We start from the raw sequence: 57,671 nt of genomic DNA on the forward strand, positions 1-57,671 counted from the left end.
CCGAGACGGACCGCAGGGCCGAGACGGACCGCAGGGCCGCACATGCCCTCGACGAGGCTCGGACCGGGGCGGGCACCCGCCGCAGGTGGGAGGCCGATCGGCAGGGGGCCCTGGTCGGCGCGGCCCGGGCCGGAGCGGTCGTATGGTGTGCCCGGGCGGTCGGCTCGGCGCGGGTCGAAGCGGGTGATGGGGAACCCGCCCGTGGTCTGCGCGGCGTCCCCGTCTCGATCGTCACAGGCCCCTTGCGTCGGCCGTGGCGGGCGGGCGGCCGCGGGGCCGGTCGGTGGGGTGGGGCGGGGTCTTGTCCGGGTTGTCAGTGCGGCGGGCCACAATGGTCGGCGTCAGATCCCGTCACACGCTTCAGCAAGAGTGAGCCGAAGTGGCGCGTCGGTGTCGACGGGGCGGGCGCTCACGAGCCCGAGAGGGCCGAGCGCGGCCGCCCCGCCGAGACCGGCATGAGCGCCCCGTAGGCGAGCGATCAGGATTCAGGAGGAGCCGGCAGCGATGGCCCGCCGCAGCACGAAGACCCCGCCGCCCGACGAACCGTACGAGGAGAAGATCCTCGACATCGACGTCGTCGACGAGATGCAGGGCTCCTTCCTCGAGTACGCGTACTCGGTCATCTACTCCCGCGCCCTGCCGGACGCCCGGGACGGCCTGAAGCCGGTGCACCGGCGCATCGTCTACCAGATGAACGAGATGGGCGTGCGTCCCGACCGTGCGTACGTGAAGTGCGCCCGCGTCGTCGGCGAGGTCATGGGCAAGCTCCACCCGCACGGCGACGCGTCGATCTACGACGCCCTGGTGCGCCTGGCCCAGCCCTTCTCGATGCGTGTCCCGCTCGTCGACGGGCACGGGAACTTCGGCTCGCTGGGCAACGACGACCCGCCCGCCGCCATGCGGTACACCGAGTGCCGTATGGCCGAGGCGACGAGCCTGATGACCGAGTCGATCGACGAGGACACGGTCGACTTCGCCCCCAACTACGACGGCCAGGAGCAGGAGCCGGTGGCCCTGCCCGCCGCGTTCCCGAACCTTCTGGTGAACGGCTCCTCGGGCATCGCCGTCGGCATGGCCACGAACATGCCGCCGCACAACCTCGGCGAGGTGATCGCGGCCGCCCGTCACCTGATCCGGCATCCGAACGCGGACCTGGACGCCCTGATGAAGCACGTCCCGGGCCCCGACCTGCCCACCGGCGGCCGGATCGTCGGCCTGTCCGGGATCCGTGACGCCTACGAGACCGGGCGCGGCACGTTCAGGATCCGTGCCACGGTCTCGGTGGAGACCGTCACGGCCCGCCGCAAGGGCCTGGTCGTCACCGAGCTGCCGTTCACGGTCGGCCCGGAGAAGGTGATCGCCAAGATCAAGGACCTGGTCGGCTCCAAGAAGATCCAGGGGATCGCCGACGTCAAGGACCTCACCGACCGCGAGCACGGACTGCGCCTGGTCATCGAGATCAAGAACGGCTTCGTGCCGGAGGCGGTCCTGGAGCAGCTGTACAAGCTGACGCCGATGGAGGAGTCCTTCGGCATCAACAACGTCGCGCTGGTCGACGGCCAGCCCCTCACGCTGGGCCTGAAGGAGCTCCTGGAGGTCTACCTCGACCACCGTTTCGACGTCGTACGGCGCCGCAGCGAGTACCGGCGCGGCAAGAAGCGCGACCGGCTGCACCTGGTCGAGGGCCTGCTGACGGCGCTGGTGGACATCGACGAGGTCATCCGGCTGATCCGCTCCAGCGAGAACTCCGCGCAGGCCAAGCAGCACCTGATGGAGCGCTTCTCGCTGAGCGATGTGCAGACCCAGTACATCCTCGACACGCCGCTGCGCCGCCTGACCAAGTACGACCGCATCGAGCTGGAGGCGGAGAAGGACAGGCTCACGGCGGAGATCGAGGAGCTGACCCGGATCCTGGAGTCGGACGCGGAGCTGCGCAAGCTGGTCTCGGCCGAACTGGCCGCGGTCGCCAAGAAGTTCGGCACCCCGCGGCGCACGCTGCTCCTGGAGGCGGGCGCCGTCCCGGCCGCGACGGTGCCGCTGCAGGTGGCGGACGACCCGTGCCGCGTGCTGCTGTCCTCGACGGGCCTGCTGGCCCGTACCGCGGGCGGTGAGCCGTTCCCGCACGAGGCGGGCGGCAGGCGGCACAAGCATGACGTGATCGTCTCCGCGGTCCCTGCCACCGCCCGCGGCGAGGTGGGCGTGGTGACCTCGGCCGGCCGTCTGCTCCGTCTGAACGTGGTCGACCTGCCCCAGCTGCCGGACACGGAGTCGGCGCCGAACCTCTCCGGCGGCGCGCCGCTCGCGGAGTTCGTCTCCCTGGAGGACGACGAGACGGTGGTCTGCCTGACCACACTCGACGAGTCCTCGCCGGGCCTGGCGCTCGGCACCGAACAGGGTGTCGTCAAGCGGGTGGTGCCCGACTACCCCTCCAACAAGGAGGAGTTGGAGGTGATCACCCTCAAGGAGGGCGACCGGATCGTCGGCGCCGCCGAGCTGCGCACCGGTGACGAGGACCTGGTCTTCATCACCGACGACGCCCAACTCCTGCGCTACCAGGCCGGCCAGGTCAGGCCGCAGGGCCGCGCGGCCGGCGGCATGGCGGGCATCAAGCTGGCCGAGGGCGCCAAGGTCATCTCGTTCACCGCCGTCGACCCGGCCGTGGACGCGGTGGTCTTCACGGTCGCCGGTTCCCGCGGGACGCTGGACGACTCCGTGCAGACGACGGCGAAGGTGACGCCGTTCGACCAGTTCCCGCGCAAGGGCCGGGCCACCGGCGGTGTGCGCTGCCAGCGGTTCCTGAAGGGCGAGGACTGCCTGTCGTTCGCCTGGGCGGGCCCGGTCCCGGCCCGTGCCGCCCAGAAGAACGGCACCCCGGCCGAGCTCCCGGACATCGACCCGCGCCGCGACGGCTCCGGCGTGTCGCTGAAGAAGACGGTGGCAGCGGTGGCCGGACCGGTCTAGACCGGCGGTTCCTCGCTCGCCTGCTCGTCCTCGGGTTCCCGGACGTAGCGCAGGACGCCCCACATGCCGTGCTCGTCGGCGTGTGGGGCGTCGTTCCTGCACGCCTGGAGTTCCTTGCCGAGGAGCGGTGCGTCGATGCCGGAGCCGATGAGCACCAACTGGGTGAGGCGGGGCTGTTCGCCGGCCGGCCAGGGCTCCGGGTAGAAGCGCAGGAAGCGACCCACGGCGTGCACGGCGTAGCGGTGGCGCGGGTCGTGGGGGCCGAAGTCGACGTATCCCTTGATGCGGTAGAGGCCGTCGGGCCGGCTGTCGAGGAACCGCATCAGCAGGCGGGGGTCGAGCGGCACGTCGGAGACGAAGGAGAGGCTGTCGTAGCCGGCGTGCAGATGCCCGGCGTGACGGCCGTGCGGTTCGTCCTCGTCGGCCGTCGACAGGTCGTCGAAGGACAGCTGCCCGATGCGCTCCTCGCGCGGCCTGCACTCGAAGAGGAACTCGGGGTCGACACGGCCGTAGGTCGCCGGCACGACGGCCGCCCGGTCGACGAGGGACCGTACCGTCCCGAGCACCCGCTCCGCGCCGTCGGCCCGGTCGGCCTTGTTGACGACGACGAGATCCGCGAGTGCCAGATGCCGGTCGATCTCGGGATGCCTCGCGCGCGTGTCGTCGAACTCGGCGGCGTCGACCACCTCGACGAGCCCGCCGTAGACGACCCTGGGGTTCTCGCCGGCCAGCACCATGCGGACGAGTTCCTGGGGTTCGGCGAGCCCGCTGGCCTCGATGACGATCACGTCGATGCCGACGCCGGGGCGGGTGAGCCGGTCGAGGTAGAGATCCAGCTCGCCTGCGTCGACGGCGCAGCACAGGCACCCGTTGCCGAGGGAGACGGTGGAGTCGCCGAGCGCGCCCGCGACCGCCATGGTGTCGATCTCGATGGCGCCGAAGTCGTTGACGATCGCGCCGATACGGCTGCCGCCGCTGTGGTGGAGGAGGTGGTTGAGCAGGGTGGTCTTCCCGGAACCGAGGAATCCGGCGAGCACGAGGACCGGGATCTGACCCCCGGTCCCGCCCGGGCTCGGACTCGGGTTCGGATCCGGGTTCCGGCTCGGCTGGCTCACCGCGCGACCTCTCTCACACCGACGCGTGCACCGGCTCACGGCCGCGGTGCACCTGGGACAACTGAATGCCGACCCAGGATACGAGCCGCGCGAATCACGCCGAAGTGAACGATTGTTAGCCACACTTGCGGGGCAGACGTTGGACATGGCGCCGGAGCGTGCGACCCTCGCTTCCCTCCGTGCGCCTCCTCTCCGCCTCCCTGCCGACCAGAGCCGCTCGGCACCCTGGGAGACGGCAAGCGCCGCCCACCGCTCGCCGGTCCCCGTCACCTGCCCCAGCCCCGACGACCGGCGGACGGCCGCCTGATACGGGGGTTGACATGGTCACTCAGAAAAATGCCGCGGGGAGGTTCAGCTCCGCCGCGGCCGGTCTGCTGCTCGTCACCGCCGCCTTGACGCTTGCCGCGCGCCGGCGGCGCCTGGAGGCGGAGCGACTGGAGGCACGGCGTCTGGAACACGAGGAACTGGACTCCAGGCGCCGGGCCCTGGCGCATCAGCAGCGCATGCACTGGGACCTGCTCGCCAGGGCGATCGACGATCCCTCCCTGGCGGCGGTGATCGACACCTACGACCAGAGCATTCCCGCGGAGAAGCGACGCCAGTTCTTCTACGCCAACGCCTGGTACGTCAACCTCTACTTCCTCTATCAAGCGGGCCTGCTGGACCAGGAGGAGCTGTTCGGACGGCTGCGGGAGATCTTCCAGAACCCGCTGATGCGGGACTACTGGGAGGCGTCGAAGGCCCAGCGGGCGACCCTGAAGCAGTCGGCGGAGGAGGCGAGGATCGGACAGATGGTCGACGGCCTCATCAGGGATCTCGACGAGGCCGACACGGACGAGTGGTGGGTCATCGGCACCCCGCCGCCCTTCTGATCACTCCGCACGAGTGACTTCGGCGGATCACGGGTGGTGTTTGGGCCGATCCGGTCACAGGGGCCCCAGCGACCCCAGTAACGTGCTGGCCACAACTGTGCCCAGAACTAAGGACCGGTACCCCTTGAAGATCGTGCGCCGCATCGGTGTGCCTCCGAGCGCCCGTGGCAGTACCTCGGGAGCCAACTGCCCCGACGTCTTCGAACTGAGCGACGGGAACTTCGCCGTCATCGGCACGGAAGCCACCGAGGCGCTGGAACGTGAGCTGCCCGCCGACGCCTCCCGCGCGGACTACGAACGCATCGTGGTCGTCAGCCGGGAGACGCTGATCCGCGCCAAGGCGGACATTCCCGATGCCTGAAACGTCACACGAGACCGCGTCCACCCTGTAGGCGTCCCGTTCCCGCACCGGCCGCACGCGCAACCGCCCACCGAGCCGGACCGTCCCTCCGGCGAGCAGTCCGGCACCCCGTCCCTGCTCGACGCCCACCGATGAGGCCTGGCGCCCGAACGGCACCAGGCCGCACGCGTCTTTCAGGCCGCCTCGGGCACCTCCACCGGCGGGACCGGACCGACGTAGCGCGCCACCGGCCTGATGATCTTCGAGTCCTCCGCCTGTTCGAGGATGTTCGCGCTCCAGCCCACCACTCGGGCCGCCGCGAAGGTCGGGGTGAACATCTCGCGGGGCAGGCCGCAGAGTTCCATGACGACGCCCGCGTAGAACTCGACGTTCGTGTGGAGTTCGCGGCCGGGCTTGAGCTCGGCGAGGATCGCCTCCACGCGGCGCTCGACCTCGACGGCGAACCCGACCCGCGGCCCGCCGAACCCCTGGGCGATCTCGCGCAGCATGCGGGAGCGGGGGTCCTCGGTGCGGTAGACGGCATGGCCGAAGCCCATGATGCGCTCACCGGCCAGGACGCGGTCACGGATCCAGGAGTCGATCCGGTCCGGGGTGCCGATCGCGTCCAGGGTGTCCAGGGCCCTGCTGGGCGCGCCTCCGTGCAGCGGCCCCGACAGGGCCCCCACGGCGCCCACCAGGCAGGCCGTCACGTCCGCCCCGGTCGACGCGATCACCCGCGCTGTGAAGGTTGACGCATTGAAGCCGTGATCAATAGTTGAGATCAAGTACTGCTCGATGGCCCGGGCGTACCGTGCGTCCGGTTCCGAACCGGTCAGCATGTAGAGGTAGTTCGCCGCACAGGAGAGGTCCTCTCGCGGCTCCACGGGTTCGAGCCCCTGCCCCAGCCGGTACAGCGCGGTGAGCAGCGTCGGCACGGCGGCACAGGCCACCAGCGTGTCCTGGCGCCTGCGGTCCGCGTCGATGTCGTACACCGGCCGGAAGCCCTGTGCCGCCCCGAGCAGGGACAGCGCCGTGCGCAGCCCGGAGAGCGGGCCGGAACGGGTGCTCGCCGCCGCGACGGCCGGCAGTGCCGCGCGGACCTCCTCGGGCAGCCGGCGCAGCGCGGCGGTCCGGGCGGCGAAGGCCTCGCTCTGCCGCGCGTCGGGGAGTTCCCCGTGCGTGAGCAGGTACCAGACGTCCTCGAAGCACCGGGTGCGGGCGAGCTCGACGGCCGAGTACTGGCGGTAGTGGTAGAAGCCCTCGAGCCCGCGGACGTCACCGATTCGGGTGTCGGTGACCACGACTCCCGCGAGGCCCCGCGGTGCGTCGACAAGAGTGGCTGCGGCCCTGTTGCTGGACATGTTTCCTCCCATGGACTTGAGCAGACTGTCCATGCTTGACTCAATCCCTGTCAATATTGATTGAATCAATGCTTTACCTGATGACTGAGACGGATACGGTGAGCTCCATGCGCGATCAGGAACCTGCCGTCGGCGCCGCGGAGCGGCGGCTGAGCACCAAGGAGACCGCCGAACTGCTCGGGGTGAAGCCCGAGACCGTGTACGCGTACGTGAGCCGCGGTCAGCTCAGCAGCCGTCGCGATCCGAGCGGCCGGGGCAGCTCCTTCGACGCCAAGGAGGTCGAGGCGCTCGCCCGCCGCAACCGGCGGAACGGCGGCAGCGGCACGGACTTCGGCGGGGAGCTGTCCGTCCGGACCCGCATCACCCTCATCGACACGGACCGCTACTACTTCCGCGGTGTCGACGCGACGGAGCTGGCCGCCCGGCACACCTACGAGGAGATCGCCGAGTGGCTCTGGACCGGGCGGCTGCGCCCCGGAGTCACCTTCACCGCGCCCGAGGCCTCCGTCACCGTGGCCCGCCGGGCCGTGGACGCCCTGCCCGAGCACACGGGGCCCACCGACCGGCTGCGGGTCGCCGCGATCGCCGCCGCGGCCGCCGACCCCCTGCGGTTCGACCTGTCGGAGGACGCCGTGCTCGGCACCGCGCGCGTGCTCATCCCGACCCTCGTCGACGCGCTGCCACCGGTCCGGTCCACACACCGCGACCAGGGCCCGCTCGCGCACCGGCTGTGGGGAAGGCTGACCGGTCGCCCCGCCGACGACGCCTCACTGCGCGTCCTGGACACCGCGCTGGGCCTGCTCGTCGACCACGACCTGGCCGCCTCGACGCTCGCCGTGCGCGTGGCGGCATCCGCCCGCGCACACGCCTACGCCGCCGTCTCCGCGGGGCTCGGCGTGCTCGAAGGCCCGCTGCACGGCGCGGCAGGCGGACTGGCCCACCGGCTCGTCCTGGAGGTGCTGGACCGGGGCGCCGCGGGGCCCGTCATCGCCGACGAACTGCGCGAGGGCCGCCGCATCCCCGGGCTCGGCCACCGCCTGTACCCCGGCGAGGATCCACGCGCGCGTGCCCTCTTCGGCCTGCTGGAGGACATCCCGCGGGCCGCGCCGGCGCTCGCCGCCGCCCGCGACATCGTCGCCACGACCGCCCGCCACGCCCCGCTGCACGCCAACGTCGACCTGGCCCTCGCCGTGTTCACCGCCTCGTCCGGCATGCCCTCCAGCGCCAGTGAGACGATCTTCGCCGTGGCTAGGACGGCGGGCTGGATCGCCCACGCTCTGGAGGAGTACGGGGAGCGCCCGTTGCGTATGCGCCCGAGCGGCCGGTACGTCGGCCCGCCGCCCCCGCGGCCGCTGCCGGAGTAGATCATTCCGAGCGCCGGATGCAGCCCGTGTGCCAAGTCAGGTTAGGCTCGCCTGTGTGAGTACGTGCGCGACCGTCTCCCGGCAGCTCCACGAGCCGCTGTCCGCCACCGCGCCCACGGCGACGACGTGGCTGCTGCTGGAGCAGCCCGGGCCGTGGGGCCCGAAGGCGCTCACCTCCAGCCATCTCGACCCGGGCCTCGGACGCTTGCTTGAGCGGGCGGCGCAGGGCACCGGCGTCCGTGTCGCGCTCATCCGCCGCCCCGGGCGGCACGCCGACTGCCGCACGCCGTCCGTGCGGCATGTGTACGCCGCCCACACGGTTCCCGGCAACGTATGGCTGCACAGCGCCATGACCGTCGACCCCGAGCTGCTGCTGGGCCTCGACTTCGCCGCCCTGGGCAGGGGCGATCACCGCAGCTTCGGCACGGTGCTGGGCGGCCGGCCGCACTCGGGTGACCCGCTGGTCCTCGTCTGCACCAACGGCAGGCGCGACCGGTGCTGCGCCCTGCTCGGCCGGCCGCTCGCGGCCGCGCTCGCCGCCTCCGGGGTGCGGGGGGCCTGGGAGGTCACCCACCTCGGCGGCCACCGCTTCTCCCCGACCCTGCTCGTCCTGCCGTACGGATACGCCTACGGCAGGACCGAGGCGCACACCGTCATGGACGCCCTGCACGGCGTGCGGGAGGGCCGGGTGGTCCTGGAGGGCTGCCGGGGCCGTACCGCCTGGGAACGGCCCGGACAGGCGGCGGAGCTGGCCGTGCGGACGGCATCCGGAGAGGACCGGGCGGACGCGCTGACCGTCGTGGGCACCGAGAACCTGGACGCCGACGGCGCGGCGCCCCGCTGGGAGGTGACCGTCGCCCACACCGACGGACGCCGGTGGCACGTGACCGTGGAGCAGGGCGCCGCCGTGCCGCCCCGCCCGGAGAGCTGCGGCGCGGCGGTACTGGGCGCGCCGGCTCACATGGACGTGACGGCCGTGCGCGAACTGACGGTCGCCCGGTCGGCGCCCGCCCGCTGAGAGCGGACATGTGACCGCGCGGGGTCCCGGTGCCCGGGGCCGGGCCGCCGCGGACACCCGCTGCGCCGGGATAGGGATCCGGGCACGAGATGCACGCCACACCCCTCTGGGGCAGCGCCCGTCCGCCGACGTACCGTCGTGGGCATGAGCCCCACTCCCCCCGCCCGCCGCCTGCGCCTGGGCCTGCCACGACGGGTGTTCTCGCAGGTGCTGGTGATGCAGTTGGTGATCGCGGCGGGAGTGGCGGTCCTGGCCACCGGGCTGTTCCTCGCACCGCTCAGCCATCAGCTGGACGACCAGGCGATGCGTCGCGCGCTCGCCATCGCCGAGACCACCGCACAGAACCGTCAGATCGCACACGACCTGCAGAACACCGCGCCGACCGTAGGCGGGCCCGTGCAGAGGGAGGCGGAGCGGATCCGGCTGCATACGCACGCCGAGTACATCGTGGTGATGGACAGGCACGGCACGCGCTGGTCACACACCGATCCGAAGCAGATCGGCGATCATGTCTCGACGGACCCCCAACAGGCGCTGGCGGGCCACGAGGTCATGCAGATCGACACCGGCACCCTGGGCCGCTCCGCCCGCGGCAAGGTACCGCTGTACGACGACCACCACCGCATCATCGGGGCGGTGTCGGTGGGCATCGCCTACGACAGCGTCCGCGCCAGGCTGATCGACGCCATACCGGGGCTGCTGGCATACGCGGGCGGTGCGCTGGCGGTCGGCGCGCTGGGCGCCTGGCTGATCTCCCGGAGGGTCCAGCGGCAGACCAGGGACCTGGCCTTCTCGGACATCGCGGCCCTGCTCGCCGAGCGCGAGGCGATGCTGCACGGCATCCGGGAGGGCGTCGTCGCCCTCGACCGCGACGGCCGTGTCCGGCTGCTCAACGACGAGGCCCGGCGCCTGCTCGGCATCGGTGACGAGGCGGTCGGCCTGTCGCTGGACGAGGCGCTCGGCGAGGGCCGCACGACCGACGTCCTGGCCGGGCGGGTCACGGGCACCGATCTGCTCACCGTGCGCGGGCAGCGCGTCCTGGTCGCCAACCGCATGCCCACCGACGACGGCGGCGCCGTCGCCACGCTGCGCGACCGCACCGAGCTGGAGCAGCTGGGCCGGGAACTGGACTCCACCCGCGGTCTGATCGACGCCCTGCGCGCGCAGGACCACGAACACGCCAACCGCATGCACACCCTGCTGGGTCTGCTGGAGCTGGAGATGTACGACGACGCGGTGGAGTACGTCGGGGAGGTCGTCGGCGACCACCGGGCCACGGCGGAACAGGTCACAGAGAAGATCCAGGACCCGCTGATCGCCGCCCTGCTGGTCGGCAAGGCGACCGTCGCGGCCGAGCGCGGCGTCGCACTGTGGATCTCGGACCGGACCCGGCTGCCGGACCGGCTGATCGATCCCCAGGGCCTGGTGACGGTCGTCGGCAACCTGGTCGACAACGCGCTCGACGCGGTGGCGGCCACCCCGCACGCGCGCGTGGAGGTCGAACTGCGCGCCGAGGAACGTACGGCCGTGCTCAGGGTGCGCGACACGGGTCCGGGAATCCCGGCCGACCAGCGGGACGTGATCTTCACGGACGGGTGGTCCACCAAGCAGCCGCCGGCGCACGGCAAGCGCGGCCTCGGGCTCTCCCTGGTGCGCAGGCTCGCCGAGCGGCAGGGCGGGCATGTGGCGGTGCGTGAGGCACCCGGCGGCGGCGCGGAGTTCACGGTCGTGCTGCCCGAGGCGCTGGCCGAGCCGGACCTCGCCGCAGCAGACCGGCCCTCCACGGACCCGACGCCTTCGGACCCGGCACCCGCAGACCTGGCCCCGGCGGGCCCGGCGCGCCTGGACCTGGGCCGCTCCCTCAGCGCGGCCGTCGAGACCGCCGGGGAGGAGTCGCGGTGATCGAGGTGCTGGTCGTCGACGACGACGCCCGGGTGGCGCGGGTCAACGCGGCCTACGTCGAGAAGGTGCCGGGCTTCCACGTCGCGGGAGAGGCGCACAGCGCGGCCGAGGCGCTGCGCCTGCTGGGGACGCTGCCGCGCATGGACCTGGTGCTCATGGACCACCACCTGCCCGACGAGACGGGTCTGACGGTCGTGCGGGAGATGCGCCGCCGCGGGCACCAGACCGACGTGATCATGGTGACGGCGGCCCGGGACGTGGCGACCGTCCACGCCGCGATGCGGCACGGCGCGCTGCAGTACCTGGTCAAGCCGTTCGGCTTCACGGGACTGCGGGCCAAGCTGGAGGCGTATGCGCGGCTGCGCCGCACGCTGGACGGCGGCGGCGAGGCGGAACAGGCCGAGGTGGACCGGATCTTCGGGGCCCTGTCCGCCCCCGCCGATCCCGGACTGCCCAAGGGGTGCTCCCCCACCACCGCCGCCCTCGTCCGCCGGTCGCTGATGGCGGCCGAGGGCCCCCTCTCGGCCCAGGAGATCGCCGACCGGACCGGGCTGAGCCGGCAGACCGCGCAGCGCTATCTGAAGCTCCTGGAGCGCACGGGACGGGCCAGGCTGACCCTGAAGTACGGCGACGCGGGCCGCCCGGAACACCGTTACGTGTGGGCGACCCGCGTCTGAGGACACGGCTCGTGGGGCGGGGGAAGAGCCCGTGTCCCCCCGTACATACGGATGTCAGCCGGTGGCCTTCTCGACGAACTCGGTGGTGAATGTCTTGCTCAGGTCCACCTTGGCGTTCTTGATGTTGGGGTTGAACGCCTTGAGGACCTTCTCGACGGTCTCCGGACCGTTCGCCGGCATGACGCCGTCCTTGGTGAACATCGGCAGGGTGCTCTTGATCGCCTCGGCGTACAGCGTCTTGTTGCCCTGGGAGTAGTCGGCGGGCATCTTGGCGGCGATCTCGGAGGCGCTGTGGGTGGACATCCACTTGAGCGTCTTGACGAACGCATTGGCCAGCTTCTGGACGGTCTCCTTGTGACCGTTGACCCAGTCGGTCTGCATGTACAGGCTTGACGACGGGTACGGGCCACCGAGCGCGGCCTGCGAACCCTCCGGGGTCCGCATGTCGAGGAGGATCTTGCCGGCCTTCTTGTCCAGGATCGTCGCGACGGTCGGGTCGGTCGTCATACCGGCGTCGATCGAGCCCTTCTGGAGGGCGGAGATGAAGGTCGGCCCGGCCCCCACGGCGACCGGCGAGAACTCGTTGACATTCACGCCGTTCTTGACCGCGAGGTACTTCGTGAGGAAGTCGGTCGAGGAGCCGAGGCCGGTGACACCGAGCTTCTTGCCCTTGAAGTCCTTCGGTGAACTGATCTTGCCGGCCGCCTTGCTGGAGACGACCTCCACCTCGCCGGGGGCGTGCGAGAACTGGACGACGGACTCGACGCTCTTGCCCTTGACCTGCAGGTCGAGGGTGTGGTCGTAGAAGCCGACGGCGCCCTGCACCTGGCCGGAGACGAGGGCGGTCTCGGCCTGGACACCGGCGGGCTCGCTCAGCAGCTCGACATCGAGGCCCTCCGCGGAGAAGTAGCCGAGGCGCTGGGTGAGCATCGCGGGCATGTAGATGACCTTGTCCAGGCCACCGACCATGATCTTGACGTGCTCGCCCTTGCCGCCGCCCCCGCCGCTGCCGTTGCCGCTGTCGGCGGTCGAACTGGCCGCGTCGTTGGCACAGGCGGTGAGGGAGGACAGGGCGAGCAGGCCGGCGGCGGCCGAAGCGGCGAATCTGACGGACTTGCGCATGGCGTTTTCACGTCCTTGTGAGAGGGCGGTGCGGGAGAAAAGGCTTCGAAAGACGGACTTCGACGGGGCGGTGGTCGCGGCGGCCGGGGTCAGTGCCCGGAGTCCGCGGGCTTCCAGCGGAAGATGCGCCGCTCGGCGAAGGTGAGCAGCCCCTCGGCGACGAGCGCGACCGCGGCGAGGATGACCATCGCGGCGTACACACCGGCGGCGTTGAACGTGCCCTGGGACTGCGCGACGAGCAGGCCGATGCCCCGGGTGGCGCCGATGTACTCGCCGACGATGGCGCCGATGAGGGCGAAGCCGAAGCTGACATGGAGGCTGGTGAAGATCCACGAGGTCGCGGACGGAATGACCACCTGGAAGGTCACCCTGCGGTCGCTCGCGCCCAGGATCCGGGCGTTGGCCACCAGGTTGCGGTCGACCTCACGGGCGCCCTGGAAGGCGTTGAAGAACACCGGGAAGAAGACGAGGACCACTGCGGAGGCGACCTTGGAGGCCGGTCCGAGCCCGAACCAGATCACGAAGATCGGGGCGAGGACGATCCTCGGTATGGAGTTGAGCACCTTGATGTAGGGGCCGAGCACATCGGCGAGGAACCTGATGCGTCCGAGCGCGATACCGAGGACCACACCGGCCACGACGCCGAACACCCAGCCGAGCAGCGCCTCGTAGAGCGTGTACCAGATCTGCTCGCCGAGCGATCCGAGGGCCGTGCCGTGTGTGATCCACGTCCAGATCTGGTCCCAGATCTGCGAGGGCATCGAGAAGTTGAACGGATCGATGACCTTCGCCCGGGAGAGCACCTCCCACAGGCCGAGCACGGCCACCAGCAGCAGCACGCGCGCGGAGGCGATGACGGCCTTGCGCCTGCGGGCTGCCCGGGCCCGGGAGTGCGCCCGGTCGGGGGTCTTCGCCGTGTCGGCGACCGGTGTGCTGAGGACCTCAGGCGACATGGGCGGCACCTCTTTCGCGGGTGATCCGGACCTCTTCGCCGAGGGACTCCCAGATCTCGCGGTAGATCTCGATGAACTGCGTCTGCAGGCGCACCTGCTCGACCTTGCGCGGGCGGGGCAGGTCGATGTCGAAGATCTGCTTGACGGTCGCGGGACCGGCCGTCATCACGACGACCTTGTCGGCCAGCGCGATGGCCTCCTCCAGGTCGTGGGTGACGAAGACGACCGAGGCGCCCGTGCCCTCCCACAGCTCCAGGAGCTCGTCCGACATCAGCGCCCGGGTCTGCACGTCGAGCGCCGAGAACGGCTCGTCCATCAGCAGGATCTCGGGGTCGTTGACGAAGGTGGCGGCGAGGGCGACGCGCTTGCGCTGACCGCCGGAGAGCTGGTGCGGGTAGCGGTCCTCGAAGGCGGCGAGTCCGACCCGCGCCAGCCATGCGCGCGCCTTCTCCTTCGCCTCCGCCTTGGGTACGCCGCGGAAGCGCGGTCCGGACATCACGTTGGAGAGCACCGTACGCCAGGGGAACGTGGCGTCCTGCTGGAAGACGAAACCGACCTTGCCGCCGACGCCGTGCACCGGTTCGCCGGCCACCAGAACATCGCCCTGAGTGGGCTCCTCAAGGCCACTGACCAGGGTCAGCGTGGTCGACTTGCCGCAGCCGGTGGGGCCGACCACCGCCACGAACTCACCCCGCCGAACGGTGAGGTCGAGGTCTCTGACAGCGGTGTGCAGACCCCCGGACGGGGTCCTGAAGGTTTTGCTCGCGCCCCGTAGCTCGATGGCGGGGCTGGTGTCTGTGCTCATGGCCCGGGACGGTAGGTGTGGCCCCGGCCACAGCAGCAGTCTTGTGGGCACAAGCCGTTCTTTTGCTCGCAAGCATCTGTTGTGCTCGTTTTGCTCGCGTTACAACAACGGAGCCGAAACACGGGCTTAACGCTCGCCTGGCCTTGGGAGAAAGAGGCCCGATGATTGACGTCCTGGTGGTCGACGACGACTTCCGTGTCGCCGAGATCAACGCCAAGTACGTGGGAAAGGTTCCCGGCTTCCGGGTGACCGCCCGCGCGCACAGTGCCGCGCAGGCCCTGACCTGCGTGCAGCGCGGCGGCATCGACCTGGTCCTGCTCGACCACTACCTGCCCGACCGGACGGGCCTCGAGCTCGTCCACCGCATGCGGGAGCAGGGTCTGGGCACCGACGTCATCATGATCACGGCGGCCGGTGACGTGGCGACCGTGCAGCAGGCGATGCGCCTGGGCGCGCTGCACTACCTGGTCAAGCCCTTCACGTTCGCGGCGCTGCGCACCCGCCTGGAGTCCTACGCCGCGCTGCGCCGCACCGTCGACCGCGTCGGCGGGCGAGGAGTGGCCGGGCAGGAGCAGGTGGACCGGATCTTCGGTGCGCTGCGCACCACACCGGCGCCCTCCTCCCCCGGACTGCCCAGCGGCCACTCGGAGCCGACGACGGACCTCATCTGCGATGTCCTGCACGGCGCCGACGAGCCGCTGTCGGCCCACGAGGTGGCCGCCCGCACCGGCCTGAGCCGCTCCACCGCCCAGCGCTACCTCCGCCACCTGGAACAGGCCGGCCGCCTGCGCCTGTCCCTGAAGTACGGTGACACCGGACGCCCGGAGCACCGTTACGCCTGGGTGGCACCGTAGGGCGCGTCGTGTGGTCCGCGGTGCTACGACGGCCGCGGGGCGGGCCGTCTCCGGGGGCCGTCGGTCCTGAGCCGCACGAGAGGCCCTGAACGGCCCCCGCTAAACGGCCCCCGCTAAACGGCCCCCGCTCCCGTCAGCGACCGCACTTCCGTCTCCGCGTGCTTGGCCTCGTCCGGCGGCTCGGCGGAGGTGACGGTGCCGAGCCAGCCGGCGAGGAACCCGAGCGGGACGGAGACGATCCCCGGGTTCTGCAACGGGAAGTACTGGAAGTCGACGCCCGGGAACAGTGAGTCGGGGCTGCCGGAGACCACCGGGGAAACCAAGACCAGCACCAGGGCGGGGATCAGACCGCCGTAGACGGCCCACACCGCGCCGCGGGTCGTGAAACCGCGCCAGAACAGCGAGTAGAGCAGTACGGGCAGGTTCGCGGAGGCGGCGACGGCGAAGGCGAGACCGACCAGGAACGCGACATTGAGATCGCGGGCGAGCAGGCCGAGGCCGATGGCGACCACGCCGATGCCCACGGCAGCGACCCGCGCCACGGCGACCTCACCGCGCTGCCGTCCGGTGCGGCGTCGCAGCGACGCGTACAGATCGTGGGCCACCGACGCCGAGGAGGCCAGCGTGATCCCGGCGACCACCGCGAGGATGGTGGCGAAGGCTACGGCGGCCACGACCGCGAACAGGACCGTGCCGCCCGTGGAGTCCGCGCCGCCGCCCAGATTCAGGGCGAGCAGCGGAACCGCGGTGTTCCCGGCCGCGTTCGACCCCCGGACCGCCTCCGGTCCGACGATCGCCGCGGCGCCGAAGCCGAGGACGATCGTCATCAGGTAGAAGGCGCCGATGAGCCCGATGGACCAGATCGCCGAACGGCGGGCGGCCCGCGCGGTCGGCACGGTGTAGAAGCGGGACAGGATGTGCGGCAGCCCGCCCGTGCCGAGCACCAGCGCGAGGCCGAGACTGATGAAGTCCAGGCGGGCCGTCCAGTCCCCGCCGTACTTGAGTCCCGGTGCCAGGAAGGCGTCCCCGTGGCCGCTGTGCTCGGCCGCGGTGAGCAGCAGCCGGTCGATGTCGCCGTGGAACCGGACCATGACGAGCACGGTCAGCACGACGGTGCCGCCCAGCAGCACGACCGCCTTGACGATCTGGATCCAGGTGGTGGCGCGCATCCCGCCCAACGACACATAGATCACCATCAGCGCGCCGACACCGATGACGGTCCACGCCTGCGCCGCCCCGCCCGTACGCCCGAGGAGCAGGGCCACCAGGCTGCCCGCGCCCACCATCTGCGCCACCAGGTACAGAACGGACACGGTGACCGAGGAGGTTCCCGCCGCGATCCGCACCGGCCGCTCGCTCATCCGTGCCGCGACCACGTCGGCGAGCGTGAACCGGCCGCAGTTGCGGACGAGTTCCGCCACGAGGAACAGCACCACCAGCCAGCCCACGAGGAAGCCCACCACATAGAGCACCCCGTCGTAGCCGAACAACACGATCAGTCCGGGGACCCCGAGGAAGGAGGCGGCCGAGGCGTAGTCACCCGCGATGGCAAAACCATTCTCCATGGGAGAGAACAGCCGCCCGCCCGCATAGAACTCCTCCGCCGAACCGTGCCGGTGGCGGCTCACCCAGGTGGTGATGGCCAGCGTGATCGCGACGAACACGCTGAACAGCAGCAGTGCCAGGGTCTGATGGTCTCCGGTCACGACACACCGCCCCGGGCGGCGCCCCGCGTGAGTTCCTGGGTGTCCCAGCGCAGTTCCAGCGCGGCCCGGTCCCGGCGCAGCCGTGCGTGTCGTGCGTACGCCCAGGCGAACAGAAAGGTTGTGAGGAACTGTCCCAGCCCCGCGAGCAGTGCCACGTTCACCACGCCTGCCACCGGCCGCGCCATGAACCCCGGCGCGGTCGTCGCGGCCACGACGTACGCCACGTACCAGACGAAGAACGCCGCCACCGCCGGCACCACGAACCTCCGGTAGCGGCTGCGCACCTCCTGGAACGCCGCGCTGCGCTGCACCTCCAGGTAGACCTCGGCCGCCGCGCCGACGCGCGGCGCGGCTTGCCCCTCCCGGCGTGCCGCCGGCACGGGTGCGACGGGAGCGCCTGTACCGTCTCCCTCGCCCCACCCGGAAGCCAGCGCGTCGTACCAGGGGTCGCGGTACCTCGTGTCCTCGGGTGCCGGGTCCTGCCCGTTGTGGTGCCCCGACGTGTTCTCGGGATCGACCCCGTCCCCGTGGGGACGGCCGTTGCTCGACTGCATGCCCAAGGATGGACAGAACGGGAAGTTCCCCGACTTCTCTTCTCCCCGCTCTTCACCCCATCAGGTGACTCACCTGGTCGGGGGCCGCACCAGTCCGTTCGCGTAGGCGTAACGCACCGCCTGCGCCCGGTCCTTGAGGCCGGCCTTGGCGAAGAGGTTGTTGATATGGGTCTTCACCGTCGCCGTGGAGACATGCAGCCGGCGGGCGATCTCCTGGTTGGTCAGGCCTTCTGCGATCTGCACCAGCACCTCGCACTCCCGTGCCGTGAGTCCGTCCGGGGCCTCGGGGGCGGGGGCCGACTCGGGCGCGGGCCCGGGCTCGGACAATCGCTCCAGCAGCCGCCGCTGGATGCTGGGCGACAGTCCGGCGTCACCGGACAGCACGCTCTCCACCGCCCGGACGATCTCGTCACCGCCCGCGTCCTTGGTGAGATATCCGCGGGCGCCCGCCCGGAGGGCCGGAAACAGCGAGTCGTCGTCGGCGTAGGTCGTCAGGACCACCACCTGTGTCCCCGGGTGCTCCGACCGGATGCGCCGGGTGGCCTCCACACCGTCGCACCGGGGCATCCGCAGGTCCATCAGGACCACGTCGGGAGCGAGTTCCGCGACGAGTTCCACCGCTTCCTGCCCGTCCCCCGCGGAGCCCACGACCTCGACCCCGGGCAGCAGCCCCAGCAGCATCACGATGCCCTCCCGGACAACCGTCTGGTCGTCCGCCACCACCACCCGCGCGGGCTTCCTGCCGGCCTCCTCGCTCACACCGGCACCTTCAACGTCACCGCGAACCCCTCCTCGTGCGGTCCCGCCTCCAGCGAGCCGCCCAGCAGCTCCGCACGCTCCCGCATGCCCAGCAGACCGTACCCGCCCCCGGCTGCGGCGAGCTCGCCCGGCTTGCCCCCCGAGTCCCGTACGTCGAGCATCACCTGGTGCTCGCCGTAGTCCAGCCGGATCCGCACCTTGGCGCCTGGCGCGTGCTTACGGACGTTGGTGAGGGCTTCCTGGGCGACCCTGCGCACGGCCTGCGAGGCCTCGGCGGGCAGCGGTCTGCGTTCACCCGAGACGGTGACCTCGGCACCACCGCTCACCCCGACGAGCTCGCTGAGGAAGTCCTCCAGCGGGGTCAGGTCACCGCGCAGGGCGGACAGCGCCTGCCGGGTCTCGACAAGACCGTCACGGGCCATCCCCCGCGCCGCCACCACCCGCTCGAGGATCTGCTCCCGGTCCGCCCCGCGCTCGACGAGCAGCCGGGCGGCCTCCAGATGCACGAGCTGCGCCGAGAGGCTGTGGGCCAGCACATCGTGGATCTCCCTGGCGATCCTGGCCCGCTCGGCCAGTGCCGCCGACTCCGCCTCCGCCGCGCGCGCGGCCCGCTCCTGGGCGAGCAGCCGCTGGGCGTTTCCACGGGCCTCGGCGTCGAGCCGCAGGACGTAGCCGGCGAGGGCGAGGCCGATGCTCGTGACGATCGTCGTCAGCAACTTGTCGTCGTTGACCAGGCTGTACGCGGTCAGGGAGACAGCTGTCACGGGCGTGGCGACGGTGAGGGGCATTCTCTCCAGCGCCACTACCGCGCAACCGCACCAGATGACGAGGGCGGGCACCTTGAAGCCGGTGGCCTCGGCGACGACCGCCGTGCCCAGCAGCACCGCGATGAGGGCCAGGGAGGGCAGGAGCCGGTGCGCGAGCGTGGTCCGGAAGAAGGCCCAGGCGGCAGCCGCCACCACGAGGACACCCACTGCCGCCACGACTTGCCCCCAGAGGGGAATCCGTCTGCTGCTGACAGCGCCCCACAGCAGCCCGCCGGCCACCAGCACCCGCACGACCCAGCTGAGCAGGCGTCGGGGCTGTGAGAGGCCCATGCGCCCCAGCGCCTCCGGTGAGGGCCAGCGCGTCCAGACGTTCTCCGTCACACACGCTCCTTCCACGCGGGTCGGGGCTTGCCGTCACGGTACGCCGTGACCGGGGCGGATGCCGAGGTCAGCGCACGCGTCCGCCAGGCGAGGAGCCCGGAGCGGACCAGCAGCGTGCCGGCCAGGGCGACCATCAGGGCCCCGCTGTCCTGGTGCACGCCGAGCACGGCACCGAGAGCGAAGAGAGCGACGCGCAGGGCGATGCCGCCGACCCAGACGGCCGCGCTGGCCTTGGTGCTCTTGGTCCACACCGTGCCGTCAGGCTCCGCCCATATGCGGGTGGTCCAGGCCCAGCCGGCTCCTGTGCCCAGGCCGATGAGCAGTTCGGCGGCGAGCAGCGCGACGGACTCGGTGCGGTGGTGGGCATCGATGATGCCGGGTTCGCGAAGGGCGACGAACGCCAGTATCGCGGGCAGGACCCACCAGCGCCGACCGGCGTCGAGCCGGCGTGCCGCGAACTGCCGCACGATCACCAGGGCGGCGACGGCGACGATCACCAGCGCATTGATGAGCCCGGACATCTTCAGCCTCCGTGAGCGGAAAGGAGAAGCCGACGGCACGGTGCCGCCGACGCCTTCGACGCTACGGAAAACCGCGGTCCGGCTGATCGGAGCCGGGGTGGATCGCGGGTGGAAACCGCACCTCGCCGATCTCCACCCCCAGGTGGAGAACCCGCCCTGTCCGGGACCGGTGGGTTCGGGCCTGTGACGGGCGGGCGGGCGGTGGCATGAGACGGGCGAGCCCGGGCCGAGCCGGGACGGGAAAGGGCGAGGGCCAGAACAGGACAACGAAGGGGCCGGTACAAGGGCCAGGTCGAGGCGAGGCCGGAACGAGCCTGAGCCAGAAGGGGGCACAGGGCCGGACGAGTCCGCGCCGTGCCCGAGACAGGGACACCGCCCACGCTGGGCAGGGCCAGGCGACGCAGGGCAGGGCATCCCCGGTCAGGGCAAGGCCAGAAAGGGCGCCCGGCCGTACGAGCTCGCGCCGGGACGAGGCGGGGCCGAGACGGGGGCACACCCGCGGCGCACGGGCTCGGGGCCGGAACGGGGACGAGCCCGGACAGGCCGAAACGGGGCGAGCCCGGCCGGGCCGGCCTGGACCAGGCAGGCATGGGTGCCCTCCGGGCCGGGACAAGGCAGGAACAGGCGCCCTCCAGGCCGGGACAAGACCGGGCAGGCGCGCCCGAGCCGGGACGAGGTCGGGCAGGCGCCGGGCCGCGACAGAGTCGGAGCAGACCGGGCACGGCCGGACGGTTCCGCACCGAGACCGGGCACGGCACGACAGGGCAGGGCAGCGCGAGGCAGGGCAAGCCAAGGCGCGGACCGCCGGTGACGGCCGCGCCGGGGCGCCCCGCCTGCGTCGTACCCGGCCGGGAGACCGGCGAGGCAGCTACGCGTCGATGCGGGAGCGGTCCAGCGTGGCCGCCGAGCTCGCGATGAACTCCTTGCGGGGGGCCACCTCGTTGCCCATCAGCAGATCGAAGACGCCCTCCGCGGCCTCCAGGTCGGAGAGGTTGATCCGGCGCAGGGTGCGGTGGCGGGGGTCCATGGTGGTCTCGGCCAGCTGGTCGGCGTCCATCTCACCAAGGCCCTTGTACCGCTGGATCGTGTCCTTGTACCGGATGTTCTTGCTCTGCAACTCGAGCAGCTTGTCGCGCAGCTCACGGTCCGAGTACGTGTAGACGTACTTGTCCTGACCCTTCTTCGGCTGGATCAGCTCGATCCGGTGCAGCGGCGGCACCGCGGCGAAGACCCGGCCGGACTCGACCATCGGCCGCATGTAGCGGTGGAACAGCGTCAGCAACAGGGTCCGGATGTGGGAGCCGTCCACGTCGGCGTCGGTCATCATGATGATCTTGCCGTAGCGGGCCGCGTCGAGGTCGAAGGTACGGCCCGAGCCCGCTCCTATGACCTGGATGATCGCACCGCACTCGGCGTTCTTCAGCATGTCCGTGACGGACGACTTCTGGACGTTGAGGATCTTTCCGCGGATGGGCAGCAGCGCCTGGAACTCGGAGTTCCGGGCCAGCTTCGCCGTACCGAGGGCGGAGTCGCCCTCGACGATGAACAGTTCGCTGCGGTCGACGTCGTCGCTGCGGCAGTCGGCCAGCTTGGCCGGCAGCGAGGAGGACTCCAGGGCCGTCTTGCGGCGCTGAGCATCCTTGTGCTGGCGGGCGGCGATACGTGTACGGGCGGCGGAGACCGCCTTCTCCAGGACCACCCGCGCCTGCTGCGCGGCGTCGCGCTTGGTGGAGGTCAGGAACGCCTTGAGTTCCTTGGTCACCACGTTGGTCACGATACGGCGGGCCGCCGAGGTGCCGAGGACCTCCTTGGTCTGTCCCTCGAACTGGGGCTCGGCGAGCCGGACCGTGACGACCGCGGTGAGGCCCTCCAGCGCGTCGTCCTTGACGATGTCGTCCTCCGCGACGCGCAGCAGCTTCTTGGTCCGCAGCACCTCGTTGAGCGTCTTGGTGACGGCCTGCTCGAAGCCGGCGACATGGGTACCGCCCTTGGGGGTGGCGATGATGTTGACGAAGGACCGCACCGTCGTGTCGTAGCCGGTCCCCCAGCGCAGCGCGACGTCCACGCCGAGCTCGCGGGTGACCTCGGTGGGCGTCATCTGGCCGTGCTCGTCGAGGACCGGGACGGTCTCCTTGAAGGTGCCCTGGCCGTTGAAGCGGAGGATGTCGCAGACCGGCTTGTCGCTCGCCAGGTACTCGCAGAACTCGCTGATGCCCCCGTCGAAGCGGAAGGACTCCTCGCCCTTGCTGCCGCCCTCCCCGAGGCCGTACTCGTCGCGCACGACGATGGTCAGCCCCGGCACCAGGAACGCGGTCTGGCGGGCGCGCTGGTGCAGGGTCTCCAGGGAGAGCTTGGCGTCCTTGAGGAAGATCTGACGGTCGGCCCAGTAGCGCACGCGCGTGCCGGTGCGGGTCCTGGGGATCTTCTTGGCCTTGCGCAGGCCACCCTTGGCCTCGAACTTGCCGTCGGGTCCGTTGCCCGTGAACGCTCCGGGCACGCCGCGCCGGAAGCTGATGGCGTGGGTGTGGCCGCCGCGGTCCACCTCGACGTCCAGCCGGGCGGACAGGGCATTGACCACGGAGGCGCCGACGCCGTGCAGACCGCCGGAGGCCGCGTACGAGCCGCCGCCGAACTTGCCGCCGGCGTGCAGCTTGGTCATGACGACCTCGACGCCGGACAGGCCGGTCCTGGGCTCGACGTCGACCGGGATACCGCGGCCGTTGTCCCGCACCTCCACCGAGCCGTCGTCGTGCAGGACCACCTCGATGTGGTCGCAGACGCCCGCCAGGGCCTCGTCCACGGAGTTGTCGATGATCTCCCACAGGCAGTGCATCAGGCCACGGCTGTCGGTGGACCCGATGTACATGCCGGGGCGTTTGCGCACGGCTTCGAGGCCCTCGAGGACGAGCAGGTGCCGCGCGGTGTAGTTGGAACCGTCCCGGTCTGCTCCTGCCAGCAGCGCTGTGGACGGCACGGACGTATCGGCGGTCACGCGGTTCGCTCCTCGCTGAATTTCAGGTTGGGCCCTGATGGGTAAGGGCGCGGCTTCGGTTGCCGCTCAGAGGGTACCGAGGCCTGGTAGAGCCGTTGTAACGCAACCCTCTGCATCGACACACACTAGTCGAGAGTCGCATGTACGTTCGATGCCTCGATGGAGTGAAGCACATATCACGTTCCCTTCGAGGCATGAACCATTTAGGCTCCGGGCACGTCCTCCTGAACAACCGGCAACCCGGCCGGGGAGGACCGACCATGACCAACAGCGCGAACCCGTAAGACATACAGACGTAATACGGCACATTCGCCGCCAAACCGGCAACGGACAGCCTCTCGAGAAGATTTTTCGAGGAAATGCCACGAGCGGGAACGTTTGGGGCTGGTTGGATGTTGACCCTGGTACGACAGCTCGTCGAGCTAGAGAAGAGGCGACGTGACTACTGTTCTGACCCCCGCGAGCCCGCTGACGGCCGCTGATCGCTGCGACCGCTGCGGCGCCCAGGCATACCTGCGCGTCGTCCTGCTGAGCGGCGGAGAACTGCTCTTCTGCGCCCACCACGGTCGCAAGTTCGAGCCGGAACTCAAGAAGATCGCCGCCGAGATACAGGACGAGACCGAGCGCCTGACGTCTGTTCCGGCAAACGCGTCCGACGACGAGCGCTGATCCCTCGCACGACGAGCCAGCTGCCGGCCAGGCCGGCGAACGGGCGGCCGCTCCCGACACATGGGAGCGGCCGCCCGTTTTCGCGGCCTCATGACCTCGGATCCCGGTCCACGGTCCATGACCTGGTTCCCGGTTCCCGGTTCGCGGCCTCATGACCGTCGATCCCCGGTCCACGGTCATGCCCGGCGATCCCGGTCAGGCCTCACCGTCCTCCTGATGGGCCGCCCGGGAGCCACCGGCCCGTGCGAACGTCCGTACGACGTCGGACACCCGCGTGTAGACGCCCGGACTCCCCGCTCGTCCACAGCCACTCCCCCACGACACCAGTCCGATCAGCCGGCCCTTGGCGACCAGCGGACCCCCGCTGTCCCCCTGGCAGGCGTCCCGGCCCCCTCTGGTCTCGCCCGCGCACAGCATCGTCCCGGGCTCGTACGTGCCCTCGGCACTGCCCGGATAGGCCCGCTCGCACCGGGCGTCGGGGAGGACGTGCACCCGTGCCGCGTGCAGGCTGTGGGCGTAGGCGGCGGCTCCGGTGGTGTCACCCCAGCCATAGACCACGGCGCTTGTACCCGGCGTGTACGCCGGGTCACCCGGGCCCGCCATGGGGATGACGGCGCTTTGCGGCAGCGGCTCGGTGAGGGTGATCACGGCGAAGTCGCCCGAGTTGGTGGCCGTGTCGTACCGCGGATTGACCCAGATGGCCCGCACCCGGATCTCCTTGCCCCCGGAGGAGAGCAGATCCGTGCGGCCCGTGATGATCTTCAGGTCCCGTGTCGGTGGCGCGCCCACCACATCCCCGCCCAGACAGTGGGCCGCGGTGAGCACGGCGGTTCTGCTGATGGCCACACCTCCGCAGAACTGCCCGGCGCGCGTACCCCCGAACCGGTCACGGCTGGAGAGCGCCACGGTCCACGGGCTGTGCGACACATCGACGGGAAAGCCGCCGATGACAACGCTGTCGGCAGCCGCCGGGACCGCGTTCACCAGCGGTATCGTGGCCCCCGCCGCCGCAAGGACGAGCGGCCGGGCCAGCGCCCGGGCAATACGGCGTCGCATAACGCACTCCTCACTCTGGGGTGATCGTTGAACACCCAGAGTCGGGCAGACCGGCGCGAGCCGCAGCACGAAGGCCCGGCCCCCGTCCGGGGACCGGGCCTTCGGTGACCTGGGACCGTGACCTAGTCGAGGTAGTCGCGCAGGACCTGCGAACGCGACGGGTGGCGCAGCTTCGACATGGTCTTGGACTCGATCTGGCGGATCCGCTCACGCGTCACGCCGTACACCTTGCCGATCTCGTCCAGGGTCTTCGGCTGACCGTCGGTGAGGCCGAAGCGCATGGAGACGACGCCGGCCTCGCGCTCGGACAGGGTGTCCAGCACGGAGTGCAGCTGCTCCTGCAGGAGCGTGAAGCTGACGGCGTCGGCGGGGACGACGGCCTCGGAGTCCTCGATGAGGTCACCGAACTCGCTGTCGCCGTCCTCACCCAGCGGGGTGTGCAGCGAGATGGGCTCACGGCCGTACTTCTGGACCTCGATGACCTTCTCCGGAGTCATGTCGAGCTCCTTGGCCAGTTCCTCCGGGGTGGGCTCGCGGCCCAGGTCCTGGAGCATCTGGCGCTGCACGCGCGCGAGCTTGTTGATGACCTCGACCATGTGCACCGGGATACGGATGGTGCGGGCCTGGTCGGCCATCGCTCGGGTGATCGCCTGCCGGATCCACCAGGTGGCGTACGTGGAGAACTTGTAGCCCTTGGTGTAGTCGAACTTCTCGACCGCGCGGATCAGACCGAGGTTGCCCTCCTGGATGAGGTCCAGGAAGAGCATGCCGCGGCCGGTGTACCGCTTGGCCAGCGAGACCACCAGACGGAGGTTGGCCTCCAGGAGGTGGTTCTTGGCGCGACGGCCGTCCTCGGCGATGATCTCCAGCTCGCGCTTGAGCTTGGGGGCGAGCTTGTCGGAGTTGGCCAGCTTGTCCTCGGCGAAGAGACCCGCCTCGATGCGCTTGGCCAGCTCGACCTCCTGCTCCGCGTTGAGCAGGGGGACCTTGCCGATCTGCTTGAGGTAGTCCTTGACCGGGTCGGCGGTGGCGCCGGCCGCGGCGACCTGCTGGGCGGGGGCGTCGTCCTCGTCCTCGTCGGAGAGCACGAACCCGGCGCTCTCGGCGCCCTCCGGCTCCTCCGCGCCCTTGGGGTCCTCGAGCACCTCGTCCTCGAGAAGCTCGACGTCGTCCTTCTTGGCGGCGGTCTTCTTGGCCGCCGTCTTCTTCGCGGTGGCGGTCGCCTTCTTCGCCACCGTCTTCTTCGCGGCGGCCGCCTTCTTGGCGGCGGCCTTCTTGGGAGCGTCGTCCTCGGCGGGCGTGTCGACGGCAGGCGCCGCCGGGGTGGCGGTGGCGGTGGCCTTCCTGGCGGTCGCCGTCTTGGCCGCGACCGTCTTGGTGGCGGTGCGCTTGGCCGGACTCTTCGCTGCGACGCTCTTTCGGGTGCGCTTGTTGGGCTCCGCGGCACTGACCATCAGCGTCACACCCTCTTCCTCGAGGATCTGGTTGAGGCTGCGCAGTACGTTCTTCCACTGAGTGGCCGGAATCTGGTCAGCTTCGAAGGCCCGACGCACATCGTCGCCGGCGATCTGCCCCTCAGCCTTTCCCCGCTCAATGAGCGCCATGACAGAGACGGACTCGGCGATCTCCGGCGGGAGCGTACGGGATGTGCTGGCCGACACGAACAACCTCTCGGAACGTTGGAAAACGGCTTCCGGCCCCGTCCACAGCGGACAGGAGCCGACCACCGGCCTGGGGATTGGGCCGACGGCGCGGGCGGGGGCCGGGAAGATGCACAGCGCCGTGAACGGCGTCCGTATTCCCTCCGCGGCTGTCACCTCTTAGGTCATCGCGTTGTCCCCACGAGCGTTACGCCCATTCCGCGTGGCCCGAGTCACACCCCGTAAGCGCTCAAAAGTTGTCATAAGCGGGCATAACAGTTCACCTGTCGTCACCGACAGGGCCGCTCCGGCGGAACCTCTCAGACCCCCCGAACCCAGGCCCCGCCAGCAGGACCTCTCCGGGCCTCGCCCGCTCCTCATGCGCGGACCCCGCCGAGTGCGCGGAGGATCCGGCGGGGTCCTGCGAGAGGCCGCTCACCGGCCGGATGGGACCGCGGGAGGACGGCAGAGCCTGCCATGCCGTCCGCACCCGGGGCAGCGTTCGCCGCTCAGTGCTCGCGCGGAGCGGGTACCACCCGCTCGATCTCGGGATGCACCGTGAGCAGCTGGCGCATGGCGGCTTCGGCCGCCGCCCCGTCGCCGGCCGCCAGCGCGTCCACGATCCGGGTGTGCTGCGCCAGGGATGTCTCGTGCGGCCGATCACAGCCGGTGACGGGGCCGCCGGAGACCTGAAGAGCGGCCGAGACGATCCCGGAGAGGTGCTCCAGCATCCGGTTGCCTGCGATCTGGATCAGCAAGTTGTGGAACTCGGCGTCCGCGCGGGAGAAGGTGAGCGCGTCGCCCTGCCCCAGGGCGTGCCCCATGATCTCGACCATGTCGGAGAGGCGCTGCTGGACGTCCTCGCGCCCGTGCCCGGCGGCGAGCCGCGCGGCGAGCGGTTCGATCGTCCAGCGCAGCTCGGTCAGCTCACGGCGCTGGTCGTCGCGCTGCGGCCCGAAGGCCCGCCACTCGATGATGTCCGGGTCGAGGAGATTCCAGTCACTGACCGGGCGCACGCGTGTGCCGACGTTCGGCCGGGCGCTGACCAGGCCCTTTGCCTCCAGGACACGGAGCGACTCGCGGACGACGGTGCGGGACACCTCGAAGCGCTGGCCGATCTCCTCGGGCACCAGCGGGCGGTCGGCACCGAGGTCTCCGGAGACGATCATCTGACCCAGCTGCTGGACGAGTTGGCCGTGCAGTCCGCGGCCTCGGCTGCCCGCGGCGCGCCGGCCCACGCGCCCCAGCTCCGGGTCCGGCCCCTCCCAGGCGGGACTTGCGACGCGGTCGGGGACACGTGCCTCCGCGTACGGGTAGCGGTCGAGTTCGCCCGGGCCGGCCAGACCGGAGTCTGAGTTGCGGGCGGCGGTCATCATGGTGTGCGCAAGGGTACTCACGGATCCTTTGTCGGCGCCGCTTCCAACTCCCTTGAGGTCTTTGGTGAAAAGCACACGAAAGGGTGATCGCTCACTCCGTCGCAATTGACGCCTTATCAGAAAGAAATGTGCTCTCCGTGGGGAGTTGCGCACAATGCGCGACCGAAAGAGCGCGAACGGTTGTCATCTGACCCTGCTTCGCAGGGTCAGCACCAGATACCCGCCCAGCAGCGCGGCCAGGGACAACGTGAGCGCGCTGCCCACAGGTTGCGCGATCACGCGAGCCGCGGCGGCCAGATAGCGGTCTCCCCCGAAGGGCCACTCCAGCAGGAACGTCCGGCGCAGCCGCGCAGGCAGGCCCGTCGCGTCCCCGGCCGCCCCGCCCAGGGCCTTCTGCACGGCGGGTACGACGACGACCGGTACGGCGAGGACCGCGGCGAGCCCGGCGGTGGTGGAGCGGAACAGTCCCGCGGCCAGTACGCCGGCCCAGGCGCACCCCACCATGAGGCCGATCCAACTCGTGCCGAGCCAGAGCCAGTCGCCGGGAACCTGGGTGAGCTCCCGTCCGTAGACGAGGTAGAGCACCTCGGCGTCGCAGCCGATCGTGAGGAAGGCGATCAGCAGCGCGGTGGCACCGGCCACCAGGAGCTTGGCGGCGAGCAGCCCGAGACGGCGGGGCACGGTGCCGCGGTCCGCGGCCAGCGCCGGGTGGCGGAACTCGTCACCGAAGGAGAACGCGCCGAGCAGCCCGGCACCCAGCGCCGCGGGCGGCAGGGGGAACTGCTGCGGCCATGCCGCCAGCAGCCGTGGCTGGGGGGTGTGGCCGAGACGTCCCATGATCAGGACCGTGAGGGCGGAGACGACGAGGACGACGGCGACGGTGACGAAACCCGTGCCGACGCCGGAGGCGCGGCGCAGCTCATAGCGCAGGGGACGCAGAGGGCTGGGCCCGAGGCGGACGGAGATGGGAGGAGGGAGCCGGGAGGCGGTGTCGAGCGTGACGGCCTCCGCCGGACGTGGACGTGGGGTGGGGATCGAGGGCTGCGCGGCCGTGTGGTGGCCGGCCGTCGACTGAGCCCTGGAGGACCGGTCGGCGGTGGTGGCAGCGGCGCGCGTGCTGCCGCGCCGGGAGCCTGCGGGGCGGGGACCCGTGCGGCCGGGAGTGGAGCGCTGTGGGGGTGAGGACCGTGGACTCGGGGACTTCGAGGACGTCGACGACGAGAAGTGTGATGCGGCTGAGGGCTGTGGTGCCGGTGCCGGTGAGGGCTGTGGTGCCATTGAGGACTGTGAGGCGGCTGCGGGAAGTGCTTCGGAGGTTTCCGCGCGGGCGGGGACGGCCGAGGCCGCCGTGGGGGCGTGCGCGTCCTCGACCTCGACCTCGGCGAGGACGGCCGCCTCAGGGGAGTGCGGGAGCGGGAGTGGGAGGTCGCGGCGGGTGGCGGCGGAGTTGTTGTCGTGGCTGGTGATCGCGGCCGGGACGTCCGTACCCGTGGTGGCCGACGCCTCTGGACGGGCTGTGGCGGGGGATGCCTCGGGGTGAGTGCCGGCGCAGAAGGCGTCGGGTCGCACCCCGGCCGCCGGGTCCTGGGCATCGGGGCCCCCGCCCAGGGCTCGGTCGCCGAGGGGGGTCTGCCCGGGGGCACTCCTGACACGTGCCGCCGGGGGCGTCTGGGCGGGGGGTGACTGGTCGGAGGGTGCGTGGTCGGGGGCTGCGTGGTCGGTGTGTTCCGTCCCGGAGGCCGCACCGCTGAGCGTGGTGACCGAGGCCGCCTCCGAGGCGGTGACGGACGCCTTCTCGGCCGCTCGGTCGGCCGATCCCGCTTCCCGCCGCTCGGGCACGGTCCCACCCTCCAGGAGCCCGGCGGCGAACATCCCCTCATCACCTGTGGTGGCGGATCCTGCGTGGGGGACCGAGGATGCGCCGACCGCGGGGGCGGCGGCCGCCGCCCGTGCCCCCTTGGCGGCCCGCGCCACGACGGACTGCGCGCCGCTGATGCCGGCACCGGTACCCGGCCCTGCTCCCACTCCCACTCCCGCTCCCGCTCCTGGGCCCATGTCGCCCACTTCATCGGCGAGTTGGTGAATGGGGATGCCATGGCGGAACGCGATCTCGCCGACATCGGCGCACGTGCTGCCGTAGACGCACAGGCGGTTGCCCTCCTCGCGCACGATCTCGACGGAGCGGTGGGCGGTGCGAGCCTCCTTCGCCAGAAGGGCCGCGAGGCGGGTGGCGTGCGGACTGCGAACCGCGACACGGGGGCGGAGCCGGTTGCGGGCGAAGTCCGCGACCTCCTGGTCGGCGACGAGAGTGCCGCGATCGAGCGTGACGACACGGTCCGCCGTCCGGGCCGCCTCCTTGGAGTCGGCGGTGGTGAAGAGAACCGTGCCTCCCTGGGTCGCGTGGGCCCGCAGCATGCCGTGCAGCCAGCGGCTCTCCCGGGGGGAGAGTCCGTCGGCCGGGTTGTCGAGGACCAGCGTGTGCGGATCGGACAGCAGGACGCAGGCCAGGCCCATGCGGCGGTCCATACCGCGGGACAGGGTGCCCAGACGCTCCTCCCGGAAGCTGACCAGCCCGACGACCTCGAGGACTTCGTCGGCACGCCGGGCCGGAAGGCCCGAGGCCGCGCACAGCATGCGCAGATGACCGCGGACCGTGCGGGACGGGTGTCCGGGGACGTCGCCCAGAAGGACACCGACCTCGCGCGACGGGTGGGAGATACGGTGCAGGGGACGACCCCTGAAGTAGGTGATGCCTCGGCCCTGTTGGAGTTCGAGCATGAGTCTGAGCGTCGTCGTCTTGCCCGCGCCGACCGTTCCGAGGAGCGCGGTGACTCGCCCCGCGTGCGCTTCGAAGGTCACGTCGTCGACAGCGGGCGGAAGGTCCTTACGGGAGTCGCTGGTCAGTCCGAAGGCCTGGATCACCCGCAGCAAGATAGCGCGTTATGTCCGTTTTTTCGGGTATCACGGGGCGCGTTCGACATCGCCGGTACCCTCATCCGACCTGATGCTCGCCCTCCGCAAGAAGAGCCGGTCGGTGGAGCGGCACGCGGGCGCCCGGAACGCTAGACCTCGGGGCGCAGCATCGGCGGGTTGAGCAGGGTGGCGCCGCCCGCCCGGAAGAGCTGGGCCGGCCGGCCGCCCTGGCGGGTGGTCGTGCCCCCGGTGGGCACCAGGAACCCCGGGGTTCCGGTGACCTTGCGGTGGAAGTTGCGCGGGTCGAGCGCCACACCCCACACCGCCTCGTAGACACGGCGCAGTTCCCCGACAGTGAACTCGGGTGGGCAGAACGCGGTCGCCAGCGACGAGTACTCGATCTTGGAGCGGGCACGCTCCACCCCGTCGGCGAGGATCTGAGCGTGATCGAACGCGAGCGGGGCCGACGCCTCGCCGTCGCGGTCGTAGGCGCTCGGCTGCAGCAGCTCTTCCACCGGCGCCCAGCGGGCGTTGCTGGCGTCGCCCCCCGCCCGGGGCGCGGGCAGGTCGGGGACGAGGGCGAGATGGGCGACGCTGACGACGCGCATGCGCGGGTCGCGCTTCGGGTCACCGTAGGTCGCGAGCTGCTCCAGGTGGGCGCCATGGTCCTGGACGGGAGTGGACGGGTCGTGCACCTGGAGTCCGGCCTCCTCCGCCAGCTCACGCGCCGCTGCCTGCGCCAAGTCCTCGTCCGCCCGCACGAAGCCGCCGGGCAGTGCCCAGCGTCCCTGGAACGGGGGCTCTCCCCTGCGCACCGCCAGCGCGCACAGGGCATGGCGGCGCACGGTCAGCACGACCAGGTCCACGGTGACGGCGAAGGGCGGAAAGGCTGACGGGTCGTAGGGCATGCGGCGATCATAGTCGTCTGCCTGACGATAAACACTCCCTTCGCCGGCCGCATCGATGGCTGGTCCACTGTGCTCCGCCGTACGTCTCACGGTCCGCCTCCCCACTCCGTCCGCTGCCGCGTCGTACGAGGTCACACTCCCAGTTGCAGCCCGTCGGCCGCCTCCTCGACCAGGGCGAGTCCGAGTCTGCTGACCCGTACGGAGAAGGGGGCACCGGCGACCCGCAGTCCCGTGAATCCGATCTCGCCGAGGGGTGCGGTGCGCACCGGGCGGAGCGCGACCGTCCGGGCCGGGGCGTCGGGGCGGATGCCCGCGAGCGTGGTCAGCAGCAGAACGACAGCGGCCGCTGCCGTGGCCGAGGGGCGGCAGGCGGCGGGGTGGAACACGGGGCTGCCGCCGTCGGTGCGCTGCTCCCCGGCGAACATCTCGGGCAGCCGGTGGCCGAAGGCCTCGGCCGCCGCCAGGACGCCGCGCAGCAGCGAACCGGCTTCCTTCTCATAGCCCGCGGCGGCCAGTCCGGCGACGGCGACGGCCGTCTCCGCCACCCGTACGGCTCCGGCGCGGTGACCGAAGGGGTTGTATCCCGGCTCCTTCGCGGCAAGTCCGCGCAGGCCCCAGCCCGAATCCAGGGCCGGGGAGCCCAGCAGGCGGGCGAGCTGTTCGGTCTGCACCTTGTCGAGCAGCCCGGGCGCAGGCTCGCCCCCGCCCAGCAGGCCCGTGTCCAGGAGGTGGACGGCGGCCGCGTCCAGGTGCGGCAGCAGGCGGCCGTCCGGTGCGCGGCCGGCGGCCGGTCTGCCACCGCCGCGGTCCTCGATCCACAAGTCCTCCCGGAACGCGGTCCGCAACTGCTGCGCCCACTGCCGCAGCTCTGTGGCGCCGGGCCGGCCGAATGCGTCGAGCAGATCCGCCCCGAGCACGGCCGCGCGGTGAGCGTGTGCCTGGGTCTCGCAGCGGACCGGTCGGCCGGGCAGCGGGTCGCGCAGGTACGTGTCGTCGCCCACGGCCGTGCTCAGCCAGGTCAGGCAGCGCTCCGCCGCGGGCAGCAGGCTCTCCGTCTCCCGCTCGGCGAGTCCCCAGCGGCGGGCTTCGGCGAGAAGGGACGGGAAGAGCAGGGTGGCTTCCGTCCCGGTGCAGCCAGGTGGAAGATGTGGACCCGCGTCCCGCCGGGGCCCGGGAATCAAGCCGGACTGCGGGCCGGCGCCCATGCGTTGGGTACGGGCGAGGGTGCGGAGCGTGCCGGCCGCCAGCCGGGTGCCGAGGGGCAGCACCATGCGGGCCGCGACGAGCGCCTCGGCCGGAGCGAGACCGCACCGCCAGGGCACCCCCGCCGCCAGGTGCAGGTCGGACGGGTGCACCGGATCGCGCAGCAGCAGGGCCTGGAGGTCGTCGATGCTGGTGTGCAGCAGTTCCGCCACTCCCGGGGTGTCACCGGTGGCCCGTGCGGCGGCCAGGGGGCTCGTCGCCGTGCGGCCGGCCGCACGGACCGGTCCCGCACCGTCCTGACGTACGCGCAGTTCCACGCTCGCCGTGCCGCCCGGGGTCAGTTCGAGCTCCCAGCGCAGCAGCCCCGCGGACGCCAGCACGTCCGCGGGAGGCGGGTCGGCGGTGACGGAGGCGCTCGCGCCGGCGCGGGACCAGCTCAGACCCGAGCCACGGACGGTCGCGGGGAGTTCACCGCCCGCGTGGCCGGAGGCGATTTCGCCGAGTTCCGCAAGGTCCGTGCCGAGGGCCACCTCGAGGGGCAGACGCAGCGGCCGGGGCGAGGCGCTGCGCAGCGTGATCCGTTCCGCGCCCTCCGCGCCACGCGTGCGTTCCACGACCACGTCGGGGTCCGGGCCGGTGCCGGGGAAGACACGCAGGGTGCCGACGAAGCGGGCGCGATCGGGTGCGGTCATCTGTGCCTGGACGACCAGCGGTTCGCGCCCGGCGACCCGCACCTGGCAGCGGGAGAGCAGGCGCCGGCCCGCCCGGTAGAACCCCTCCAGGCCCCGGCCGCTCAGCTGCCCCCGCGCGGTGGAGATCACCAGCCCGGGCAGGGCCACGCAGATCATGGCGTCGTGGGTCGGGGGCAGATCCACGGAACGGCGCTGAGCCGACGGCGGCGCCGACCCGGTCCGTCGGTACGTCGGCGGCGGACGCCGTTCGCCGCTGTCGGTCCGGGGCCACGGAGGACCGTCCCCCTCCCCGGCGGTCGGTAGGGGCTCGCCGAGAACCGCGGGGTCGCCGGCGGTGCGGTGCGGATTCGGCTGGTGCATGGGCGGCTTCCTGTGCGCTCTGTGGGTGTCGGAGGTGTTCGGTGCCGGGCCTGGGCTCCGGAGGGGCGAGGGATGAGACGGCGGAGTGCGCTGATCAAGCGCTCCGCCACTCAGGTGAACGGGCCACGCCTCGTCCGGGTCACGCCCGTGGCCGGGGAAGACGACCCAACGGCGGCTGGTCGAATGCCGTGGGCCACGCGCCCGGCCCTCCGGACTCCTCTGCCCGCGGTCTGCTCATGTGTCGTGCCGACGGGTCTCGCGCCGTGGGTCCGCAACCGTGCGGCAGACGCCTCGGCGGCGGGTACCGCTCCTCGCCGTGCCGCGCGGGCGGACGCGGCCCGGCTCCCTGGACGAGCCGGGGTGTGCGCTGTCAGTCCGGGCCGTCGCCGGGCGCGTCGCATCAGAACCCGGGCGGGCCTGGCCTGAGCCCCCGACGCGGGACCGAGGCGGTCGGGAGGACGACGTGTCCGGCATCGAGGGACGACTTCCTGCGGCGCCGGTCGGGGTGTGCCGGGCCAAGGGCTCGGCGACGGCTTCGGCACTGCGCCCGTGCTCACCGGCGCCGGCCTCCGCCGCGTCTTCCGTCGCCGCACCGTCCTCCTCGTCGACACCTCGCGCGCCGACCGCCCCCGCACTGTCGCCCGGGTCGCCGTCTCCCCCGTCGTCCGTCAGCCGTGTGCTCTGTCGCGGGCTCCCGGCGTCGGCCTCTCCGGCAGCGGACCGCGCACGCGCCTCGCGCTCCGCGCGCAGGCAGCGGCGGATCGATTCCGGGTCCAGGCCCTCGTTGCAGGCCTGGTGCAGAAGGCGGGCGAAGAGGTAGTCGGGGTCCGCGCCCAGCGCCATGGCCAGGGCCTCCCGGGCCTCGATGCCGTCACCGACGGACCAGGCCACCCAGCCCGCGAGGGTCAGCGGCGCGGCGGCGTGCTCGCCGTACGGGCCGACACAGCGGCGGGCCAGGGCTCGCCACAGCCGCAGCGCCGGGCCCGCCTCGTCGCCCTCCATCCACTCGGCCGCGCGGTCGCGCGTGGTGCGGTCCTGCAGGCCGAGGATCAGCGTGGCGGCTTCCTCGTCCTGGAGCAGTCGGTCGTCCCGGAGGTCGGCGGCATCGGTCCCAGATGCGGCGGGCGCCTCGGCGAACCGCCGCATCACGCGCTCGGCGAGCCCCAGGGTCTCCTCGGCCACGGCGGCGCGGCTGGCCTCGTCGAGGATCCTGGGCACCAGGGCCATGCCGGCGGCATCCAGCGCGATCTCCTGGCTCCGGGCGGCGGAGGTCTCCCAGGGGAGCAGCCTGCCGCGCAGCTCCCGCAGACTGCCCCGCACCTGGATACCGGCGTAGGCCGCCGCGGCGGCCAGCACGGAGGTGCCGGGCAGCCCCATGGGCAGTCCCTCGTCGGGACAGCACCCGTCGTTCGGGCAGCAGTAGGACCAGAAGCGGCCGCCGGAGATGCACAGCGCCTCGATCACCGGAACGTCGAGGCGGCCGCACTCCGTGCGCAGCTTCTGGGCCAGCGGCTGCAACCGCCGCATGACCTCTCGCCCCGACTCACCCGCCGAGGGCTCCTGGCACAGAAACGCGACCATCTGTTCCGGCTTGGCGCCCCGGCGCTCGCCGCCCGTGATCAGGCCCTGTGCCAGCTGACGTGCCGCCGACGGCCAGTCGTCGCTCTGCGGAGGGATACCGAGCCTGGCACGGCCACCGAACCGGCCGCCTCCGCCCTGGTCGTGCAGCGCGACCAGCACGACGCTGTCCTCGGGCCGGTACCCGAGCAGATACGGCAGGGCGTCGGCGAGTTCGGCCGGGGTGCGCAGGGTGACCTGGTGTTCGGGGCCGGGTCCTTCGTAGGAGACGTCGCCGTTGCCGAAGGGTCCGGTCGTTTCGCTGTGATTCGTCATGCGCCGACGATCTCGCGGAATTCCGATCTCCGCTTGGACCTGTGGATAACTCCCATCAGGGACACATCAAACGAGTCGGCTCATCACGTGAGGAAATCCACCCAGGTGGGCAAGCTCAGGCAGTCGCGGCAAGTACCAGCGGAAGAACGCCTTCGCTGCCCGCCCGGCGGAGGAGGCGAGCGGTGACGGCGAGGGTCCAGCCGGAGTCGGTGTAGTCGTCCACGAGCAGGACGGGGCCGGGAGAGCCGGCCAGGGCGTCAGCCAGGTCCTGAGGAACGGTGAAGGCCCCGGACAGCGCCCTGAGGCGTTGGGCGGAGTTGCTGCGGTGTGCCGCGTGCGCACCGCTCGACGCGGTGTACGCCAGCGTACCCAGGAAGGGCAGGCGGCCGATGGAAGCGAGGCCCTGGGCGAGCGAACCGACCAGGTGCGGCCGGGTCAGGGACGGCACAGCGACGACTCCGACCGGCCGCGCCGAAGCGTCCGGGACGCCGGGTGCCCAGCCGCCCGGCGAGCGCGCCCAGTCGGCGAGGACCGCCACGGCGGCCCTCAGCACGTCGTCGGGGACCGGGCCGTCGGGCGCACCCTCGGCCAGCAGCGGGCGCAGCCGGTTGCCCCAGCCGATGTCCGAGAGCCGCCCCAGGGCACGCCCGGTGGAGCACTGCTCACCGGCAGGGATGCGCCCTTTGAGGTCGATGCCCAGTGCGGGCATGCCCGTCGGCCACATCCGGCGCGGCTCGATCTCCACCCCCGGGCGATCCAGTTCCTTCGCCGCCCCCGCCAGGGCCTCCGGCGAGACGGAGGAATCGGTCCAAACACCCGCGCAGTTGTCGCAACGGCCGCACGGGGCGGCCCCCTCGTCGTCCAGCTGCCGCCGCAGGAACTCCATCCGGCACCCGGTCGTGCTCGCGTAGTCGCGCATGGCCTGCCGCTCGGCCGCCCTCTGGCGCGCCACCCGGGCGTACCGCTCGGAGTCGTAGACCCATGGTTCGCCGGTGGAGATCCAGCCGCCCTTCACCCGCTTCACGGCACCGTCCACGTCGAGCACCTTGAGCATGGCCTCCAGGCGGGTGCGCCGGAGATCGACGAGGGCCTCCAGAGCCGGCACGGACAGCGGTCGTCCCGCGTCGGCGAGGGCCGAGAGGGTCTGGCGGACCTGCGACTCGGGCGGGAAGGCCGTATCGGCGAAGTAGCGCCAGATGGCCTCGTCCTCCTTGCCCGGCAGCAGCAGTACATCCGCGTGCTCGACACCGCGCCCTGCGCGGCCGACCTGCTGGTAGTAGGCGATCGGCGACGACGGCGAGCCCAGGTGCACCACGAAACCCAGGTCCGGCTTGTCGAAGCCCATCCCGAGCGCCGACGTGGCGACCAGCGCCTTGACCCGGTTCTGAAGCAGGTCGGCCTCGGCCTGCAGCCGGTCGGCGTTTTCCGTGCGCCCGGTGTAGGAGGCCACCTGGAAGCCCCGCTGCCGTAGAAAGGCGGCGGCCTCCTCGGCCGCGGCCACCGTCAGCGCGTAGACGATCCCGGAGCCGGGCAGCTCGTCGAGGTGCTCGGCCAGCCACGCCAGGCGGTGCGCGGCGTCCGGCAGCCGGACCACACCGAGCCGCAGGCTCTCCCTGTCCAGTGGGCCGCGCAGCACCAGGGCCTCACCGGCACCCGTGCCCAACTGCTCCGCCACGTCCGCGGTGACCCGCGCGTTGGCCGTCGCCGTCGTGGCCAGCACCGGCACTCCGGCCGGCAGCTCCGCCAGCATCGCCCGCAGCCGGCGGTAGTCGGGGCGGAAGTCGTGCCCCCAGTCGGAGATGCAGTGCGCCTCGTCGACCACCAGCAGGCCGGTCGTGGCCGCGAGCCGGGGAAGCAGCTGGTCACGGAAATCCACCGAATTGAGGCGCTCCGGGCTGACGAGCAGAACGTCGGTCTCGCCGCGTTCGACCTCCGCGTGGATGGCGTCCCACTCCTCCGGATTGGCCGAGTTGATGGTGCGCGCCCGGATTCCGGCCCGCGCCGCCGACTCGACCTGATTGCGCATCAACGCCAGCAGCGGCGAGACGATCACCGTGGGGCCGGATCCACGTCGGCGCAGCAGCGCGGTGGCGACGAAGTACACCGCGGACTTGCCCCAGCCGGTGCGCTGCACCACCAGTGCACGGCGGCGCTCCTCCACCAGAGCCGCCACCGCCTGCCACTGGTCCTCCCGCAGCCGCGCCGACGCCCCGGGGTCACCGACCAGTTCGGCGAGGATGGCGTCGGCTTCGGCACGGAGCTTCAGATCGTCCATACCCCCATGCAACCCGACGCCACTGACAATCGGCCACTTCACATCGTGTGACGGCCGGCTCACCGGGCACAGTCAGCGCCTGTTCCGGCGGGGTGATGCCGCTGGTTTTCACCGTTCAGGGCCGAGTGCGCACCGAGCGCGCACCGAGCGTGTCGGACCGGCGGCTCAGGCGTCGCGCGATGACACACGGGGTAGGGATATAAGACACGGGTCACCCGATAACGGTCGGTGGCCCCAATTGCTCGTTGCCGCATCCCAGTTCGACAGGAAGAATTGAAGTCCGCTCCCCGCACGGCTCGGCCGTGGTCCGGTAGGGCTCTGCTGCGGTGTGCGCTCCCCCGAATCCGACCCCGCCCGTGCGTGGGCGCGTAGCCGAAGGGAGGAACGTGACCTTCGGATTCGCTCCTTCATCGGCGGCATCGTTGTCGACGTCCGCCGCCTCCGCCCATCGCGTGCTCGAACCCGCGGAGTGGGCCGCCGCGGGCATCCCCTTGCTGCGCAATCCGCGGGAGGTCGTCAGCGGACTGCACGCCCGGCACCATCCCGGGCCGGCCACGGCCGTCGTCGCGGTGCTCGACCCGGACGAGCGGCTGCGCGCGAGCGCCTCGTTCATGCGCCGTCCGGCGCCCGCCGACGGCTGGATGTTCCGCAACGCGCTGCTCGCCCAGTTGCGCCGGGTCATCCCGCACGACCTGCGGCGCCGCACTCCGGTGCGGACCGCTGTGCTGCTCTACTGCCGCGACGGCGACGCGCGTTGGACGGAGGAGGACGGCGCGTGGATGTGGGGCCTGCGTGACGCCTGCACCCTGCACGGTCTGCGCTGCGGGGCGTACATCACGCTGACCCGGGACGGCTGGCAGGTGCTCGGCGAGGGCCGAGGCGGCCGCCGCCCGAACGCCGGCTCGGAGCCCGAACCCTTCGGCGGCCCCGTGATGCCGCCCGCGCCGCCCCGCACCGGGGGCGCCGCGTCCGAAGTGCTGCGCCGCGTGGCGGCCCGCTGAACACACGCCGTGGCACGTCGGCCTCCGGGTTTCCTTGGCTGCCCGTCGGCATCCGAGCCGTACGACACCTGCGATGCCCGAGCCGTACGGCCGCCCGCAACCGTGGCCGTGCCCGAGCAACGCTCACCGGGGCCTGCCGAGGATGCCGGACGCTGCCGCCGACGGCATGAAGGCATGCGGGGCAGCGCACCCGATGGACGGCTTCGCCCGTCCGCCCGTCCCGGACCCTGGCGTCCGGACACGTCACGCCGAGGCGGCCGCCGCCTCTTTCGGGCACGCCGAAGCAGCCGCCGCGCGGTGACCCCGCTGCGACGGCTGTCGCCGTGCACGGCCCCGGACGGGAGACCGGGCGACCCGGACCTGCCGGAGGCGACTCAGACGCCCGCGCCGAGCACCGCGTTGATCTTCTGTGGGTCACCACAGACGATCAACAACGCGCCGGCCCGGGAGTGTGCCAGAGGCAGGGCCGTGGCGGCGGCGACGTCGGTGCCGCCGTTGACGGCGACCACGACCACGGGACGGGAGGCGGCACGGGAGGCCACGGCAGCGTCCGTGTAGAAGACGTCGTCGCCGGCGTCGTGCTGCGCCCAGTAGGACGCTTCACCGAAGGACAGCTCGTGCGCGGCCCAGGGGTGCGACTCACCGGTGGTGATCACCAGCACGTCTCCTGGGGCGCGACCCGACTCGAGAAGCAGGTCGACCGCTTCCTCGGCCGCGTCGAGCGCACCCTCGGCCGAGGCCGGGATCAGCTGGATCTGCGGGGTCGCCGAGGCGGCGGGGGCAGCCGGACCCGAGGGCCCGGGCTTGGTCGCGGCCACGTCCCGCGGCGTACGTTGCACCGGCGGCCCGGGCCGCAGGGGGCCGGGACGTCCGGGGCGCGGCGGGGCCGCGGGGCGGGGGCCTGGTACGGGACGGGGGGTCGGCGCGGTGCGGCCGGTGGCCGGAGTGACGCGGGGACCCTGGGCACTCTCGTGAATCTGAGGCTCCTCGGGAATGAGAGGCATGGGCTGATATTTATCAAACGTTGGTGCGGCTCGCGTGGGCGGGTGGCCCATCGGGGCAAGCAGAACCGTCAGAAGTCGAAGCCGAGCTGACCCTCGATCTCCGGAACGCCTCCGTCTGCCCAGGCACGGGCCTTCTTGAGGTGCCGCCACCGGGGCAGCGCATCAAGATACGCCCACGACAGCCGGTGGTACGGGGTGGGCCCCCGCTCCTCCAGCGCGGCCCTGTGCACGGGCGACGGGTATCCGGCATTGGCCGCAAAACCGAAGTCTGCATGGTCGACACCCAGTTCGGCCATCATTTTGTCGCGGTGAACCTTGGCGATCACCGAAGCCGCCGCCACGGCCACGCACGACTGGTCACCCTTGATGACCGTACGAACCATCCAGGGAGCGCCGAGGTAGTCGTGCTTCCCGTCGAGGATGACCGCGTCCGGACGGACGGGCAGTCCCTCCAGGGCGCGTACGGCCGCGAGCCGCAGTGCGGCCGTCATCCCCAGATCGTCGATCTCCTCCGGCGAGGCATGCCCGAGGGCGTACGCCGTGACCCACTTCCGCAGCTCCATGTCGAGCGCGGTGCGCCGCTTGACGGTGAGCAGCTTGGAATCGGTGAGGCCCACGGGAGGCCGGCGCAGTCCGGTCACCGCCGCGCAGACGGTGACGGGCCCGGCCCACGCGCCGCGCCCCACCTCGTCGACACCGGCAATGACCTTCGCTCCGGTCGTGGCTCGGAGGGAGCGCTCGACGGTGTGAGTAGGTGGTTCGTACGGCATGGCGCCCTTAGCCTACGCCGCCCGGATCCCGCCGCGACACCCCGGTTTCCTCCCATGAGCGCACCGCCCGCGGAGCCCGGCGGTCAGGGTCCGGTCGGACGTAGCAGCGGGACCATCAACTGATCGATCATGTCCTCGAGGTCCTGGTCCGTCCATTCACTCGTGCACATTTTCGACCGGTACATCATCATGGCCGGGATGGCATCGAAGACATAGCCGTTCGCGGCGTCGGGTCGCACCTCGCCCCTCCCTATTCCACGGGTGATCACTTCCCGGAGGAGCTGAATGGTCGGCTCCACGACCCCATCGAAGATCACTCCATGGAAGCGCTCCGCCTGATCCGAGTCGCATTCGTGAATCACCGCGCGAAGCGCCGAGCCGGAGCGCGAGAACATGGCGTCACGAGCCTGCCGGCAGAGCACCAGCAGGTCCTCGCGCACGCTTCCCAGGTCCGGCGCCTCCTCGACGCGCGGCAGTCCGGCCTGAAGGGCGTCCGCCACGAGGTCCTCCTTGGACGGCCAGCGACGGTAGACGGCGGCCTTCCCGGTCTGGGCTCCGGTGGCGACGCCCTCCATGGTGAGGCCTTTCCATCCGACCGTGCCGAGCTGTTCCAGCGCGGCGTCGAGGATCGCGCGCTCCAGCACGGCGCCGCGCCGACGAGGACCGGCGGCCCGAGCGGGGGCGGCCGTCCAGCGCGAGGTAACCATCTGTCGTCTCCAACGAGCGGTGAGCGGGGTTTTCGGGGGGCGGGGTGGCGAGGGGACACGCCACAGAACGGAGCCGCTAAGTGAACGCTTGCGTTCACTAGTGGGGACTCACTACCGTTGACGCGGTAGTGAACGGCTTCGTTCACTAAGCCTGTCGTGGGGGACCCATAGTGACAACCTCTCAGTTGATTCAGGACCAGAAACCGGGTGCGGCCCGCCGGGAGGGGCACCCCGGCATCGCGCTCACCGTCATCGCGGCCTGCCAACTCATGGTGGTACTCGACGCGACGATTGTGAACATCGCACTCCCGCACATTCAAGACGCGCTCCGGTTCAGCACGACCGACCTCACCTGGGTGGTCAGCGCGTACACACTCACCTTCGGTGGCCTGCTGCTCCTGGGTGCCCGAGCCGGTGACATCCTCGGGCGCCGGCGGGTGTTCATGACCGGCATCCTGCTGTTCACCTTCGCCTCTCTGCTGGGTGGACTCGCACAGGAGCCGTGGCAGTTGCTGGCCGCACGGGCCCTGCAGGGCGTGGGCGGCGCGATAGCCTCGCCGACCTCGCTGGCGCTCATCACGACCACGTTCCCCGAAGGACCGGAGCGGAACCGGGCCTTCGGCGTCTTCGCGGCCGTCTCCGCCGGCGGCGGCGCCGTCGGCCTGCTCGCCGGCGGCATGCTCACCGAGTGGCTGGACTGGCGTTGGGTGCTGTTCGTGAACGTGCCCATCGGCGTACTGATCGCCCTGCTCACGCCCCGGTACATCGCCGAGTCCGAACGGCACCCGGGCCGCTTCGACATCGCGGGCGCGCTGACCTCGACGACGGGCATGGCCGCTCTCGTCTACGGCTTCATCCGCGCGTCGGAGGACGGCTGGCGGGACGGCCTGACGGTCGGGTCCTTCGCCACCGCCGTGGTCCTGCTGCTGGCCTTCGCGCTCACCGAGCGGCGCGCCAAGGAGCCGATCACACCGCTGAGGATGTTCGCCGACCGCAACCGGTCGGGCACGTACGTCATCATGCTCAGTCTGGCTGCGGCGATGTTCGGCATGTTCTTCTACATCGTCCTCTTCGTGCAGAACGTGCTCGGGTACAGCCCCATCAAGGCCGGGCTGGCCTTCCTTCCGGTCACCGCCGCCATCGCGGTGGGCGCGGGTCTGTCGCAGCGGTTCCTTCCGGTGCTCGGCCCCAAGCCGTTCATGCTCACCGGCACGTCGTTGGCGGTGGTCGGGCTCGTCTGGCTGACCTTCATCAGTCCCGACAGCTCCTACCTCGGCGGGGTGCTCGGGCCGATGCTCGTCTTCGGCGCCGGCATGGGCCTGAACTTCGTGACGGTCACGGTCACCGCTGTCTCGGGCGTCGCCCAGCACGAGGCGGGCGCCGCTTCCGGCCTGCTCAACGCCACCCAGCAGGTGGGCGGTTCGCTCGGACTGTCCATCCTCACCACGGTGTTCGGATCGGCCAGCACGGACGAGGCCAAGAAGCAGCTGCCGAAGTTCCTCGCCGACGCCTCGGCGGAGCAGAAGGCCGCGTTCGCCAAGAGCCATCAGCTGCCCGCTCCGTGGGGCCACGACGTCCTGGCGCACGGCATCTCGACCGCGTTCGTACCGGCCGCGGCGATGGCCGTGATCGCGCTGATCACCGCCGGGCTGGTCATACGCGTCCGCAAGAGCGACCTGGCCGCGCTGGCCGGAACGGCGGGTCCCGGAATGGGCTGACGGGAGGACGGCGCGGATCGTCCGGGACCGTTCACCCGCGGACGCCACAGGGGTACGTCCGAGAACACCCGGCCGGTCCGCGCGCCGCGTCCACCCGCAGCCGGAAGGGGTGAACGGAGAAACCGGCCACCACCCGACCACCGCGGCCGCGACGAGCGGCACGACGACCGGAACCCACGACCACCGCATGACGACCCCCACGCGTCCCTCCCCTGCTGCCACCGGCACCGGCACGTCCATGCGACGCGAAGCCGGTGCCGGTACAACGCACAGTGGTCACGCAGAGTTCCCAGCGAACACGGAGAGTTCCCGCTTGGTCAGTCCGATGCCGGCACCCAGTCGGGCAGCGCCTCGGTGCGCCGCACCCACTCGGCCGGCGGTGCCCCCGCCTTCGCCGAGGCCAGCACACCGCCCACGATGGAGCAGGTGGTGTCCATGTCCCCGCCGACCTGAGCGGTTGTCCAGAAGGCGCCCTCGAAGTCCCCGAGGCTGCGCACGGCCGACCAGAGCGCGAAGGGCACCGTGTCGTGGGCCGTGGTGCGCCGACCGCAGCCGAGCACGGCCGCGACCGTGGCCGCGTCGCCGTAGTCGAGCATGTCGCGGGCGCGGCGCAGGCCCGCGCCGACCGCGCTCCTGGCCGGCACGAGGGCGATGACGCCGTCGAGCAGGGCCTCCGCGCTCGGCGGGCCGCCCTCCGCGGCGGCCAGCGCGGCTGCCGCGGCGACGGCCATGGCACCCACGACGGCCTCGCGGTGCTGATGGGTGGGGTAGGCCGAGATCTCGGCCTGATGGGTGGCCTGCTCCGGGTCGTCCGCGTACCAGGCGCCGAGGGGAGCGATCCGCATCGCGGCGCCGTTGCCCCAGGACCCCTGGCCCTTGAAGAGTGCGGCGGCCAGCTCCCGCCAGTCCCCGCCCTCCCGCACGAGGCGCAGCAGGCGGTTGACCGCGGGGCCGTATCCCCGGTCGAAGTCGTGGTGCCGGGCGAAGGACTGGGCCAGGGCGTCCTGGTCGATGCGGTGGTGGGCGGCGAGGACGGCGACCACGGAGCAGGCCATCTCGGTGTCGTCCGTCCACTGCCAGGGGCCGGACGGCAGCTCACGGCGCTTGAGCAGCGGATAGTTCGCCGGTACGAAGAACTGCGAGCCCAGCGCGTCCCCCACCGAGAGTCCGCGCAGGCCCGCCAGGGCGCGCTCCAGGCGCCCGCCGGGAGAGGAGTCGAAGGTCATTGCTCAGCCACTCTATCCAGTGATCCCGTACGGTTCCGGATCCCGCCACCGCTCGAACGGACGGTCCAGGGTGTACTTGCCGTCGTCCCCGAGAACGAGCATCCGCGTCTCGCCGTTCCCGGGATTGGACAGCGACTCGAATTCGGCGACGGTCCAGTGGAACCACCGCATGCAGAACAGCCGCATCGCCAGGCCGTGGGTCACCAGAAGCACGTTGGGCGGGTGGTCGGGGGCCTCGAAGCTGCGGAAGAGGCTCTCCAGGAAGTTCCCCACCCGGTCATAGACATCGGCCCCGGACTCGCCCTGGGCGAAGCGGTAGAAGAAGTGACCGTAGGCGTCCCGGTAGGCCTTCTGGAGACGGACGTCGTCGCAGTCCTGCCAGTTGCCCCAGTCCTGCTCGCGCAGCCGCGGCTCCTCCCGCACCCGTATGAGAGCGGGATCGAGGTGGAAGGCGCGGAGTGTCTCGTGCGTGCGGCGGTAGGGAGAGACGTACACGCTCACCCGCTCCCGTCCGAACAGCTCGCGCAGCTCCTTGCCCGTCTGCTGGGCCTGCTGCCGACCACGCTCGGTCAGGGCCAGCGCGTGGTCGGGCTCGCGCTCGTACACGGTGTCATCAACATTGCCCGTTGACTCGCCGTGCCGGACAAGGACGATGCGCCGTGGTCGTGCCATGCCAAAACACTAGATCGGGTGAGGGCCTATCGAAGACTCCAGCGGCCCTCATACGGCGTACGTCACACGCACCGTGCATCATGGGCCACACAGGGCACACGCCGTGCCGGTAGGGCACCGCGCGGCACGGCACACGGCGCATCACACGGTCCAGGCGGGCTCCAGGTCCACGATGTCGCCCGTGAGGGCCGCGATGTCGGCCTCGGTCTGGGCGCGCAGCGCGAGGCGTTCCACACGCTCCGTGCGGTACTTGCCGTGCTCGGCGGACGACTGCCACATCGACAGCACCAGGTACTCGTTGCCCGGCGCCTCCCCGAACAGGCCGCGGATCATGCCGGGAGATCCGGCCATCGCCGGGTTCCAGACCTTCTCCTGCATGAGCGTGAAGTGCTCGGCACGCTCCTCGTGGACCCGGCACAGCGCCACCCTCAGCAGGTCGGCGTCCGTGAAACGCGGTTGGAACCCCGTCTTCACGTCGAACCGGTGGTCGAACAATCGGACCTGGGCATCCTTGAAAGTACCGGCCTGGGCAGCCGCCAGGCGGTCGTGGGAGCGGGCCATGAAGGAGTCGTAGAAGGCACGGCTCTCCCAGAAGGCGAAGATGTGTGCCACCCCCTGCCGCCCCCGGCTCCAGCCACCCCCCTGCCCCCGAAACCCCGGCTCCCCCAGAAGCCCCGCCCACTTCCGCTGCCCCCGCTCGAAGCCGCGGCGGTCCACCACGGTGCAGCGAATCCACTTGACCAGCACCGCGCCATGGTAAGGCCCAGGAGCGTGGCGTCGGTCACTCTCGTGGGGACAGCGCCCGCGCAGACGGCCCCGCGCGCGTGGCACGATGGACAACGAGCGTCCATGAGCCGGAAGTTGAGGCAGGAAAGGGCGCAAGGGGACCGGGAAGGGGGAGTCCGGTGAGCGGGCTCAGCAAGGGGATCCGCAAGGTCGAGGTCGCGCTCAGGTGGGATCCGAGTCCGGCGGGAGCGCCACCCACCGACCTGGACCTCGTGGCCGCCACCTATGAGGCCGGCGACCCGTACGGCGCTCCGGCGTACCTGGTCCACTTCGACAGCCGCTCGCCGGACGGCACGATCTACCTCGACCGGGACAGCCGGGACGGCCAGGGCTTCGGCTGGGACGAGGTCATGACGCTGGAGCTCGACCGGCTCGCCGAGCGGTACGCGCGCGTGGTGGTGGGTGTCGTGATCCAGCAGCGCACCGCGCACCGCACGTTCGTGAACGTGCTGAACCCGGGGCTGCGCGTCCGTGAGGGGTACACCGTCCTCGCCGAGGACGACTTCGGCGGTGTCCTGGGCGCGCCGGCGGCCACGGTCGCGGAGTTCGTGCGGGACGGGTCCGGCGACTGGGACTTCCGTCCCGGCGTCCACGGCTTCGAGGACGATCCCGCGACGTTCACCCGCCACATGGGCCGCGCGCGTCCGTCGTAGCCGATACGCGTGCACCGCGGTCGTAGCCGGTACGGACAAGCACGGGTAAGGGGCGCCGGCCCAGGCCGACGCCCCTTACCTCACGACGTTTCCGTCAGATCAGCCGGCTCAGCTGCAGCCGCTGGTCGAGCCGCAGCCCTCGCAGATGTAGCAGGAGCCGGCCCGCTGCATCTTGGTGCCGCAGGAGAAGCACAGCGGGGCGTCCGCCTGGATGCCCAGCTGCATCTCCACCAGTTCGGCGCTGGTGTGCGCCTGCTTCGGGGCGGGCTTGGCCGCCTCGGCCTCGGGCCTCGGCGCGGCGACGGCCTTCAGGTCGGTCTGCCGCGGCGCCGACTGGGCCAGGCCCTCGACGTCGACGTCCTCGTCGATCGGCTCGTAGGAGCCGGTCTCCAGGTGGCGCTGGCGCTCCTCGGCGGAGTGGATGCCGAGCGCGGAGCGCGTCTCGAAGGGCAGGAAGTCCAGTGCCAGGCGGCGGAAGATGTAGTCGACGATCGACTGCGCCATCCGCACGTCCGGGTCGTCGGTCATGCCGGCCGGCTCGAAGCGCATGTTGGTGAACTTCGAGACGTACGTCTCCAGGGGCACGCCGTACTGGAGGCCGACGGAGACCGCGATGGAGAAGGCGTCCATCATGCCCGCGAGGGTCGAGCCCTGCTTGGACATCTTCAGGAAGACCTCGCCGAGACCGTCGTCCGGGTAGGAGTTGGCGGTCATGTAGCCCTCGGCGCCGCCGACGGTGAAGGAGGTGGTGATGCCGGGACGGCCCTTGGGAAGGCGCTTGCGGACCGGGCGGTACTCGACGACCTTCTCGACCTTGGCCTGCGGCTCCTCGCCGGTCTCCGTCTTCTCCTCGGAGTCCTTCTTCTTCGCGGACAGCGGCTGGCCGACCTTGCAGTTGTCGCGGTAGATCGCCAGCGCCTTGACGCCCAGCTTCCAGGCCTCGAAGTAGATCTCCTCGACCTCCTCGACGGTCGCCGACTCCGGCATGTTGACCGTCTTGGAGATGGCGCCGGAGATCCACGGCTGGATGGCGGCCATCATGCGGACGTGGCCCATCGGGGAGATGGCCCGCTCGCCCATGGCGCAGTCGAACACCTCGTAGTGCTCGTGCTTGAGGCCGGGGGCGTCGATCACGTTGCCGTGCTCGGCGATGTGGGCGACGATCGCCTCGATCTGCTCCTCCTGGTAGCCCAGGCGGCGCAGGGCCTGCGGAACGGTGCCGTTGACGATCTGCATCGAGCCGCCGCCGACCAGCTTCTTGAACTTGACCAGTGCGAGGTCGGGCTCGACACCGGTGGTGTCGCAGGACATGGCCAGGCCGATGGTGCCGGTGGGGGCGAGGACGGACGCCTGGGAGTTACGGAAACCGTTCTTCTCGCCGAGACGCAGCACGTCCTGCCAGGCCTCCGTGGCGGCGGCCCACACCGGGGTGTCCAGGTCGTCCATCCGGACGGCCCGGGCGTTGGCGTCGGCGTGCTGCTTCATGACGCGCTGGTGCGGCTGGGCGTTGCGGGCGTAGCCGTCGTACGGCCCGACGACCGCGGCCAGCTCGGCGGAGCGTTTGTAGGCGGTGCCGGTCATCAGGGAGGTGATGGCACCGGCGAGGGCGCGGCCGCCGTCGGAGTCGTAGGCGTGGCCCGTCGCCATCAGCAGGGCGCCGAGGTTGGCGTAGCCGATGCCGAGCTGGCGGAAGGCGCGGGTGTTCTCGCCGATCTTCTGGGTCGGGAAGTCCGCGAAGCAGATGGAGATGTCCATCGCGGTGATGACCAGCTCGACGACCTGGGAGAAGCGCTCGACGTCGAAGGACTGGTTGCCCTTGCCGTCGTCCTTGAGGAACTTCATCAGGTTCAGCGACGCGAGGTTGCAGGACGTGTTGTCCAGGTGCATGTACTCGCTGCAGGGGTTCGAGCCGTTGATGCGGCCGGACTCCGGGCAGGTGTGCCAGTGGTTGATCGTGTCGTCGTACTGGATGCCCGGGTCGGCACAGGCCCAGGCGGCCTCGGCCATCTTGCGGAAGAGGGACTTGGCCTCGATCTCCTCGATGACCTCGCCGGTCATGCGGGCCCGCAGGCCGAACTTCCCGCCCTGCTCGACCGCCTTCATGAACTCGTCGTTCACGCGGACGGAGTTGTTGGCGTTCTGGTACTGGACGGAGGTGATGTCGTCGCCGCCCAGGTCCATGTCGAAGCCCGCGTCGCGCAGGGCGCGGATCTTCTCCTCCTCCTTGACCTTGGTCTCGATGAAGTCCTCCACGTCGGGGTGGTCGACGTCGAGGATGACCATCTTGGCGGCGCGGCGGGTGGCACCACCGGACTTGATGGTGCCGGCGGAGGCGTCGGCGCCACGCATGAAGGAGACGGGGCCGGAGGCGTTGCCGCCGGAGGAGAGCAGCTCCTTGGAGGAGCGGATGCGGGAGAGGTTCAGGCCGGCGCCGGAGCCGCCCTTGAAGATCATGCCCTCTTCCTTGTACCAGTCGAGGATCGACTCCATGGAGTCGTCGACGGACAGGATGAAGCAGGCGGAGACCTGCTGGGGCTGCGGCGTTCCGACGTTGAACCAGACGGGGCTGTTGAAGCTGAAGATCTGGTGCAGGAGGGCGTAGGCCAGCTCGTGCTCGAAGATCTCGGCGTCGGCGGGCGAGGCGAAGTACTTGTTGTCCTCACCGGCCTTCCGGTACGTCTTCACGATGCGGTCGATCAGCTGCTTCAGGCTGGTCTCGCGCTGCGGGGTGCCGACGGCACCGCGGAAGTACTTGCTGGTGACGATGTTGACCGCGTTCACCGACCAGAAGTCGGGGAACTCGACGCCACGCTGCTCGAAGTTGATCGAGCCGTCGCGCCAGTTGGTCATGACGACGTCACGGCGCTCCCAGGCCACCTCGTCGTACGGGTGCACGCCGGGAGTGGTGTGGATGCGCTCGATGTGCAGTCCCTTGTTCCCCGCCTTGGAGCCCTTGGCTCGGGAACCTCGTGCCGGACCGCTCGCCGTCTCTGTCATGCCGCCTCCCTGTACGGGCGAAAACGCCCTGAAGTGTCCCGATGTTCCGGAGACACGGTGTTCTGTCTGGTGCTGCGGGCACCTGCGTCGCCGCCACCCGCAGCCGTCTTCCTCGCCGCCGCCGAGCCGGGCCCGGACCGGCGGTCCGGACCCGCCCGCCGATCAGTCGGCGGCGCGTGCGGGCACGGGGACCTCGGCCGTCCCACCGCGCCCGCCGTCGTCTTCCCGGCTCCCCGCGACGGCGCCGTCGCTGTCCTCCGACTCCGCGGCGGGGCGTCGTGTGGCTTCCCTGAGTTCCGCGATGGCGGCCTCGAAGTCCTCGAGCGAGTCGAACGCCCGGTACACGGACGCGAACCGCAGATAGGCGACGAGGTCGAGCTCCTGCAAGGGGCCGAGTATGGCCAGTCCCACTTCGTGGGCGGCCACCTCGGCGCATCCGCTCGCGCGTACCGCCTCCTCGACCCGCTGGCCGAGCTGCGCGAGCGCGTCCTCCGTGACAGGCCGTCCCTGGCACGCCTTGCGCACGCCGTTGATGACCTTGGTACGGCTGAACGGCTCGGTGACTCCGGACCGCTTGACCACCATCAGCGAGCACGTCTCCACGGTCGTGAACCGTCGGGAGCACTCAGGGCACTGGCGGCGCCTGCGGATGGACGTGCCGTCGTCCGTCGTACGGCTGTCGACGACGCGGCTGTCGGGGTGCCTGCAGAAGGGGCAGTGCATGGACTCCAACCCTCCTCACAGCAGACTCGATAGCCTCGCCAGGCCTCATGGGCCCCGCGAAGCAGCCCCAAGCATAGGCGATGATCCGGGCCCCGAAGACCGGGGCACCACAACTTGTGGGCCGCTGTAGCCATCCAACCACTAGATGTAGGGCCGGGCCCGTACATCCAGCTCGCCACGCGTGTCGCGTGCCGCGCTACGCGTGTCGCTCGCGTACGGCCCGGATCGGCGCGTCCGTGCCGCCATGCCGGACACGCGCGAGTCCCGGCCCCGGCACCTCGGCACCGGACACGCCGACGCACACCCGTACCGCCGGCGGGCCTGGGGAGATACCGTGAGCGCCGCGGGGAGGACGCGTGGGACTCCCGGGCAGAAGGGAACCGGCGCTCGGTTGACGAGGCGCCGGATGGCAGACTGGGGCGGCGGCCCACAAAGTCTGCACTCCGGCGGTGAAGAGTACAGCAATAGGCCTTTTTGCCCGCCGGTCAACACGTCGGCCATACACCCAGACACGTGATCAAGTCCGTTGATCCACACTTTTTCACTCGAACGTGTGTTTGGCGCAACCTTTCGAAAGCAACTACCGTTGTGCCGGAGGGAGACCATCGAGAGGGGCCGACGACGTGACCACCACCGCAGACAGTGCCACCATCACTGCCCAGGACCGCTCCCAGGGCCGACTCGAGCCGGTGCATGCGATGAACGAAGCCGCGAATCCCGAGGGGCCCAAGCGCTCCCTTCCGGGCCGACCTCCAGGCATCCGGGCGGACAGCTCGGGCCTCACCGAACGGCAGCGCCGGGTGATCGAGGTCATCAGGGACTCGGTGCAGCGGCGCGGCTATCCGCCGTCCATGCGGGAGATCGGCCAGGCGGTCGGCCTGTCCAGCACCTCCTCGGTGGCACACCAGCTCATGGCGCTCGAGCGCAAGGGCTTTCTGCGCCGTGACCCGCACCGCCCACGCGCCTACGAGGTCCGCGGCTCGGACCAGGCCGCCACGCTGCAGCCCACCGACACGGTGGGCAAGCCGGCCGCGTCGTACGTCCCTCTGGTCGGCCGGATCGCCGCCGGTGGCCCGATCCTCGCCGAGGAGTCGGTCGAGGACGTCTTCCCTCTCCCCCGGCAGCTGGTCGGCGACGGTGAGCTGTTCGTCCTGAAGGTCGTCGGCGACTCGATGATCGAGGCCGCCATCTGTGACGGCGACTGGGTCACGGTCCGCCGCCAGCAGGTCGCCGAGAACGGCGACATCGTGGCGGCCATGATCGAGGGCGAGGCGACCGTCAAGCGCTTCAAGCGCGAGGACGGCCATGTCTGGCTGCTGCCGCACAACGCGGCGTACGAGCCGATCCCGGGTGACGACGCGACCATCCTCGGCAAGGTCGTGGCGGTCCTGCGGCGCGTCTGAGGAGCGCAGCGGCGGGCCTGTCGACCCGCCCCTTGATCGGGCCCCGGAACCCCTGCGCCGGTTCCGGGGCCCTGTTGTGCGCGCCGCGCTCACCCGGCCGCCGTCTGCTCCTCCTCCGCCTGCCGGGCCGCGGCGTCGATGGCCGCCAGCGACTTCCGCACCTGGTTGCGGTCGGTGGTGTACCAGAAGTCCGGCAGTGACGCCTTCAGATAGCCGCCGTAGCGCGCCGTGGCCAGTCGCGGATCCAGTACGGCGACCACCCCGCGGTCCCCGGACGCGCGGACGAGACGTCCGGCGCCCTGGGCCATCAGCAGGGCCGCATGGGTCGCGGCGACCGCCATGAAGCCATTGCCGCCGGCGTCCTCGACCGCCTTCTGGCGGGCGCTCATCAGCGGGTCGTCGGGGCGCGGGAAGGGGATCTTGTCCATGACGACCAGCTGACAGCTGGGGCCGGGGACGTCGACGCCCTGCCAGAGGGACAGCGTGCCGAACAGGCAGGTCTTCGGGTCCGCCGCGAAGTTCTTGATCAGCTCGCCCAGCGTCTCCTCGCCCTGGAGCAGGATCGGGAACTCGGGGATGCGCGCACGCAGCTCCTCGGCGGCGAGCTGGGCGGCCCGCATCGACGAGAACAGGCCGAGTGTGCGGCCGCCCGCCGCCTGGATCAGTTCCGTCAGCTCGTCGAGCATGTCCCCGCGGTCGCCGTCCCGCGCGGGGCGCGACAAATGCTTGGCGACGTACAGAATGCCCTGCTTGCGGTAGTCGAAGGGCGAACCGACGTCCACGCCCTTCCACTGCGGCACGTCCTCGCCCTCCGTGCCCTCCGGGGCAAGGCCGAGGGAGGCGCCGACGCCGTTGAAGTCGCCGCCGAGTTTGAGGGTCGCCGAGGTCAGGACGACGGAGCGGTCAGCGAAGAGTTTCTCGCGCAGCAGACCCGAGACGGACATGGGGGCGACGCGCAGGGAGGCGCCGAAGCGGTCGTGACGCTCGTACCAGACGACGTCCCACTCGGAACCGTTCGTGATCCGCTCCGCCACGTCGTGCACGTTCTCCACGGAGGCCAGCGCCTGTTTGCGGACCGCGTCCTCGTCCTGGACCGACTTGTCGCGGGTCGTACCGAGCGCCGAGATGACGTTGCGTGCGGCGTCCCGCAACGCCAGCAGGGCATAGCCGAGGTCCTCGGGGATCTCCTCCAGCCTGCCCGGCAGGGCCAGCTCCATCAGCCGCTCGAAACCCTCGGCGGCGGTCTGCAGCTGATCGGCGGCCTTCTCGTTGACGAGCTTCGCGGCGCGGCGCACCGCACGGTTGACCTGTCCGGGCGTGAGTTCGCCGGTGGCGACGCCGGTCACCCGTGAGACCAGCTCATGGGCCTCGTCGACGATCAGCACCTCGTGCTGCGGGAGGACCGGCGCGCCCTCGATGGCGTCGATCGCGAGCAGCGCGTGGTTGGTGACGACGACCTCGGCGAGCTTGGCGCGCTCGCGGGCCATCTCGGCGAAGCACTCGGCGCCGTAGGCGCACTTGGAGGCGCCCAGGCACTCCCGCGACGAGACCGACACCTGCCCCCAGGCGCGGTCGGAGACACCGGGTGTGAGGTCGTCACGGTCACCGGACTCCGTCTCGTCCGCCCAGTCGCGCAGCCGGAGCAGGTCCTGGCCCAGCTTGCTGGTGGGCGCGGCCGCCTCGAACTGGTCGAACAGGCCCTCGTCCTCGTCCTGCGGGACGCCCTCGTGCAGGCGGTGCAGACACAGGTAGTTCGAGCGGCCCTTGAGCATGGCGAACTCCGGGCGACGGCGCAGCAGGGGGTGCAGCGCGTCGACCGTGCGTGGCAGGTCGCGTTCCACGAGCTGGCGCTGCAGCGCGAGGGTGGCCGTCGCCACCACGACTCGCTCCCCGTGCGCGAGCGCGGGCACGAGGTAACCGAGGGACTTACCGGTACCGGTGCCGGCCTGGACCAGGAGGTGTGAGCCGTCGTCGACCGCGTCCGCGACGGCTTGGGCCATGGTCACCTGGCCGGGGCGCTCCGCACCGCCGACGGCAGCGACGGCGGCATGCAGGAGTTCGGGGAGAGAGGGCTTCGTCATAGCGCGACCACCCTACGGCTCGGGACTGACAAACGGGCGGTCGAGCCGCGGACCAGGGGGTCCGCACTTCTTCGATCGGTTCTCCGCGACGGGAACCGGACCGGACCGGCGAACGTTGCTCATTGTGACGAGGTTGCGACCGATGGTCACAGCAGCTCTCGCAAGGACCGGTCGCGGATCATGAGGGCGGCCTGCTTGTCGGGCAGGTCGACCTCGGCCGCGAAGCGGAAACCGGCGGTCAGGAAGGCAGCTACGGAGGGTGCGTTGCGAAGGTCGGGTTCCGCTACGACGCGGGAACAGCTGAGGCGTTTGTCGAGGATCAGGTCGGCCACGGCTCGGAGCAGAGCGCTGCCGAGTCCTCGGCCGCGGTCGGTGACGCTGCCGATGAGGAGGTGGACACCGGTGTCGTGGGGCCGGGCGGGATAGTGGTGGGCCAGCGGGTCGAGATCGGCCCGGTAGATCTCCCAGTAGCTCATCGGTGTGCCCTGAAGGAGGCCGAGGCAGGGGACGCTGCGTCCGTCACCGTCCAGCTGCGCGCGTAGATGGGCTTCGGTCACGCTCTGCGGTCCGGCCAGCTGCCAGTACTCGGCCACGGCCGGGTCGTTCATCCACCGGCCGATGACCGGCAGGTCTCGCCCGACCTGGACGGGGACCAGCTGGAAGGTGCCGACGGGAGTGGCGGTGACGCCCCAGTCGCCGACGCCGTCGAGGAGGTCGTCCGCGGCGGATCCAGGCGCGCTCCTCCCCGCGAAGAGTGCGACGAAGTCGTCGGGCAGGTGAAGGTCGAGCGTGTCCTCGCTGTCGGTGCCCGCCTCGGCCGGACCAGGGCGGAGATCGGTGCCGATCGCGCCCGGGACGGCCACGGCAGCGGCGGCCATGGGGATCGGTTCAGGATCGCGGTCGGGGGCACCGGTGGTGGCGGAAGCCTGGTCCGTGGCTGCGCCGGCGTCGGCGGGAGACATGGCGCGCTCCTCTCGGGAGGGGATTCGTGTCAGGAATGCAGGGGGTTCGCGATGGTGACGTAGACGGACTGGGTGTCGACCGGGCCGACGAGTTCGTCGAGGCCGTGCAGCCGGGTCAGCAGGTTGGCCTTGCAGCGCAGGACCGGCGAGTCGAGCAGGCGGGCCGGCAGGGTGGAGCGGGTACGGGCAGGACCGGAGGCGAGACCGCGGAGGAAGCGGCGGAATGCTGCCAGGAGCAGCCGTTCGTCGGCGAGCCTCTGGGAACCGAAGGCACCGATGAGACCGAAGACGTTGTTGACGGCGAGGTAGTAGCCGAAGCGCTCGTCCGTGACCTCGTCGGAGACGAAGGTGTCGCTGCGCTCGCCGATGCCGGACAGCAGGGCGTCCAGTTCCACGCGCCGGGAAGCGCGGAAGTAGTACCCCTGGTTGTCGCGGTAGCGGCCGCCGGCCGGCCAGCCGTCGGCGTTCAGCACCACCAGCGTGTTCTGCTGATGGGCCTCCAGAGCGATCCCTGCCTCACCGTCGAGCCACACCACCGGACGGATCACCTGTTCGAGATAGCGCAGGAACCACTCGGCGGCGACGGCTTCTCGCGGACGTCCGGTGCGCAGGGCGAGGCACCTGACGATGTCGGCCAGCCGGGACCGGACGAGCGGGCCGGCTCCGGCCTGGTGATACGGCCTGGGCGCGACGAGGCCGGCGACGCAGCAGACGTCGTCCGCCGGGCCGAACGGACTGTGCCGGATCATCACGTCCAGCCCCGGCACGGGGGTGCCGTCCTGGTCGTCGACGGCCAGCCAGGCCGGGTCGCGGACGATGTCGAAGCGGGGGTGCGCGGCCCGCCACCGCTGGGACAGGCCGCCGCGCAGGAGGCGGTGGACCTCGACGCCACGGTGCAGCTCTTTACGGAGGTTCTCGCGGCGGGAGTTGGTGATACGCAGGCCCAGCGACAGTTTCAGCATGGCGGGTGCGCCGGTGCGGTGAACGGTTCGTACGGAGGAGGTGGGATGCCAGGAGGGTCCGTGGGGGCCCAGGTCGCGGAGCAGTCCCGCGTCGAGCAGCGCCGCGGTTTCCGGGCGGTACCGGACGTCGCGCACCTGCCACGGGTGCAGGGGCAGGGCCGCGTATCCCTCGGGCAGCGGCAGACCCGCTCCGGCGAGTCGGGCCATGAGCCGGTCGGCTGGGACGGGCCTGCCGCTCTCGGTCCACGCCGAGTCGGTGGCGAGCACGGCGGGGGCGACCGCCATCCAGTGCAAGGGGAAGGAGCCTCGCAACTCCGGTGAGAAGGGGCGGACTTCGGCCTCGGACAGACCCTCACGGCTCTTCGGGGCCGGATGCAGCGGGTGTCCGAGTACGAGGGCCTGCTCCGCGGAGAGGAAGTGGTCGGGACCGTCGGCGGGATGTTCGCGGCGGTCGCTGAGAAAGAGGGTGGTGCGACGGACCGAGTCGGCTACGCGGGCGACAAGATCGACCGCCTCGCCAACGGCGGGAACAGCTGACGGGACGCCGGCGGGAACAGCGGGTGGGATCAGTGCTTCCCGCGCGAACAGGGTGGCGACGGTGACGGCATCGGCCGGGGCCGCGGTGTCCGGGGCGCCGGCCAGGCGGGGCAGGCCGAAGCGGTGCCAGCCGGTCGGCGACCAGTGGTGGACCGGGACGAGGAGGGCCGTACCGCTGGCCGGCAGAGGGACGCGCAGGGTGTCGTTGCCGGGGTCGGCGATGCCGGTCTCGCGCACCCAGCAGCGGAGGAGGCTCTCCAGCGCTGCGGCTTGGGCGGCCGTGTGCGGGTCGGGATCGTCCAGGAGGTCCGCGGCGGTGCGGTCCGGATGCGGAAGGTTCGGTGCGCCGTAGGGTTGGCGGGGAACCGTCTCGGTCGCACCCGGAGTGGCGGAGGGGTGACCGTGAGTTGTCGGGGTTGCGTTCAAGACGGGTCCTTGTGGGTGTCGTTCGGCTCTTCGGGACTCGGGCTCGGGGCTGCGGCTCGGGCGGTGTGGAGTTCGGGTGGTAGGGGGCTCGGGTGGTGCCGGGCCGTAGAGCTGGAGTCCGTCTGTCCTCCGGAGCGAGCCGGTCCTCCCCCGGAGTACTCCCTGGACGGCTGAGACCCGCCGTGTCCCGAGCCGGGTCATCCCGACCGGGCTCCGTCGGCTCGGGTGGCTCCGGCCGGCCTCCGCGTGGTCCGTGCGCCCAGAAGGCCGGCCGACAGGCCCGCTCGGTGGACGGCTGCCCTGGCCGACCGCCTGCGATGGCCGGCCAGTTGCCTTGGCCCGCCAACAGGCTCGGCCGACCGGCTGCCCTGACCGACAGGACCGCCGACCTGCTGGCCGTCGCGACCCGCGGCTCGGCAGCCCGGCAGCCAGGGCGGCCCCGACGGCGTTATCCCGCTCCCGCCGCGCGTCCGGAGGATCGTTGCTGTCGCCCAGATGGCCCGGTCCGGCGGTCACGGTCGGTGTGTGTCCGGACCGCCGCTTCGACCGCGTCCGCCAGCCGGTCGAGCACCGCGGCCGACTGCTCGTCGGTGATCGTCAGCGGGGGCAGGAGTCGTACGACGCTCGCATGACGTCCGCCGAGTTCGATGATCAGACCCCGTCGCAGGCATTCCCGCTGGACCGCGGCCGCGAGTCCGGGGGCCGCGGGTCCGGGCACGCGGGCCCCGGGCGACGGCGGTGTGCCGCCCTCTGCGGGAGCGGCGTCGGCCGGATCCACCAGTTCCAGGCCGATCATCAGGCCCCGTCCCCGTACCTCGCCGATGCACGGGTACTCCTCGGCCAGTGCGCCGAGTTGGGAGAGCATGCGGGAGCCCAGGGTCGCTGCGCGTTCGGCGAGGCGGTTCTCGCGGACATGGGCGAGGGTGGCGGTGCCCGCGGCCATGGCGAGTTGGTTGCCGCGGAAGGTTCCCGCGTGGGCGCCCGGTTCCCAGACGTCGAGGTCGTCGCGGTAGACCACGACGGCCAGCGGCAGA

At 71.3% G+C, this 57,671-nt stretch carries 44 protein-coding genes (1 of these 44 running past the window's edge); 13 read left to right on the plus strand and 31 right to left on the minus strand.

The annotated features are described in order from the left end of the window. Positions 1 to 504: 504 nt before the first annotated feature. Positions 505 to 2,961 carry a DNA topoisomerase IV subunit A gene (locus tag R2S09_RS25870; RefSeq protein WP_316743539.1) on the plus strand — a complete coding sequence of 819 codons (2,457 nt, stop codon included), beginning with the start codon at positions 505 to 507 and terminating at the stop codon, positions 2,959 to 2,961. Here R2S09_RS25870 and R2S09_RS25875 read toward each other — a convergent pair. After that, the gene (locus R2S09_RS25875; RefSeq protein ID WP_399144666.1) at positions 2,958 to 4,076 is read right to left on the minus strand and encodes a CobW family GTP-binding protein; all 1,119 of its coding nucleotides are present in this window, start codon (positions 4,074 to 4,076) and stop codon (positions 2,958 to 2,960) included. The genes R2S09_RS25870 and R2S09_RS25875 overlap by 4 nt on opposite strands. A 320-nt stretch (positions 4,077 to 4,396) precedes the next feature. On the opposite strand from R2S09_RS25875, the gene R2S09_RS25880 reads away from it, so the two are divergent. Then, the gene (locus R2S09_RS25880) at positions 4,397 to 4,948 is read left to right on the plus strand and encodes a DUF6082 family protein (protein ID WP_306189787.1); all 552 of its coding nucleotides are present in this window, start codon (positions 4,397 to 4,399) and stop codon (positions 4,946 to 4,948) included. A 124-nt stretch (positions 4,949 to 5,072) separates the two neighbouring features. Continuing rightward, positions 5,073 to 5,309, plus strand: a complete 237-nt coding sequence (locus tag R2S09_RS25885) for a hypothetical protein (RefSeq protein WP_133932844.1) — start codon at positions 5,073 to 5,075, stop codon at positions 5,307 to 5,309. 173 nt (positions 5,310 to 5,482) lie between these two features. On the opposite strand, the gene R2S09_RS25890 is transcribed toward R2S09_RS25885, so the two are convergent. Beyond that, positions 5,483 to 6,649 (minus strand): citrate synthase/methylcitrate synthase, encoded by a 1,167-nt coding sequence (locus tag R2S09_RS25890; RefSeq protein ID WP_316743540.1) that lies wholly within the window; start codon positions 6,647 to 6,649, stop codon positions 5,483 to 5,485. A gap of 107 nt (positions 6,650 to 6,756) precedes the next feature. Between R2S09_RS25890 and R2S09_RS25895 the strand changes: the two genes are divergently transcribed. The 4 genes from R2S09_RS25895 (at position 6,757) to R2S09_RS25910 (ending at position 11,610) form a co-directional block, all read left to right on the plus strand. Further along, positions 6,757 to 8,013, plus strand: a complete 1,257-nt coding sequence (locus R2S09_RS25895) for a citrate synthase (RefSeq protein WP_316743541.1) — start codon at positions 6,757 to 6,759, stop codon at positions 8,011 to 8,013. Positions 8,014 to 8,068: 55 nt separating this feature from the next. Beyond that, positions 8,069 to 9,031, plus strand: coding sequence for a sucrase ferredoxin (locus tag R2S09_RS25900; RefSeq protein ID WP_316743543.1), 963 nt, complete (start codon positions 8,069 to 8,071; stop codon positions 9,029 to 9,031). Positions 9,032 to 9,175: 144 nt separating this feature from the next. After that, positions 9,176 to 10,933 (plus strand): sensor histidine kinase, encoded by a 1,758-nt coding sequence (locus R2S09_RS25905; RefSeq protein ID WP_316743545.1) that lies wholly within the window; start codon positions 9,176 to 9,178, stop codon positions 10,931 to 10,933. Continuing rightward, positions 10,930 to 11,610, plus strand: a complete 681-nt coding sequence (locus R2S09_RS25910; RefSeq protein WP_316743546.1) for a response regulator — start codon at positions 10,930 to 10,932, stop codon at positions 11,608 to 11,610. Before R2S09_RS25905 ends, R2S09_RS25910 begins: the two co-directional genes overlap by 4 nt. Positions 11,611 to 11,664: 54 nt before the next feature. Here the strand turns inward: R2S09_RS25910 and R2S09_RS25915 are convergent, their stop codons facing one another. The 3 genes from R2S09_RS25915 to R2S09_RS25925 all read right to left on the minus strand — a co-directional run bounded on the left by R2S09_RS25915 (position 11,665) and on the right by R2S09_RS25925 (position 14,490). Beyond that, positions 11,665 to 12,732, minus strand: a complete 1,068-nt coding sequence (locus R2S09_RS25915) for an ABC transporter substrate-binding protein (protein ID WP_316743547.1) — start codon at positions 12,730 to 12,732, stop codon at positions 11,665 to 11,667. Between the two features lie 89 nt (positions 12,733 to 12,821). Further along, positions 12,822 to 13,685 carry an ABC transporter permease gene (locus R2S09_RS25920; protein ID WP_306189794.1) on the minus strand — a complete coding sequence of 288 codons (864 nt, stop codon included), beginning with the start codon at positions 13,683 to 13,685 and terminating at the stop codon, positions 12,822 to 12,824. Next, the gene (locus tag R2S09_RS25925) at positions 13,675 to 14,490 is read right to left on the minus strand and encodes an ABC transporter ATP-binding protein (RefSeq protein ID WP_030171891.1); all 816 of its coding nucleotides are present in this window, start codon (positions 14,488 to 14,490) and stop codon (positions 13,675 to 13,677) included. Before R2S09_RS25925 ends, R2S09_RS25920 begins: the two co-directional genes overlap by 11 nt. Positions 14,491 to 14,651: 161 nt before the next feature. On the opposite strand from R2S09_RS25925, the gene R2S09_RS25930 reads away from it, so the two are divergent. Next, entirely contained in the window at positions 14,652 to 15,344 is a 693-nt protein-coding gene (locus R2S09_RS25930; RefSeq protein ID WP_306189796.1) for a response regulator, read from the plus strand. 113 nt (positions 15,345 to 15,457) lie between these two features. On the opposite strand, the gene R2S09_RS25935 is transcribed toward R2S09_RS25930, so the two are convergent. From R2S09_RS25935 to R2S09_RS25960, 6 genes are all read right to left on the minus strand, one after another. Beyond that, on the minus strand, positions 15,458 to 17,050 hold the full coding sequence (locus R2S09_RS25935) for a cation acetate symporter (protein ID WP_306189797.1): 1,593 nt from the start codon (positions 17,048 to 17,050) through the stop codon (positions 15,458 to 15,460). Beyond that, the gene (locus R2S09_RS25940) at positions 17,047 to 17,604 is read right to left on the minus strand and encodes a DUF485 domain-containing protein (RefSeq protein WP_316743550.1); all 558 of its coding nucleotides are present in this window, start codon (positions 17,602 to 17,604) and stop codon (positions 17,047 to 17,049) included. Before R2S09_RS25940 ends, R2S09_RS25935 begins: the two co-directional genes overlap by 4 nt. Positions 17,605 to 17,673: 69 nt before the next feature. After that, on the minus strand, positions 17,674 to 18,363 hold the full coding sequence (locus R2S09_RS25945) for a response regulator transcription factor (RefSeq protein WP_306189800.1): 690 nt from the start codon (positions 18,361 to 18,363) through the stop codon (positions 17,674 to 17,676). Beyond that, entirely contained in the window at positions 18,360 to 19,511 is a 1,152-nt protein-coding gene (locus R2S09_RS25950) for a histidine kinase (RefSeq protein WP_316743552.1), read from the minus strand. The genes R2S09_RS25945 and R2S09_RS25950 overlap by 4 nt, the downstream gene beginning before the upstream one ends. Beyond that, positions 19,508 to 20,032 (minus strand): CcdC protein domain-containing protein, encoded by a 525-nt coding sequence (locus R2S09_RS25955; protein ID WP_316743553.1) that lies wholly within the window; start codon positions 20,030 to 20,032, stop codon positions 19,508 to 19,510. The genes R2S09_RS25950 and R2S09_RS25955 overlap by 4 nt, the downstream gene beginning before the upstream one ends. 868 nt (positions 20,033 to 20,900) lie before the next feature. Beyond that, entirely contained in the window at positions 20,901 to 23,024 is a 2,124-nt protein-coding gene (locus R2S09_RS25960; RefSeq protein ID WP_306189803.1) for a type IIA DNA topoisomerase subunit B, read from the minus strand. Positions 23,025 to 23,462: 438 nt separating this feature from the next. Between R2S09_RS25960 and R2S09_RS25965 the strand changes: the two genes are divergently transcribed. Continuing rightward, positions 23,463 to 23,693: a hypothetical protein gene (locus R2S09_RS25965; protein ID WP_306189804.1), complete on the plus strand. Its 231-nt coding sequence runs from the start codon at positions 23,463 to 23,465 to the stop codon at positions 23,691 to 23,693. Between the two features lie 195 nt (positions 23,694 to 23,888). On the opposite strand, the gene R2S09_RS25970 is transcribed toward R2S09_RS25965, so the two are convergent. From R2S09_RS25970 to R2S09_RS26005, 8 genes are all read right to left on the minus strand, one after another. After that, on the minus strand, positions 23,889 to 24,749 hold the full coding sequence (locus R2S09_RS25970; protein ID WP_316743554.1) for a serine protease: 861 nt from the start codon (positions 24,747 to 24,749) through the stop codon (positions 23,889 to 23,891). A gap of 122 nt (positions 24,750 to 24,871) precedes the next feature. Then, the gene (locus R2S09_RS25975; protein WP_306189806.1) at positions 24,872 to 26,410 is read right to left on the minus strand and encodes an RNA polymerase sigma factor; all 1,539 of its coding nucleotides are present in this window, start codon (positions 26,408 to 26,410) and stop codon (positions 24,872 to 24,874) included. Between the two features lie 488 nt (positions 26,411 to 26,898). Next, on the minus strand, positions 26,899 to 27,786 hold the full coding sequence (locus R2S09_RS25980; RefSeq protein WP_316743555.1) for an FCD domain-containing protein: 888 nt from the start codon (positions 27,784 to 27,786) through the stop codon (positions 26,899 to 26,901). A 162-nt stretch (positions 27,787 to 27,948) separates the two neighbouring features. Continuing rightward, a complete protein-coding gene (locus R2S09_RS25985) occupies positions 27,949 to 30,687 on the minus strand; it encodes an ATP-binding cassette domain-containing protein (RefSeq protein WP_316743556.1) in 2,739 nt (912 codons plus the stop codon). A 140-nt stretch (positions 30,688 to 30,827) separates the two neighbouring features. Continuing rightward, positions 30,828 to 31,586, minus strand: a complete 759-nt coding sequence (locus tag R2S09_RS25990; RefSeq protein WP_306189809.1) for an NUDIX domain-containing protein — start codon at positions 31,584 to 31,586, stop codon at positions 30,828 to 30,830. 131 nt (positions 31,587 to 31,717) lie between these two features. Then, on the minus strand, positions 31,718 to 33,637 hold the full coding sequence (locus R2S09_RS25995; protein ID WP_316743622.1) for a glycogen debranching N-terminal domain-containing protein: 1,920 nt from the start codon (positions 33,635 to 33,637) through the stop codon (positions 31,718 to 31,720). Between the two features lie 438 nt (positions 33,638 to 34,075). After that, entirely contained in the window at positions 34,076 to 35,734 is a 1,659-nt protein-coding gene (locus R2S09_RS26000; protein WP_316743557.1) for a DUF4192 family protein, read from the minus strand. 115 nt (positions 35,735 to 35,849) lie between these two features. Further along, positions 35,850 to 38,009, minus strand: coding sequence for a RecQ family ATP-dependent DNA helicase (locus R2S09_RS26005; protein ID WP_316743558.1), 2,160 nt, complete (start codon positions 38,007 to 38,009; stop codon positions 35,850 to 35,852). 386 nt (positions 38,010 to 38,395) lie between these two features. On the opposite strand from R2S09_RS26005, the gene R2S09_RS26010 reads away from it, so the two are divergent. Beyond that, positions 38,396 to 39,010: a hypothetical protein gene (locus R2S09_RS26010; protein WP_306189812.1), complete on the plus strand. Its 615-nt coding sequence runs from the start codon at positions 38,396 to 38,398 to the stop codon at positions 39,008 to 39,010. Between the two features lie 374 nt (positions 39,011 to 39,384). Here the strand turns inward: R2S09_RS26010 and R2S09_RS26015 are convergent, their stop codons facing one another. The 3 genes from R2S09_RS26015 to R2S09_RS26025 form a co-directional block, all read right to left on the minus strand. Then, positions 39,385 to 40,014, minus strand: a complete 630-nt coding sequence (locus R2S09_RS26015) for a hypothetical protein (protein WP_306189813.1) — start codon at positions 40,012 to 40,014, stop codon at positions 39,385 to 39,387. 68 nt (positions 40,015 to 40,082) lie between these two features. Continuing rightward, positions 40,083 to 40,784 carry a ribonuclease HII gene (locus tag R2S09_RS26020; protein WP_316743560.1) on the minus strand — a complete coding sequence of 234 codons (702 nt, stop codon included), beginning with the start codon at positions 40,782 to 40,784 and terminating at the stop codon, positions 40,083 to 40,085. Between the two features lie 83 nt (positions 40,785 to 40,867). Next, complete coding sequence (locus tag R2S09_RS26025) at positions 40,868 to 41,491, minus strand: TetR/AcrR family transcriptional regulator (protein WP_306189815.1); 624 nt, start codon at positions 41,489 to 41,491, stop codon at positions 40,868 to 40,870. Positions 41,492 to 41,661: 170 nt separating this feature from the next. Between R2S09_RS26025 and R2S09_RS26030 the strand changes: the two genes are divergently transcribed. Further along, positions 41,662 to 43,209 carry an MFS transporter gene (locus tag R2S09_RS26030; RefSeq protein WP_316743562.1) on the plus strand — a complete coding sequence of 516 codons (1,548 nt, stop codon included), beginning with the start codon at positions 41,662 to 41,664 and terminating at the stop codon, positions 43,207 to 43,209. A gap of 317 nt (positions 43,210 to 43,526) precedes the next feature. Here R2S09_RS26030 and R2S09_RS26035 read toward each other — a convergent pair whose 3' ends face one another. The 3 genes from R2S09_RS26035 to R2S09_RS26045 all read right to left on the minus strand — a co-directional run bounded on the left by R2S09_RS26035 (position 43,527) and on the right by R2S09_RS26045 (position 45,854). Continuing rightward, entirely contained in the window at positions 43,527 to 44,435 is a 909-nt protein-coding gene (locus tag R2S09_RS26035) for an ADP-ribosylglycohydrolase family protein (RefSeq protein WP_316743563.1), read from the minus strand. 12 nt (positions 44,436 to 44,447) lie between these two features. Continuing rightward, on the minus strand, positions 44,448 to 45,107 hold the full coding sequence (locus R2S09_RS26040; RefSeq protein WP_306189818.1) for a histidine phosphatase family protein: 660 nt from the start codon (positions 45,105 to 45,107) through the stop codon (positions 44,448 to 44,450). Positions 45,108 to 45,248: 141 nt separating this feature from the next. Continuing rightward, positions 45,249 to 45,854: a YdbC family protein gene (locus R2S09_RS26045; RefSeq protein ID WP_316743564.1), complete on the minus strand. Its 606-nt coding sequence runs from the start codon at positions 45,852 to 45,854 to the stop codon at positions 45,249 to 45,251. A gap of 158 nt (positions 45,855 to 46,012) precedes the next feature. Here R2S09_RS26045 and R2S09_RS26050 point away from each other — a divergent pair, with 158 nt between their 5' ends. Then, a complete protein-coding gene (locus R2S09_RS26050; RefSeq protein WP_316743566.1) occupies positions 46,013 to 46,546 on the plus strand; it encodes a TerD family protein in 534 nt (177 codons plus the stop codon). A gap of 108 nt (positions 46,547 to 46,654) precedes the next feature. Here the strand turns inward: R2S09_RS26050 and R2S09_RS26055 are convergent, their stop codons facing one another. Both R2S09_RS26055 and nrdR read right to left on the minus strand, forming a co-directional pair. Continuing rightward, the gene (locus R2S09_RS26055; RefSeq protein WP_306189821.1) at positions 46,655 to 49,543 is read right to left on the minus strand and encodes a vitamin B12-dependent ribonucleotide reductase; all 2,889 of its coding nucleotides are present in this window, start codon (positions 49,541 to 49,543) and stop codon (positions 46,655 to 46,657) included. Between the two features lie 162 nt (positions 49,544 to 49,705). Next, a complete protein-coding gene (gene nrdR / locus R2S09_RS26060) occupies positions 49,706 to 50,266 on the minus strand; it encodes a transcriptional regulator NrdR (protein ID WP_316743567.1) in 561 nt (186 codons plus the stop codon). Between the two features lie 623 nt (positions 50,267 to 50,889). Here nrdR and lexA point away from each other — a divergent pair. Then, positions 50,890 to 51,669 carry a transcriptional repressor LexA gene (gene lexA, locus R2S09_RS26065; protein WP_189907219.1) on the plus strand — a complete coding sequence of 260 codons (780 nt, stop codon included), beginning with the start codon at positions 50,890 to 50,892 and terminating at the stop codon, positions 51,667 to 51,669. A gap of 89 nt (positions 51,670 to 51,758) precedes the next feature. Here the strand turns inward: lexA and R2S09_RS26070 are convergent, their stop codons facing one another. The 4 genes from R2S09_RS26070 to R2S09_RS26085 all read right to left on the minus strand — a co-directional run. Next, positions 51,759 to 53,750, minus strand: a complete 1,992-nt coding sequence (locus tag R2S09_RS26070) for an ATP-dependent DNA helicase (protein ID WP_316743571.1) — start codon at positions 53,748 to 53,750, stop codon at positions 51,759 to 51,761. Between the two features lie 146 nt (positions 53,751 to 53,896). Beyond that, complete coding sequence (locus tag R2S09_RS26075) at positions 53,897 to 54,712, minus strand: GNAT family N-acetyltransferase (RefSeq protein ID WP_316743573.1); 816 nt, start codon at positions 54,710 to 54,712, stop codon at positions 53,897 to 53,899. A 29-nt stretch (positions 54,713 to 54,741) separates the two neighbouring features. Then, positions 54,742 to 56,637, minus strand: a complete 1,896-nt coding sequence (locus R2S09_RS26080) for an IucA/IucC family protein (RefSeq protein WP_316743574.1) — start codon at positions 56,635 to 56,637, stop codon at positions 54,742 to 54,744. Between the two features lie 448 nt (positions 56,638 to 57,085). After that, a protein-coding gene (locus R2S09_RS26085) for a diaminobutyrate--2-oxoglutarate transaminase family protein (RefSeq protein ID WP_316743575.1) crosses the window boundary here: on the minus strand, positions 57,086 to 57,671 show its 3' end. It continues 860 nt past the right edge of the window; only the last 586 of its 1,446 coding nucleotides appear in the window; its start codon lies beyond the right edge, outside the window; the stop codon is at positions 57,086 to 57,088.

Origin of the sequence: Streptomyces sp. MK7 (assembly GCF_032658145.1) — a bacterium.
In the GTDB taxonomy this organism is placed as follows: Bacteria; Actinomycetota; Actinomycetes; order Streptomycetales; family Streptomycetaceae; genus Streptomyces; species Streptomyces spiralis.

Coding starts and splice junctions, on each gene's coding strand:
- R2S09_RS25870 (WP_316743539.1), top strand. CDS start 505: ATGGCCCGCCGCAGCACGAAGACCCCGCCGCCCGACGAACCGTACGAG.
- R2S09_RS25880 (WP_306189787.1), top strand. CDS start 4,397: ATGGTCACTCAGAAAAATGCCGCGGGGAGGTTCAGCTCCGCCGCGGCC.
- R2S09_RS25890 (WP_316743540.1), bottom strand. CDS start 6,649: ATGTCCAGCAACAGGGCCGCAGCCACTCTTGTCGACGCACCGCGGGGC.
- R2S09_RS25895 (WP_316743541.1), top strand. CDS start 6,757: ATGCGCGATCAGGAACCTGCCGTCGGCGCCGCGGAGCGGCGGCTGAGC.
- R2S09_RS25905 (WP_316743545.1), top strand. CDS start 9,176: ATGAGCCCCACTCCCCCCGCCCGCCGCCTGCGCCTGGGCCTGCCACGA.
- R2S09_RS25915 (WP_316743547.1), bottom strand. CDS start 12,732: ATGCGCAAGTCCGTCAGATTCGCCGCTTCGGCCGCCGCCGGCCTGCTC.
- R2S09_RS25920 (WP_306189794.1), bottom strand. CDS start 13,685: ATGTCGCCTGAGGTCCTCAGCACACCGGTCGCCGACACGGCGAAGACC.
- R2S09_RS25925 (WP_030171891.1), bottom strand. CDS start 14,490: ATGAGCACAGACACCAGCCCCGCCATCGAGCTACGGGGCGCGAGCAAA.
- R2S09_RS25930 (WP_306189796.1), top strand. CDS start 14,652: ATGATTGACGTCCTGGTGGTCGACGACGACTTCCGTGTCGCCGAGATC.
- R2S09_RS25940 (WP_316743550.1), bottom strand. CDS start 17,604: ATGCAGTCGAGCAACGGCCGTCCCCACGGGGACGGGGTCGATCCCGAG.
- R2S09_RS25955 (WP_316743553.1), bottom strand. CDS start 20,032: ATGTCCGGGCTCATCAATGCGCTGGTGATCGTCGCCGTCGCCGCCCTG.
- R2S09_RS25970 (WP_316743554.1), bottom strand. CDS start 24,749: ATGCGACGCCGTATTGCCCGGGCGCTGGCCCGGCCGCTCGTCCTTGCG.
- R2S09_RS25990 (WP_306189809.1), bottom strand. CDS start 31,586: ATGCCCTACGACCCGTCAGCCTTTCCGCCCTTCGCCGTCACCGTGGAC.
- R2S09_RS25995 (WP_316743622.1), bottom strand. CDS start 33,637: ATGATCTGCGTGGCCCTGCCCGGGCTGGTGATCTCCACCGCGCGGGGG.
- R2S09_RS26000 (WP_316743557.1), bottom strand. CDS start 35,734: ATGACGAATCACAGCGAAACGACCGGACCCTTCGGCAACGGCGACGTC.
- R2S09_RS26005 (WP_316743558.1), bottom strand. CDS start 38,009: ATGGACGATCTGAAGCTCCGTGCCGAAGCCGACGCCATCCTCGCCGAA.
- R2S09_RS26015 (WP_306189813.1), bottom strand. CDS start 40,014: ATGCCTCTCATTCCCGAGGAGCCTCAGATTCACGAGAGTGCCCAGGGT.
- R2S09_RS26020 (WP_316743560.1), bottom strand. CDS start 40,784: ATGCCGTACGAACCACCTACTCACACCGTCGAGCGCTCCCTCCGAGCC.
- R2S09_RS26025 (WP_306189815.1), bottom strand. CDS start 41,491: ATGGTTACCTCGCGCTGGACGGCCGCCCCCGCTCGGGCCGCCGGTCCT.
- R2S09_RS26035 (WP_316743563.1), bottom strand. CDS start 44,435: ATGACCTTCGACTCCTCTCCCGGCGGGCGCCTGGAGCGCGCCCTGGCG.
- R2S09_RS26040 (WP_306189818.1), bottom strand. CDS start 45,107: ATGGCACGACCACGGCGCATCGTCCTTGTCCGGCACGGCGAGTCAACG.
- R2S09_RS26055 (WP_306189821.1), bottom strand. CDS start 49,543: ATGACAGAGACGGCGAGCGGTCCGGCACGAGGTTCCCGAGCCAAGGGC.
- nrdR (WP_316743567.1), bottom strand. CDS start 50,266: ATGCACTGCCCCTTCTGCAGGCACCCCGACAGCCGCGTCGTCGACAGC.
- R2S09_RS26070 (WP_316743571.1), bottom strand. CDS start 53,750: ATGACGAAGCCCTCTCTCCCCGAACTCCTGCATGCCGCCGTCGCTGCC.
- R2S09_RS26075 (WP_316743573.1), bottom strand. CDS start 54,712: ATGTCTCCCGCCGACGCCGGCGCAGCCACGGACCAGGCTTCCGCCACC.